General features: G+C 63.8%; 52 protein-coding genes (2 of these 52 running past the window's edge). 20 read left to right on the plus strand and 32 right to left on the minus strand.

Annotated features, from left to right (window positions below; genetic code table 11):
- A protein-coding gene (gene recQ / locus CAG34_RS08135) for a DNA helicase RecQ (protein ID WP_085589121.1) crosses the window boundary here: on the minus strand, positions 1–1897 show its 5' portion. The gene continues 251 nt to the left of window position 1, outside the view; the window shows 1897 of its 2148 coding nt (coding positions 1–1897); it begins with the start codon at positions 1895–1897; its stop codon lies beyond the left edge, outside the window.
- A gap of 246 nt (positions 1898–2143) precedes the next feature.
- Between recQ and CAG34_RS08145 the strand changes: the two genes are divergently transcribed.
- The 3 genes from CAG34_RS08145 (at position 2144) to CAG34_RS08155 (ending at position 4775) form a co-directional block, all read left to right on the plus strand.
- Entirely contained in the window at positions 2144–2731 is a 588-nt protein-coding gene (locus tag CAG34_RS08145; protein ID WP_025340148.1) for a YecA family protein, read from the plus strand.
- Positions 2685–3104 carry a YbaN family protein gene (locus CAG34_RS08150; protein WP_178080871.1) on the plus strand — a complete coding sequence of 140 codons (420 nt, stop codon included), beginning with the start codon at positions 2685–2687 and terminating at the stop codon, positions 3102–3104. The genes CAG34_RS08145 and CAG34_RS08150 overlap by 47 nt, the downstream gene beginning before the upstream one ends.
- A 312-nt stretch (positions 3105–3416) precedes the next feature.
- Positions 3417–4775, plus strand: a complete 1359-nt coding sequence (locus tag CAG34_RS08155) for a TolC family outer membrane protein (RefSeq protein WP_085589125.1) — start codon at positions 3417–3419, stop codon at positions 4773–4775.
- A gap of 170 nt (positions 4776–4945) precedes the next feature.
- Here the strand turns inward: CAG34_RS08155 and CAG34_RS08160 are convergent, their stop codons facing one another.
- From CAG34_RS08160 to CAG34_RS08170, 3 genes are all read right to left on the minus strand, one after another.
- Positions 4946–5545 (minus strand): tRNA-uridine aminocarboxypropyltransferase, encoded by a 600-nt coding sequence (locus CAG34_RS08160; protein WP_085589126.1) that lies wholly within the window; start codon positions 5543–5545, stop codon positions 4946–4948.
- A 164-nt stretch (positions 5546–5709) separates the two neighbouring features.
- Positions 5710–7275 carry a PAS domain-containing methyl-accepting chemotaxis protein gene (locus CAG34_RS08165; protein WP_085589128.1) on the minus strand — a complete coding sequence of 522 codons (1566 nt, stop codon included), beginning with the start codon at positions 7273–7275 and terminating at the stop codon, positions 5710–5712.
- Between the two features lie 139 nt (positions 7276–7414).
- On the minus strand, positions 7415–8308 hold the full coding sequence (locus CAG34_RS08170; protein ID WP_025340153.1) for a LysR family transcriptional regulator: 894 nt from the start codon (positions 8306–8308) through the stop codon (positions 7415–7417).
- Positions 8309–8533: 225 nt separating this feature from the next.
- Here CAG34_RS08170 and speB point away from each other — a divergent pair, with 225 nt between their 5' ends.
- Positions 8534–9484 (plus strand): agmatinase, encoded by a 951-nt coding sequence (gene speB / locus CAG34_RS08175; RefSeq protein WP_025340154.1) that lies wholly within the window; start codon positions 8534–8536, stop codon positions 9482–9484.
- 277 nt (positions 9485–9761) lie between these two features.
- The gene (locus CAG34_RS08180) at positions 9762–11141 is read left to right on the plus strand and encodes a sodium:solute symporter (protein ID WP_025340155.1); all 1380 of its coding nucleotides are present in this window, start codon (positions 9762–9764) and stop codon (positions 11139–11141) included.
- Positions 11142–11324: 183 nt separating this feature from the next.
- On the opposite strand, the gene CAG34_RS29165 is transcribed toward CAG34_RS08180, so the two are convergent.
- Positions 11325–11453, minus strand: coding sequence for a PA1414 family protein (locus CAG34_RS29165; RefSeq protein ID WP_009683677.1), 129 nt, complete (start codon positions 11451–11453; stop codon positions 11325–11327).
- A gap of 124 nt (positions 11454–11577) precedes the next feature.
- Positions 11578–12471, minus strand: coding sequence for a LysR family transcriptional regulator (locus CAG34_RS08185; RefSeq protein ID WP_015271294.1), 894 nt, complete (start codon positions 12469–12471; stop codon positions 11578–11580).
- Positions 12472–12577: 106 nt separating this feature from the next.
- Here CAG34_RS08185 and CAG34_RS08190 point away from each other — a divergent pair, with 106 nt between their 5' ends.
- Complete coding sequence (locus CAG34_RS08190) at positions 12578–13750, plus strand: MFS transporter (protein WP_085589130.1); 1173 nt, start codon at positions 12578–12580, stop codon at positions 13748–13750.
- Positions 13751–13877: 127 nt separating this feature from the next.
- Here the strand turns inward: CAG34_RS08190 and CAG34_RS08195 are convergent, their stop codons facing one another.
- From CAG34_RS08195 to CAG34_RS08215, 5 genes are all read right to left on the minus strand, one after another.
- Positions 13878–14804: a DMT family transporter gene (locus tag CAG34_RS08195; RefSeq protein ID WP_085589132.1), complete on the minus strand. Its 927-nt coding sequence runs from the start codon at positions 14802–14804 to the stop codon at positions 13878–13880.
- Between the two features lie 106 nt (positions 14805–14910).
- Positions 14911–15306 carry a hypothetical protein gene (locus tag CAG34_RS08200; RefSeq protein WP_013973698.1) on the minus strand — a complete coding sequence of 132 codons (396 nt, stop codon included), beginning with the start codon at positions 15304–15306 and terminating at the stop codon, positions 14911–14913.
- A gap of 334 nt (positions 15307–15640) precedes the next feature.
- The gene (locus CAG34_RS08205) at positions 15641–16441 is read right to left on the minus strand and encodes a LuxR family transcriptional regulator (RefSeq protein ID WP_025340162.1); all 801 of its coding nucleotides are present in this window, start codon (positions 16439–16441) and stop codon (positions 15641–15643) included.
- Between the two features lie 85 nt (positions 16442–16526).
- Positions 16527–17759 (minus strand): ethanolamine utilization protein EutH, encoded by a 1233-nt coding sequence (gene eutH / locus CAG34_RS08210; RefSeq protein ID WP_085589135.1) that lies wholly within the window; start codon positions 17757–17759, stop codon positions 16527–16529.
- A 98-nt stretch (positions 17760–17857) separates the two neighbouring features.
- Positions 17858–18622 carry an SDR family NAD(P)-dependent oxidoreductase gene (locus CAG34_RS08215; RefSeq protein WP_085589137.1) on the minus strand — a complete coding sequence of 255 codons (765 nt, stop codon included), beginning with the start codon at positions 18620–18622 and terminating at the stop codon, positions 17858–17860.
- A 156-nt stretch (positions 18623–18778) separates the two neighbouring features.
- Here CAG34_RS08215 and CAG34_RS08220 point away from each other — a divergent pair, with 156 nt between their 5' ends.
- Entirely contained in the window at positions 18779–19051 is a 273-nt protein-coding gene (locus tag CAG34_RS08220) for a hypothetical protein (RefSeq protein ID WP_025340165.1), read from the plus strand.
- Between the two features lie 125 nt (positions 19052–19176).
- Here CAG34_RS08220 and CAG34_RS08225 read toward each other — a convergent pair whose 3' ends face one another.
- On the minus strand, positions 19177–20538 hold the full coding sequence (locus CAG34_RS08225) for a DEAD/DEAH box helicase (RefSeq protein WP_085589139.1): 1362 nt from the start codon (positions 20536–20538) through the stop codon (positions 19177–19179).
- 103 nt (positions 20539–20641) lie between these two features.
- On the opposite strand from CAG34_RS08225, the gene CAG34_RS08230 reads away from it, so the two are divergent.
- Positions 20642–21943 (plus strand): mechanosensitive ion channel family protein, encoded by a 1302-nt coding sequence (locus CAG34_RS08230; RefSeq protein ID WP_085589141.1) that lies wholly within the window; start codon positions 20642–20644, stop codon positions 21941–21943.
- 144 nt (positions 21944–22087) lie between these two features.
- On the opposite strand, the gene CAG34_RS08235 is transcribed toward CAG34_RS08230, so the two are convergent.
- The 4 genes from CAG34_RS08235 to CAG34_RS08250 all read right to left on the minus strand — a co-directional run bounded on the left by CAG34_RS08235 (position 22088) and on the right by CAG34_RS08250 (position 25766).
- A complete protein-coding gene (locus tag CAG34_RS08235) occupies positions 22088–23464 on the minus strand; it encodes a cytosine permease (protein ID WP_085589143.1) in 1377 nt (458 codons plus the stop codon).
- Positions 23465–23536: 72 nt separating this feature from the next.
- A complete protein-coding gene (locus CAG34_RS08240) occupies positions 23537–24418 on the minus strand; it encodes a carboxylate/amino acid/amine transporter (protein WP_085589145.1) in 882 nt (293 codons plus the stop codon).
- A gap of 324 nt (positions 24419–24742) precedes the next feature.
- Complete coding sequence (locus CAG34_RS08245; RefSeq protein WP_025340170.1) at positions 24743–25342, minus strand: FMN-dependent NADH-azoreductase; 600 nt, start codon at positions 25340–25342, stop codon at positions 24743–24745.
- Positions 25343–25451: 109 nt separating this feature from the next.
- A complete protein-coding gene (locus tag CAG34_RS08250) occupies positions 25452–25766 on the minus strand; it encodes a hypothetical protein (protein ID WP_012051530.1) in 315 nt (104 codons plus the stop codon).
- A 48-nt stretch (positions 25767–25814) separates the two neighbouring features.
- On the opposite strand from CAG34_RS08250, the gene CAG34_RS08255 reads away from it, so the two are divergent.
- The 4 genes from CAG34_RS08255 to CAG34_RS08270 all read left to right on the plus strand — a co-directional run bounded on the left by CAG34_RS08255 (position 25815) and on the right by CAG34_RS08270 (position 30010).
- Positions 25815–26738: a LysR family transcriptional regulator gene (locus CAG34_RS08255; RefSeq protein WP_012273620.1), complete on the plus strand. Its 924-nt coding sequence runs from the start codon at positions 25815–25817 to the stop codon at positions 26736–26738.
- Positions 26739–26751: 13 nt separating this feature from the next.
- Positions 26752–27564, plus strand: coding sequence for an alpha/beta fold hydrolase (locus CAG34_RS08260; protein WP_085589147.1), 813 nt, complete (start codon positions 26752–26754; stop codon positions 27562–27564).
- Positions 27558–28115: a peptidylprolyl isomerase gene (locus tag CAG34_RS08265; RefSeq protein ID WP_025340172.1), complete on the plus strand. Its 558-nt coding sequence runs from the start codon at positions 27558–27560 to the stop codon at positions 28113–28115. Before CAG34_RS08260 ends, CAG34_RS08265 begins: the two co-directional genes overlap by 7 nt.
- A gap of 62 nt (positions 28116–28177) precedes the next feature.
- The gene (locus CAG34_RS08270) at positions 28178–30010 is read left to right on the plus strand and encodes an ABC transporter ATP-binding protein (protein WP_085589149.1); all 1833 of its coding nucleotides are present in this window, start codon (positions 28178–28180) and stop codon (positions 30008–30010) included.
- Positions 30011–30135: 125 nt separating this feature from the next.
- On the opposite strand, the gene CAG34_RS08275 is transcribed toward CAG34_RS08270, so the two are convergent.
- On the minus strand, positions 30136–31263 hold the full coding sequence (locus CAG34_RS08275; protein WP_085589207.1) for a GNAT family N-acetyltransferase: 1128 nt from the start codon (positions 31261–31263) through the stop codon (positions 30136–30138).
- 263 nt (positions 31264–31526) lie between these two features.
- Between CAG34_RS08275 and CAG34_RS08280 the strand changes: the two genes are divergently transcribed.
- Entirely contained in the window at positions 31527–32771 is a 1245-nt protein-coding gene (locus tag CAG34_RS08280) for a putative porin (RefSeq protein ID WP_085589151.1), read from the plus strand.
- A gap of 200 nt (positions 32772–32971) precedes the next feature.
- Here the strand turns inward: CAG34_RS08280 and CAG34_RS08285 are convergent, their stop codons facing one another.
- Positions 32972–34093, minus strand: coding sequence for a beta-ketoacyl-ACP synthase III (locus CAG34_RS08285; RefSeq protein WP_085589154.1), 1122 nt, complete (start codon positions 34091–34093; stop codon positions 32972–32974).
- Between the two features lie 238 nt (positions 34094–34331).
- On the minus strand, positions 34332–38237 hold the full coding sequence (gene hrpA, locus CAG34_RS08290) for an ATP-dependent RNA helicase HrpA (RefSeq protein ID WP_085589156.1): 3906 nt from the start codon (positions 38235–38237) through the stop codon (positions 34332–34334).
- 533 nt (positions 38238–38770) lie between these two features.
- Between hrpA and CAG34_RS08300 the strand changes: the two genes are divergently transcribed.
- Positions 38771–40135, plus strand: coding sequence for a glutamine synthetase family protein (locus CAG34_RS08300; RefSeq protein ID WP_085589210.1), 1365 nt, complete (start codon positions 38771–38773; stop codon positions 40133–40135).
- A gap of 24 nt (positions 40136–40159) precedes the next feature.
- Entirely contained in the window at positions 40160–41467 is a 1308-nt protein-coding gene (locus CAG34_RS08305) for an FAD-binding oxidoreductase (protein WP_085589158.1), read from the plus strand.
- Between the two features lie 103 nt (positions 41468–41570).
- Here the strand turns inward: CAG34_RS08305 and fadD1 are convergent, their stop codons facing one another.
- Complete coding sequence (gene fadD1 / locus CAG34_RS08310) at positions 41571–43268, minus strand: long-chain-fatty-acid--CoA ligase FadD1 (RefSeq protein WP_025340179.1); 1698 nt, start codon at positions 43266–43268, stop codon at positions 41571–41573.
- A gap of 357 nt (positions 43269–43625) precedes the next feature.
- Entirely contained in the window at positions 43626–45314 is a 1689-nt protein-coding gene (gene fadD2, locus CAG34_RS08315) for a long-chain-fatty-acid--CoA ligase FadD2 (protein ID WP_015271310.1), read from the minus strand.
- 219 nt (positions 45315–45533) lie between these two features.
- Here fadD2 and CAG34_RS08320 point away from each other — a divergent pair, with 219 nt between their 5' ends.
- Together CAG34_RS08320 and CAG34_RS08325 are read left to right on the plus strand one after the other, a co-directional pair.
- Positions 45534–46478: an alpha/beta hydrolase gene (locus CAG34_RS08320; RefSeq protein ID WP_085589160.1), complete on the plus strand. Its 945-nt coding sequence runs from the start codon at positions 45534–45536 to the stop codon at positions 46476–46478.
- A 34-nt stretch (positions 46479–46512) separates the two neighbouring features.
- The gene (locus tag CAG34_RS08325; RefSeq protein WP_012273633.1) at positions 46513–46983 is read left to right on the plus strand and encodes a MaoC family dehydratase; all 471 of its coding nucleotides are present in this window, start codon (positions 46513–46515) and stop codon (positions 46981–46983) included.
- 126 nt (positions 46984–47109) lie between these two features.
- Here the strand turns inward: CAG34_RS08325 and CAG34_RS08330 are convergent, their stop codons facing one another.
- The 6 genes from CAG34_RS08330 to CAG34_RS08360 form a co-directional block, all read right to left on the minus strand.
- Positions 47110–48348 (minus strand): RNA polymerase sigma factor, encoded by a 1239-nt coding sequence (locus CAG34_RS08330; protein WP_085589162.1) that lies wholly within the window; start codon positions 48346–48348, stop codon positions 47110–47112.
- The gene (locus CAG34_RS08335) at positions 48348–48833 is read right to left on the minus strand and encodes an SRPBCC family protein (protein ID WP_015271313.1); all 486 of its coding nucleotides are present in this window, start codon (positions 48831–48833) and stop codon (positions 48348–48350) included. Before CAG34_RS08335 ends, CAG34_RS08330 begins: the two co-directional genes overlap by 1 nt.
- A 21-nt stretch (positions 48834–48854) precedes the next feature.
- The gene (locus CAG34_RS08340; protein WP_046614687.1) at positions 48855–49199 is read right to left on the minus strand and encodes a YciI family protein; all 345 of its coding nucleotides are present in this window, start codon (positions 49197–49199) and stop codon (positions 48855–48857) included.
- Between the two features lie 44 nt (positions 49200–49243).
- A complete protein-coding gene (locus CAG34_RS08345) occupies positions 49244–49669 on the minus strand; it encodes a nuclear transport factor 2 family protein (protein WP_085589164.1) in 426 nt (141 codons plus the stop codon).
- A gap of 157 nt (positions 49670–49826) precedes the next feature.
- The gene (locus tag CAG34_RS08350; protein ID WP_015271315.1) at positions 49827–50159 is read right to left on the minus strand and encodes a type II toxin-antitoxin system HicB family antitoxin; all 333 of its coding nucleotides are present in this window, start codon (positions 50157–50159) and stop codon (positions 49827–49829) included.
- 252 nt (positions 50160–50411) lie between these two features.
- Entirely contained in the window at positions 50412–50669 is a 258-nt protein-coding gene (locus tag CAG34_RS08360) for a DUF2790 domain-containing protein (protein ID WP_004375752.1), read from the minus strand.
- Between the two features lie 354 nt (positions 50670–51023).
- Between CAG34_RS08360 and CAG34_RS08365 the strand changes: the two genes are divergently transcribed.
- A complete protein-coding gene (locus tag CAG34_RS08365; RefSeq protein ID WP_085589166.1) occupies positions 51024–51392 on the plus strand; it encodes a GNAT family N-acetyltransferase in 369 nt (122 codons plus the stop codon).
- Here the strand turns inward: CAG34_RS08365 and def are convergent.
- From def to CAG34_RS08380, 3 genes are all read right to left on the minus strand, one after another.
- Complete coding sequence (gene def / locus CAG34_RS08370) at positions 51347–51883, minus strand: peptide deformylase (protein ID WP_085589168.1); 537 nt, start codon at positions 51881–51883, stop codon at positions 51347–51349. The genes CAG34_RS08365 and def overlap by 46 nt on opposite strands.
- The gene (locus CAG34_RS08375) at positions 51880–52839 is read right to left on the minus strand and encodes a YihY/virulence factor BrkB family protein (RefSeq protein WP_085589170.1); all 960 of its coding nucleotides are present in this window, start codon (positions 52837–52839) and stop codon (positions 51880–51882) included. Before CAG34_RS08375 ends, def begins: the two co-directional genes overlap by 4 nt.
- Positions 52840–52997: 158 nt before the next feature.
- A complete protein-coding gene (locus CAG34_RS08380) occupies positions 52998–53177 on the minus strand; it encodes a CsbD family protein (RefSeq protein WP_015271319.1) in 180 nt (59 codons plus the stop codon).
- Positions 53178–53363: 186 nt separating this feature from the next.
- Between CAG34_RS08380 and CAG34_RS08385 the strand changes: the two genes are divergently transcribed.
- A complete protein-coding gene (locus CAG34_RS08385) occupies positions 53364–53744 on the plus strand; it encodes a hypothetical protein (protein ID WP_013973727.1) in 381 nt (126 codons plus the stop codon).
- Here CAG34_RS08385 and CAG34_RS08390 read toward each other — a convergent pair whose 3' ends face one another.
- Positions 53745–54581 (minus strand): S1 RNA-binding domain-containing protein, encoded by an 837-nt coding sequence (locus CAG34_RS08390; RefSeq protein ID WP_013973728.1) that lies wholly within the window; start codon positions 54579–54581, stop codon positions 53745–53747. It lies immediately after the preceding gene.
- Between the two features lie 130 nt (positions 54582–54711).
- Between CAG34_RS08390 and CAG34_RS08395 the strand changes: the two genes are divergently transcribed.
- A complete protein-coding gene (locus CAG34_RS08395) occupies positions 54712–55572 on the plus strand; it encodes a DUF6279 family lipoprotein (protein WP_085589173.1) in 861 nt (286 codons plus the stop codon).
- A 127-nt stretch (positions 55573–55699) separates the two neighbouring features.
- Here CAG34_RS08395 and aceK read toward each other — a convergent pair whose 3' ends face one another.
- Positions 55700–56747, minus strand: partial view of a bifunctional isocitrate dehydrogenase kinase/phosphatase gene (gene aceK, locus CAG34_RS08400; RefSeq protein WP_085589175.1) — the 3' portion only. The gene runs 668 nt beyond the window's last position; only the last 1048 of its 1716 coding nucleotides appear in the window; its start codon lies off the right edge, out of view; it ends in the stop codon at positions 55700–55702.

Here is a 56747-nt window from a genome sequence, read left to right on the forward strand (position 1 = left end):
CGATCTGCGCCGGGGTCATGCCGGCACGGGCCAGGCTGACCAGTTCGTGGCGCAGGTCAAGTACCACTTTCGGCGCTTCGTCGGTGCCACCGCTGTTGTTCAGCACCTCGAGGAAGGCCTGGCCATAACGCTCCAGCTTGCGCGCACCCACGCCGCTGACCTGGGCCATGTCGCTGAGGCTGACCGGCTGGCTGCGCAGCATCTCCAGCAGCGTCGAGTCGGGGAAGATGACGTAGGGCGGCACGCTGTGCTCCTCGGCCAGCTTGCGCCGCAGGGTACGCAGTGCTTCCCACAGCTCGCGCTCTTCGGCACGCACCAGCTGGCTGGCCGGGCTGCCGCCACTGGACGACGAAGTCCTGGCGGTGGTCTGCGGCTTGAGGTCACGGCGCAGCTGCAAGGTCACCTCGCCACGCAGCAGCGGCCGGCAGCTGTCGGACAGGCGCAGGCCGCCGTAGCCTTCCAGGTCGATGTCGACCAGGCCACGCGCCACCAGCTGACGGAACAGCGAACGCCACTCGACTTCGGCCAGCCCCTTGCCGACGCCAAACACCGAGAGCTTCTCGTGGCCGAAATTGCGCACCTTCTCGGTGTCCTTGCCCAGCAGCACATCGACCAGGTGACCGACGCCATAGCGCTGGCCGGTGCGGAACACCGCCGACAGCGCCTGGCGGGCCGGCTCGGTGGCGTCCCAGGTCTGCACCTGGTCGACACAGTTGTCACAGTGCCCGCACGGTTGCTCGAGGGTTTCGTCGAAATAGGCCAGCAGCGACTGGCGGCGGCAGCGGGTTTCTTCGCACAGGGCCAGCATGGCGTCGAGCTTGTGCTGCTCGATGCGCTTGTGGCGCTCGTCACCTTCGGAGTTCTGCAGCATCTGCTTGAGCATCACCATGTCCTGCAGCCCGTAGGCCATCCAGGCATCGGACGGCAGCCCGTCACGGCCGGCACGGCCGGTCTCCTGGTAGTACGCCTCGAGCGACTTGGGCAGGTCAAGGTGGGCGACAAAGCGCACGTTGGGCTTGTCGATACCCATGCCGAAGGCGATGGTGGCGACCATGATCAGCCCTTCCTCGTTGAGGAAGCGGTGCTGGTTGGCCGCACGCGTCTCGGCAGCCAGGCCGGCGTGATACGGCAGCGCGGGGAAGCCCTGGTCACAGAGGAATGCGGCGGTTTCGTCGACTTTCTTGCGCGACAGGCAATAGACGATACCGGCGTTGCCGCGGCGCTCGCCGAGGAACGCCATCAGCTGCTTGCGCGGCGCCTCCTTGGGCACGATGCGGTAGAAGATGTTGGGCCGGTCGAAACTCGACAGGAAGCGCTCTGCGCCTTGCAGGTGCAGGCGCTGGACGATCTCCTCGCGGGTGCGCATGTCGGCGGTGGCGGTCAGCGCGATGCGCGGCACATGCGGGAACAGCTCGGCCAGCTGGCCCAGTTGCAGGTATTCGGGGCGGAAATCGTGGCCCCATTGCGACACGCAGTGGGCCTCGTCGATGGCGAACAGCGAGATGTCCAGGTCGCGCAGGAAGTCGAGCATGCGCGGCTGCACCAGGCGCTCGGGCGCCAGGTACAGCATCTTCACTTCGCCACGGCGCAGGCGCCCGGCCAGGTCACGCTGCTGCTCCGGGGTCAGCGTGGAGTTCAGCGCAGCGGCCGGCACACCCAGTTCATCGAGCGTGGCGACCTGGTCGTCCATCAGCGCGATCAGAGGCGAGACCACCACCGTCAGGCCCGGGCGCAGCAGCCCCGGCACCTGGAAACACAACGACTTGCCGCCGCCGGTGGGCATCAGCACCAGGGCATCGCCGCCATTGGCCACGCAGTCGATGATCGCTGCCTGGCGCCCGCGGAAACTGTCGTAGCCGAAGACGTCCTTGAGAACGCGCTGAGCCTGTTCGAGCATGTGCAACTCCACAAATCGCCGTACCATCCCGGATACAGGCTGGACGAAAAACCCGCCCCGCACACGCCAAATGCGTAAGCGGTTTTTGCCAGGTAGCCGGCAAACCCTGCCCCTGGATGAAAAATCGCGGAGTATACCGCAGCACCGCCCCGCGCAGGGCACCACGGCGATAGACGTTCCCTTTACCCCGCCGCCGTCGCAAGGTGCTAGAATTCGTTATCGTTTATTCCCCAAGGTAGCCCTGTAATGTCCTTCGCCGAGCAACTGACCCGCCTGCAAGCCTTCCTCGACGCCGACGAGCTGCACGAGGAAGCGCTGGACTATGTCGCCGCCCACGGCTACCTCACCGCCCTCTCGATCAATGCCGAGGAAGTGCCCGAGCGCGAGTGGATCGACGCCCTGTTCGCTGAAGAGCCGCACTACGCCAGCGATGCCCAGCGCACCGAGATCGAGGCCACCCTGGTGGCACTGAAAGCGCACATCGCCCGCCAGCTGGCCAGCGACGACGAGTTCGAGCTGCCATGCGACCTCGACCTGACCGACGAGCCGGACGATTCCGACCTGCGCGGCTGGTGCATCGGCTTCATGGAAGGCGTATTCCTGCGTGAAGAGGCCTGGTTCGAGAACGCCGAGGAAGAAGTCAGCGAGATGCTGCTGCCGATCATGGTCGGCTCGGGCCTGTTCGACGAGCAGCCGGAGTTCGCCGACATCGCCAGCAACGCCAACCTGCAGGACGACATGATCGTACAGATCCCCGAAGCGCTGACGGCGCTGTTCCTGCTGCTGCATGCCCCAGACGAAAAACCGGCGCTGCTCAAGCCACGCCACCACTAAGTCGCCTGTGCGCTACCTGCTGCTGGCCACTGGCTGGCTCAGCGTCGCGTTGGGGGTGTTGGGGATATTCCTGCCGGTAATGCCCACCACCCCGTTCCTGCTATTGGCGGCCGCCTGCTTTGCCCGCAGCTCGCCGCGCTTTCACCACTGGCTGGTCCATCACCCCAAGCTCGGGCCATGGATCCGTGACTACCTCAGTGGTGAGGGCATCCCCCTCAAGGGCAAGGTCTACGCCATCGGCCTGATGTGGGCCAGCATCGGCCTGTCGTGCTATCTGGTGCCTCTGTTCTGGGCGCGCGCCTTCATGTTGACCAGCGCCGTACTGGTAAGCCTGTACATCCTCAGCCAGAAAACTTTGCACAAGCCAAAGTGACAATATTCTGTCGCCAAATATCAATTTCGCCTAACGACTATTCTCCTTATCCGAAATGATTCTGGAACTCTGCTAAACCCCCGTATTAATTGGCTTTCATGGACTTTTCCGCTGCCATTCCCCTGGGTCCTCCTGCGGGCCTGTTAGACATTTTATATATTATATGGCAATTTGATATGAAGAAATCTTCTTATCTATCGCGTTGAATGTACTTAGCTGTGTTATTAAAAACCTGCAACACTATATGCAATAACTTTATCGTCATTTTTTTGGCGAGCAGCAGGATAAATTCCAGGATCAGGGAGATGTACCATGCGCGTTTTGAACCCCATCACCAGTGCATTACTGTTGGCCCTGGCGAGTGCCAACGTACAGGCGATGTCGATCACCGAGGCTGTCCAGAGCGCCGTGGACTACCACCCGCAGGTCAGCTCCAACCGCAACAGCAAGCTGTCGGCCGATGAAGATGTGAAGTTCGCGCGTGGTGGCTACTACCCTTCCGTGGATCTGGTCGCCGGCTATGGCCGCCAGCGTTCGGACAACACCACGACGCGTGCCGAGGGCAACCACAACAAGGAAACCCTCAACTACACCCAGTCCGAACTGCGCCTGCGGCAAATGATCTTCGACGGCTTCAACACCTCGAATGAAGTGGGCCGCACCGAAGCAGTCTCCACCTCCCGCGCCTACTACACCCAGGCCATTGCCCAGGATGTCGCCCTGCGTGCAGTCGAGGTGTACCTGGAAGTGCTCAAGCGCCGTGAACTGGTGACCCTGGCCAGGAACAACCTGCAAGCCCACCTGCGAGTCAACGACCAGATCGGCCTGCGCAACGAGCGCGGCGTCGGCAGCACCGCCGACCTTGACCAGTCCCGCGCACGTCGCGCCCTGGCGGAAAACAACCTGGACACCGCCGAAGTCGACCTGGCCGATGCCGAGGCCAACTTCTTCAGCGTCGTCGGCCGCATGCCGGACGAGCTGGAAAGCCCGCAAACCATCAAGGGTGAGGTGCCTGGCACCCTCGACGAAGCCCGCGACGGCATGCGCCAGAACAACCCGTACATCAAGTCTGCCCAGGCTGACGTGAATGCTGCGGAGCAGCAATACGAAGTAGCCAAGTCGACCTTCTACCCTCGCTTCGACGCCATTCTGGCCACCGGTGCCAACAACAACACCGGCGGCGAGAAAGGCCACAACAACAACGACTGGCAAGCTGGCGTGGAGATGAACTACAACCTGTTCCGCGGTGGCAGCGACAAGGCTCGCCTGCAGTCCGACGCGCACAAGATCAACCAGGCCCTGGACATCCGCAACAACGCCCTGCGTGAGCTGACCGAAAATCTGAGCCTGGCGTGGAACGCCATGAACAACGCCAGCAAGCAGCTGCCGACTGCGCGTGAATACGCCGAGACCACCAAGCGCGTGCGTGCTGCCTACCAGGACCAGTTCGGCCTGGGCCAACGTACCCTGCTCGACGTGCTCGACAGTGAAAACGAGCTGTACAACGCCGACCGCCGATACACCGAGGTGCGTTATACCGAGGAGTTCTCGCGCTACCGCGTGCTGGCGACCATGGGCGAGCTGTTGACCAAGCAGCGTATTTCGCTGCCGCCGGAAGCGCTGGCTACCACTGAAGTACGCACCGAGGCGCGTTTGCCTGATATGCGTTGATCGGGTTCGAGATAGCCGGGGCCGCTTTGCGGCCCATCGCCGGCAAGCCAGCTCCCACAGGTACAGCACAAGATTCACCCTTTGTGTTCCAGCTGTAGAAACACAAACTAGAGCCCTGCCGCTGCACCTGTGGGAGCTGGCTTGCCGGCGATAGGGCCCTCACTGCCACCTCACCCCGCACCATGGTTACGCTGGAACGTCTCCAAACCCATGGCCCTGATCTGCCCCTCGATCAACGCCTCGAACGGTGCCAGCAGCGCATCGAAACAGGCAGGCTGCTCCAACGCGTTCAGCGCTCCCACCACCGCCTCGATAGTCGATAACGCCCCCGCCTCCGGCGCCTTGCGCAAGCGGTAGCGTGAAGGCGCGACAGCCCCCAGCGTCACCCGCGGCAACGCCTCCAGCAACGGGTTCAGGTACAACAGCTTGCGCGCCTTGCGCCAGGTGCCGTCGGGCACGATCAACAGCAAGGGTTGGTCGTCCGTCTCGCCATAGGCCAGCAATTCCTGGGCGTCGTCACCCGGGAACAGCAGGGCTGGCCGGTAGCCGGGGGTCGCCAGCAATTCGTTCAGGTCATCGAATACCTCGCCTACCCGCAACTCGGCATTGTTCAGGCCAAGGGCGGCCAGGCGTGCGGTATTCAGGGCATGGGCGGTTTCACTGGGGTGCTGCAGCAGGATGACGCGGGTGCGGCTGTCGAGTGCGGGGATCAGTGGGCAGAGGCAATGGTCGAGCGGGCGCTGGCACCGCTCGCAGCGGGGTCTGGGCATGGGGTTCTCCTTGGCGGGAACAGTTTGCCACAGAACCGGGGCCCGCTTTGCGGGCCATTCGCTGGCAAGCCAGCTCCCACAGGTATTGCACAAGGCCCAGGCCTGTGGTGATCCTGTGGGAGCTGGCTTGCCGGCGAAAGGGCCGCAAGGCGGCCCCGGCAATCTCAACGATTGAACCGCTCCGCCAGGCTATGCAGGTACTCCGCCATGCGCTCCAGGTCCTGGCTGATTTCCGCGCCCTGCCTGGCCTGCCCGGCACTCTGGTCGCACAGGTGGGCTATGCGCACGATCTGCTGGTTGATGTCCTCGGCCACATGGCTCTGCTGCTCCGACGCCGTCGCCATCTGCTGGCTCATGCCGGTGATGCGGCTGACCGCCTGGGCAATCCCGCTCAACGCTGCCTGCACCGCCTCGACACTGTGCACGCTGTCCCGAGAGATCTGCTCGCCGCGGCTGGCGGTGCTCACCGCGCGCTCTGCCCCGGCGCGCAACGAGGCGATGATCTGGTGGATCTCCTCGGTCGAGGCACGGGTGCGCTGGGCCAGCGATCGCACCTCATCCGCCACCACGGCAAACCCGCGCCCCTGTTCGCCGGCGCGCGCCGCCTCGATGGCCGCGTTGAGCGCCAGCAGGTTGGTCTGCTCGGCGATCGAAGTAATCACATCGACCACGCTGCCGATCGACTGGGTCTGCTCGGCCAGGGCATTGACGGCCTGGCCGATGTCGTTGACCGCATTGCTCATGCTGCCCATGGCTTGCAGGCTCTGCATCGCCAGCTCGCTGCCCTGCTGCGCCAGCTGGTCGGCATCGCCCGCTGCGTGCGCCGTGCTCTGCACGTTATGGGTAACCTGCTGAATGGTCGCCGCCATCTGCGCGATGGCGGCGGCGGACTGGTCGGTCTCGCTGCGCTGGCGGTCGAGCATCTGTGCCTGGGCATCGGACAAGTCGGACGACTGCGCCGCCCGCGACTTCACCCCGACCCCGGCATCCACCAGGCGGGTCAAGGCCGTTTGCAGGCGTGCTTCTTCGCTGATGATGGCAAGATCCAGCTGGCCTTGCAGGCCTGGGTTGTCGCTGTAGGTCAGTGCCACCAGCGGGCTGGTGAAGGCCTTGGGGTGCTCGGTCAGCGTGCGGCGGATGGCCTGGTTCTGCCGGTGCTCGACCAAATACCAGGCCAGTAGCAGGCTGGCCATCAGCACCCCGAGCGCCGCGTAGGGCGGTAGCCACAGGTAGCCCGCGGCCGACAGCAGGCCCGCACCGATCAATGGCCAACCGTGACCCAGGCCATGCCCCAGACGGGCCGCCCACGGCACCGGCGCGCGGCCAGCCCGCAATCGCGCGTACAACGCCTCGGCGCGGCGGATCTGCTCACGGGTGGGCACCGAGCGCACCGACTCGTAGCCACTGATGCGGCCCTGCTCGTAGACGGCCGTGACATAGGCGCTGACCCAGTAGTAATCACCGTTCTTCGCCCGGTTCTTGACTACGCCCATCCACGGTTTGCCTTGTTTGATGGTTTCCCACATGTGGCCGAACACGGCCGGAGGCATGTCCGGATGGCGCACCAGGTTGTGGGGTTGGCCGACCAGCTCGTCGTAGGTGAACCCGCTGATCGCCACGAAAGCGTCGTTGCAGTAGGTGATGCGGCTGTTGAGGTCAGTGGTGGAAATCAGGCGCTGATCGTTGGGAAAGGTTCTTTCGTGCTCAGTGACGGGCAAATTCATGCGCATCTTGGGCAATCCTTGCAGGATGAAAGGGAGGTAGACAGCAGCACACACTGATTTGATATATAGCAGGGCGCCATTATGTTGTCGGTCAGCGGCACCAACAATTTAACGGGGGCCGACGAAATACAGCATGTGCCGGACTTCAACCCACGTTGAGCTGGCTTTTCAGCAGGTCGCGGAAAGTCTGGATCAACGGTTCGCGGCTGCGCCCGCGGCGAATGATCAGCGAGAACGGTGCCTGGTAGCCAAAGGTGGACGGCGACAGCACGCGCAAGTCGCCCTTGTCGACCCAGGCCTGGGCATAGTGCTCGGGCAGGTAGCCGATGTAGGCCCCGGAGAGAATCAGGATCAACTGCGCCTCCATGCTCTCCACCGTCGCCGCGCTGTGCTTGAAGCCATGCCGGGCCAGTTCGGCCTGGCTCCAGTAGCCACGCCCGACCATGCGCTGCTGGGTCACCACCTGCTCGGGGATACGCCGTTCGGCATACAACGGGTGGCGGCTGCTGCAGTACAGCCAGTGCTGCTCACGGTACAGCGGCTGGTAGAGCAGCCCGCTCATGCGCGAGGAAAACGCCCCGATCGCCAGGTCCAGGCGGTTGTCCTGCACGCCCAGTTGCAGCTCGTAAGGGCTGGACACCGACAGGTGCAGGTGCACCGCCGGGTGTTCCTGGCTGTAGGCGCCGATGGCTTCGGCCAGCGGCAAGGCCTGGTCACCGACCGTGGAGTCGATCACCCCCAGGTTGAGGGTGCCGCGCAACTCGCCCTTGAGGGCGGCGGCGTACTGTTCGAAACCGTCCAGCTCGGCCAGCAGGCGCAGGGTTTCCTGGTGGAACAGCTCGCCCTTGCTGGTGAGGCTGAAGCCGCCACGGCCGCGGTGGCACAGTACGATCCCCAGGGCACCTTCCAGCTGGCTCATGTAGGTGCTGATGGCCGAAGTCGACAGGTTCAGCTCGCGCTGGGCATTGGCAAAGCCCTGGTGGCGCACCACGCTGACGAAGATGCGCAGCAGTTTCAGGTCGGGCAAGGTCGAGGCCATGGGGCAACGGTTCCGCAAGGGTGTTTGCGCGCAGTCTAACCGCTCTGCCGGCCTTTAGTTCAGAAATTCCTGAACTAAGTATTTGCCGGTAGCGATTTTTCCCCGGCACTACCTTCAGCAGACTTGGCCGAAATGTCCCTGCCCGCCGGCAAGACCACACCTGGAAGGCGCGCGGCGGCACAGGTTCGAACAAACAGAACAATCGACCGACTGATGAGGCCCACCGTGGACAAGATCCTCCACCAACCACTGGGCGGCAACGAAATGCCGCGTTTCGGCGGCATCGCCACCATGCTCCGTCTCCCCCACCTGCAAAGTGCCCAAGGCCTGGACGCCGCCTTCATCGGCGTGCCGCTGGATATCGGTACCTCGCTGCGCTCCGGCACCCGCTTCGGCCCGCGTCAGATCCGCGCCGAATCGGTGATGATCCGCCCGTACAACATGGCCACCGGGGCCGCACCGTTCGACTCGCTGTCGGTGGCCGACATCGGTGACGTGGCGATCAACACCTTCAACCTGCTGGACGCCGTGCGCATCATCGAAGAAGCGTATGACGAGGTCCTCGAGCACAACATCATCCCGCTGACCCTGGGTGGCGACCACACCATCACCCTGCCGATCCTGCGCGCGCTGCACAAGAAACACGGCAAGATCGGCCTGGTGCACATCGATGCCCATGCCGACGTCAACGACCACATGTTCGGCGAGAAGATCGCCCACGGCACCACCTTCCGCCGCGCCGTGGAAGAAGGCCTGCTCGATTGCGAGCGCGTGGTGCAGATCGGCCTGCGCGCCCAGGGCTACACCGCCGATGACTTCAACTGGAGCCGCCGCCAGGGCTTCCGTGTGGTCCAGGCCGAAGAGTGCTGGCACAAGTCGCTGGAACCGCTGATGGCCGAAGTGCGCGAAAAGGTCGGCGGTGGCCCGGTGTACCTGTCGTTCGACATCGATGGCATCGACCCGGCCTGGGCGCCTGGTACCGGCACCCCGGAAATCGGCGGCTTGACCACCATCCAGGCGATGGAGATCATTCGCGGCTGCCACGGCCTGGACCTGATCGGCTGTGACCTCGTCGAAGTCTCCCCGCCTTACGACACCACCGGCAACACCTCGCTGCTCGGTGCCAACCTGCTGTTCGAAATGCTCTGCGTGCTACCGGGCGTTGTCCGCCGGTAAACGACGGCCCTTTGTAGGAGCGGCCTTGTGTCGCGACCGGGCCGCAAGGCGGTCCCCGGACTGTGGCGGTGTCGCATAGGCTGCCGGGGCCGCTCTGCGGCCCGATCGCGACACAAGGCCGCTCCTACAGAAAGCGCCCGCGGTACTTGCTACACCCCGGCAGGAGCCATATGGGAGGGCCATTGAGGCCCGCCAACAACACGACAAGACCGCCGGGCGCCGTGAACCCGCCCGCGTGGTCGATCTCGCCATAATAAAGATAATCGGGAGACCCCCAATGGCCTTGGACATCATTGTTGTAATGATCTATACCGCCGGCATGCTCGGGCTTGGCTGGTATGGCATGCGGCGCGCGAAAACCCACGAGGACTACCTGGTGGCCGGGCGCAACCTCGGCCCGGTCCTGTACATGGGCACCATGGCCACCACCGTGCTCGGTGGCGCTTCCACCGTCGGCACCGTGCGCCTGGGCTACGTCCACGGCATCTCCGGCTTCTGGCTGTGCGCAGCCCTGGGCCTGGGCATCATCGCCCTCAACCTGTTCCTCGCCAAACCCTTGCTGCGCCTGCGCATCTTCACCGTGACCCAGGTGCTGGAGCAGCGCTACAACCCGGCCGCACGCCAGGCCAGCGCCGTGATCATGCTGGCCTACGCACTGATGATCGGCGTCACCTCGACCCTGGCCATGGCCACCGTATTGCAGGTGCTGCTCGACCTGCCGTTCTGGGCCTCGCTGCTGCTGGGCGGTGGTGTGGTGGTGCTGTACTCGACCATTGGCGGCATGTGGTCGCTCACCCTGACCGACATCGTCCAGTTCGTGATCAAGACCGTCGGCCTGATGTTCATCCTGCTGCCAGTGTGCCTGTACAAGGCCGGTGGCTGGGACACCCTGGTGGCCAAGCTGCCGGCGGCCAGCTTCCAGCTGACCACCATTGGCTGGGACACCATCATCACCTACTTCCTGATCTACTTCTTCGGCATCCTCATCGGCCAGGACATCTGGCAGCGGGTGTTCACTGCCCGTGACGAGAAGGTCTGCCAGCGCGCCGGCACCACCGCCGGTGTGTACTGCGTACTGTACGGCCTGGCCTGCGCCGCGATCGGCATGGCCGCGCATGTGCTGATGCCCGACCTGGCCAACCCGAACAATGCCTTTGCCGAGATGATCAAGACCACCCTGCCCGATGGCATCCGTGGTCTGCTGATGGCAGCGGCGCTGGCCGCCATGATGTCCACCGCCAGCGCCGGCCTGCTGGCTGCGTCGACCACCCTGACCGAAGACCTGCTGCCCAAGCTGCGTGGCGGCAAGGCGTCGAGCCTGGGCGTCAGCCGCCTGTTCACCCTGCTCACCGGCCTGGTGGTGCTGGGCATCGCCCTGGTGGTGAACGATGTGATCAATGCCCTGACCCTGGCCTACAACCTGCTGGTCGGCGGCATGCTGATCCCGCTGATCGGCGCGATCTTCTGGAAGCGCGCTACCACCGCCGGGGCTATCGCCAGCATGTCGCTGGGCTTTGCCACCGCGCTGCTGTTCATGTTCAAGGATGGGCTGGAGGCCAATACGCCGATCTACTACAGCCTGGCGGTTGGTCTGGTGAGCTTTGTGGTGGTCAGCCTGATGTCGCGTAAATCGGTGGCGGCGGTGAAGCTGGCCTGACCTACAGCCTGGACTGGCCTCTTCGCGGGCTCGCCCGCTCCCACAGGGATACCACAAGCCTTGAAATTCATGGGGTACCTGTGGGAGCGGGCAAGCCCGCGAAGAGGCCGGTACAGGCAACACACAATTGGCAGACACAAAAAGGCCGCTGCACCCACCCAGGTGCAGCGGCCTTTGTCTGTATCAGCGACGACGCGGTTGGCGTTTGCGCTGCTCTTCATCAGTCGGGATCGGCACCGGCTGCAAGGGTGGTGGAATCAGCCCCAAGGCGACAGCCAGGTCGTGGAGCCAGTTGGACAGTGGTTTATTCATAATGCCCCCTTGACGGGTCAGCCTCACGGCAATTCAATCCTGCGATGTTTCATACAGATCATAGCCCTATGTCCTGTATTACGCATGCCTCTAAACCTACAGATACGGGCCATTTTGATACGGATCAAGCCGTAACGGCGCATTCCGACGACTGGTTAATCGTTTCGCTTTGTTGCAGGTCGATCCAGGCCTGCAAATTTGCCCCGCGCATGCCCTGGCGCCACATCAACCAGGTGACCGCCTGATCGAACGGCGCCTGCAACTGGTGCACCCGCACCCGGTCGCGCCCGGGCAGGCTGTCGAGCATCGACCTGGCCATCATCGCCACACCCGCGCCGGCGATCACGCAGGCCAGCATGCTCTGGTACGACTCGATTTCCATCACCCGGCCCATTGGCGTATGGGCATGGGCATACCAGGCCTCCAGGCGCATGCGGTACGAGCAGCCCTGGCGGAAGGTGAACACCGCCTTGCCCGCCACGTCCTTGGCAGTGTGTACCGCCGGGTGCTCGGGGCTGGTGATCAGCACCAGTTGCTCATCGCACAGCGGCACGCCATCCAGCCCGGCCAGGCTCGGTGGCCCGTCCACCAGGGCCGCGTCCAAGGTGTGGTTGAGCAGGCCTTCCAGCAGCTCGCCACTGGGCGCCGCACGCACCTGCAGGTTAACCGCCGGGTAGGCCTGGTGATAACGCGCCAGCAACCCCGGCAAATGGGTCGCCGCCGTGCTGTACATGGTCCCCAGCACGAAGTCCCCGGCCGGTTGGCCGCCCCGCACGGCGGCCAGCGCCTCGTCGCGCAAGGCTGACATGCGGTTGGCGTAATCCAGCAGCACCTTGCCCGCCGGCGACAGCTGCAGGCGCTGGCGTTCGCGCAGGAACAGCTCGACACCCAGTTGCTCCTCGAGCTGGCGCAAGCGCGTCGACAGGTTCGACGGCACCCGATGCAGGCGCTCTGCGGCACGGGTGACCGAACCTTCCTCGGCCACGGCCTGGAAGATACGCAGTTGGCTGAATTCCACGACATTCTCCAAAACAGAACAACTTGATCATCATTATTCAATTTTATTGAAAAAGAAACCGCCCTAACCTGCCAGCCATCGCTTACATCCGTGCAGGAGACTTGTCATGTCGCCACTCATTCAACTGCTTGCCAGCGCCGTGGCGCTGATGATGGCCATGGGCATCGGCCGTTTCGCCCTGACCCCGCAGCTGCCGCAACTGATCGCCGAAGGCCAGTTCGACCTGACGGTCGCCGGGCTGGTGGCCGCGGCCAACTACCTGGGTTACTTCATTGGCGCGGTCGATGCCATGTTCGCTCGCTCGCCGGGCCAGGTGCGCCTGCGCCTGCACGGTGGGCTGTGGCTGTGCGTGCTGCTGACCCTGGCCTCATGGGCCGCAGACGGGTTCTGGAGCCACCTGCTGCTGCGCTTCGGCACCGGCGTGGCCAGCGCCTGGGTGCTGGTGATGATCACCAGCCTCAGCCAACAGGTGGCCAATGCCAACAACCGCCAGCGCCTGGGTGCCCTGGTGTTCGCGGGGCCCGGCCTGGGCATTGCGCTGACTGGTTTGCTGGCGCTGGTGGCGCATTTGTGGGGGCTGGGCTCGGCAGCACTGTGGCTGATCTATGCCGTGGCCGCGCTGGTGATGCTGCTGGCGGTCCGGCCTTGGCTGCCAAGGGCGCTGCAAGCGGCGCCGGTGCCGTCGGCTGCACGCCAGGGCCCCACGCGCAGTGTCGGCATCGGCCGCCTGGGGCTGGTGTATGCGCTGTATGGCGTGGGTTACATCCTGCCGGCCACCTTCCTGTCGCAAATGGCCAACCAGCAGTTCCACGGGCAGTGGCTGGCCGACCTGTTCTGGCCGGCGTTTGGCCTGGCGGCGGCGCTGGGGGTGCTGCTGGTGAGCCTGCGGCGTAGCGGCCGCACCTCGGCCTGGCTCACCGCCACCCTGTGGCTGCAGGGGCTGGGTGTACTGGCCTGCCTGATGGGCGGGGGTGTCGGGCTGGCGTTGGGCGTGGTGCTGTGTGGCGGGCCGTTCCTGGCATGCATGCAGCTGGTGATGCAACGTTCGCGGGAGCTGGCGCCGCATGCCACGCAGCGCAATGCCGGGCTGCTGACGGCCTGTTTTGCCCTGGGGCAGTTGAGTGGGCCGCTGCTGGCGGCGGTCAGCAGCCATTACAGCGGCGGGCTGCAGCCGGCGCTGATGGTGGCTGCGGGTGGGTTGGTGGTGGCTGGGGGGCTGGTGCTGTTTGGCAGCTCTGCACAGCAGGGCAGCGCCTGTCAGGCCAAGGCTGCATCCTGAATCGTAGCTGCCTGTGCCGGCCTCTTCGCGGGTAAACCCGCTCCCACAGGTACTGCACAGGCCTTGAAGATTGTGCGGCCCCTGTGGGAGCGGGTTTACCCGCGAAGAGGCCGTAACAGGCTAAAACTCACCCCACAAACTTACGCAACTGCTGCTTCACCCAGGGCTCGGCACTCACCAGGATCACCCCCAGCAGCACCATCAACGCGCCAACCACAAAGTTCAGGCTCAGCGGCTCATCCAGCAACAACACGCCGAAGGTCACCCCGAACAGCGGGGTGATGAACGAGAACACTGCCAGGTTCGACGCCAGGTATTTGCGCAGCAACCAGAACCAGGTCAGGTAGCTGATGAACGACACCACAATCCCCTGGAACAGCACGCTGCCCATCGCCAGCGGCGTCAGCGTCACCGCGCCGATCTGGCCGCTGAGCAAGGCAATCAGCAGCAACCCGGCAAAGCCCACCGCCAGCTGATAGAACAGGGTCAGGGTCGCCGGTGCTTCCGACAGCCGCGAGCAACGCACCACCACCGTGGTCGCCCCCCAGGCCAGCCCGGCGATCACGCCAAAGGCATCCCCCAGCAGGGTGCGGCCATCCATGTGCTCGAACGACATGCCGCCGGCAAACGCCATGGCAATGCCGCCGAAGGCCAGCAGGATCCCCAGCCATTGCAGCAGCCGCAGGCGTTCGCTGGGCAACCTGAAATGCAGGCCCAACGCGGTAAACACCGGCGCGGTATAGAGGAACACCGACATGTGCGCCGCCGAGGTCAGCTTCAGCCCCTCGGCAATGAACAGGAACTCCAGGCCGAACAGCCCGCCCGCCACCACCCCGGCACGCCAGGTGCTGCCGACCTGCTCCCAGCCTCCGCGCCAGCACAGCATCAGGCCCACCAGCACGGCGGCGATGCCGTTGCGCAGGGCCGCCTGCATCACCGGCGCGATATCGATGGCGGCAGTCTTGATCAACACCTGCTGGCAACCCCAGATCAGGCACAGCCCCAGCATCACCTGCAAGGCAAAGGCATCGGGGTTCTTGCGGACCGCGCTCATAGGCGGGCCTCTGCGGTGGTCATTGGCATGGGCAAGGGCTCGGCAGTGTTCAGGAACTACCGATTATCGGGTTTCCATGGCCGCCCTTGCCAGCCTCAAAACGACCTCAGGCGATCTGTGCCTTCGCCGACACCTGCTCGAAGGTGGTTTCGTCCAGCGCATCCTCCTGCTCGTCCAGCACCTGGCGCGGGTGCTCGAAGCCGGGAATGCTGCTGTCGATCAGGCTCATCAGCCGCGAACCGCGCTCGGTCAGCACGAAGTTCTCGCCATTGCCGCCATCCTCTTCGGGCCGGGTTTCGATGAAACCACGCTCGAACAACAACCTTTCGTACTCGCAGGCACGGGTTTTCAGGTGGTCCAGGTCGCCCACCGGCTCCCCCTTGGCAGCCAGTGCCGCAGCGTGCTGCTCGGCATAGGGGCGTGGCGTGAAGCTGTGACCGGCGCCGTTCTGCACCTCGTGCAGCAAACGCTCGATCAGGTCCCAGTCGTAGGCGATGCTCATGGCTACGGGCTCCTGCTGTGGACGGAAGGGGTACACAGGTTGGGACCTGTCGAGGTTGCCCGGCGTTCCGAAATATCTCAGCACGCCATGAGCGAGCTGGCTGATAAACGAACACGCCGCCTCTCAGCTGATCGGTTACCGCGCTCAGGTGTAGGAGCGGCCTTGTGTCGCGAAAGGGCTGCGAAGCAGCCCCGGGGTTTCAGCGTAAATGCACAAATTGCTGGGGCTGCTTTGCAGCCCTTTCGCGACACAAGGCCGCTCCTACAAGGGCCCGCACAGGCCGGGAGAAAAGATGTTAGCGCTGGCGCCCAGGCAACCGGCCTGCGCGGCTCGGTTACTGCTTGACCAGATAGTTGATGAACAATCGAAACAGCTCCGCATTACCGGCAATCCCCAGCCGCTGCCAGATGTTGTGCCGGTGTACTTTCACCGTGCCTTCCGAGATGCCCAGCTCGCGGGAGATCGACTGGCTGCTGTGCCCTTGCAGGATCAGCTTGGCCACATGCCGCTGGGTTTCGGTCAGCTGGCCCTGGAGGATATCGACGAAAGCATCTTCCAACTGGCTGTCGGACTCCTGCGGGTCGGCCAGGTCATCGGCATGTGCCAGGCGCAGGTGCTGGCTGAAAATGGCATCGATGACCGGCGTCAACGCTGCCAGCCGCTGCGCTTCCTCGGCCTCGAACGCGCCCTTGTCCAGGCCACGCATCAACGAATACACCAGGGCGGTCCGTGGCCTTACCGGCACGATGAAACCGATCTCTTCGATCAGGCTGCCGTGGTGCGACGAGACGCAGGGGTGGATGTCGTGGGAGATGGAAAAGCCCGAGGCGAAGAAGCTGTCCGGGGCCAGTTCGCGCATCCGCCACAGGCCACCCGGGTGGTTGTTGGTACAGGCGACGTAGAACGGGTCGAGCAGATAGCCGCCGCGCAGGTAGGCTTTCAGCGTACGTTCGGCGACTCGCTGGTTGTAGCCGTCATGAATCAGCAGCGCGGGTTGGTTGAAGCGAAACAGGTAGGCGCAGCTCATGTCGAAATCGACCACGCCCTTGAGCGCGGTGTCGAGGGCCGGGCCCAGTGCATCGCTGCCGATGCTGCGAATGACCGCACCCAGGCGGTTGGCGTTGTCGCTGTTCATTGCGGAGGCCCGTGCGGTGTGGGAGAAGGCGCAAATGCCGCCCGGCTGTGCAAGCCCGAACGGCATTGAACGATGCCTGGCCCTGTCAGTGCAACGGTGCACTGGCGGGCAGCAGGCCGGCCTCTTCTTCCTGGCGGCCCAGCTCCAGCGCCTTGGGCACCGCCAGCCAGTAGGCCAACAGCATGCCCAGCAGGCCACCGGCGAGCTTGCCGATGATCAGCGGCCCGATCAGCGTGGGCTGGAAGTTGGCCGAGTAGGCCAGGTGATCACCAAAGGTGAAGGCGGCGCACACGGCAAAGGCAATAACCAGCACCTTGTCTTTCGGCGGCATGTCGGCCACCAGGCGGAACATCGCCAGGATGTTGGCCGAGGCCGCGAGGATACCGGCCGCGCCCACCGGCGACAGGCCGAGTTTCGACGCCACCTTCTCGATCGGCTGCGACAGGAAACGCTTGATCAAGTAAACCATCGGGAACGCACCGCACAGCATGATGCCCACGTAGCCGGCAATCTCCAGCGCCCGGAATTGGTCGTCCTTGTCGGCGATGATCGGGGCGAAGCCCCAGCCACCGAACAGCGAAGTGAACGCACCGGTGAAGTACTCGACGATCGAAGCCACCAGCACCAGCGTCACGGCGGCGTACATCAACTGCCCCAGCTTGAGGAACAGGCTGACCATGAGGTTGGGGAAGTAGCGCAGCGCCGCCGCCAGTGCCACACAGAACAGGATCAGCGGCGACAGGTTGCGCAGCAGGGTTGCTAGGGTGAAGTGCAGCGCCTGGGTCGCAGCGCCTGCCGTGGCGATGTCCGGGCGCACGCCCAGGCCCATGGCCTGCATGCCCATGGTGATCAACACGATGCTGATCGGGATGCTCAGCAGCCCGGCCATGATGCCCAGCGCCATGTACTTGTGGTCGGCCTTGTTGAGCATTGCCAGGCCCACCGGGATGACAAAGATCACCGTCGAACCGCACTGGAAGCCCGTGATAAGACCGAGGATCCAGCCTTCGGGGCTATGCGACAACGCCTGGGCCAGCTGGTAGCCGCCCAGGTCCGAGGCGATGAAGATCGGCCCGGCAATGCCGGCATCGGCGCCCATGGCCAGGAACAGCGGGCCGATGAACTGGCTGATGAAACTGGAAATGAACGGGATGGCGGCCATGATCCCGGCCACCGGGATGAAGATCGGGCCAATGCTGTGCAGGCCGGCGGTGAACTCCTTGGCCAGCTCGGATTCCGCATTGACGATCGATGCGATCGCGCCGATCACGGCGCACACCATGATCACGTAGATGACGTAAGTGCCTATGTTTTCCATCTGCTGCCTCTGTCTTGTTGGAATTGGCTTTGTGGGCAGAATTGAAGGGTGCTGCGTGTTGTTCTTGTTGGTGCCGGCAGGGTACTGCCGGCCGGGCATTACATGGCGGTGTAGGCGTTGTCGACGAACAGGTGCGAGCCGCTGACGAAGCTCGACTCGTCACTGGCCAGGAACAACGCGGCGTTGGCCACTTCGGCCGGGTCGCACAGGCGCCCCTGCATGGTCTTGATTGCTTCGTCGGAAGCATCCACGCCAAAACCGCGCAGCAGGTCGAGTTCGCGGCGGCCATGGGCGGTGCCGATGAAGCCTGGGCAAATGGCGTTGCTGCGGATGTTCTGGTCGCGGTACTCCACGGCCAGGGCGCGGGCGAACATGTGGCAGGCGCCCTTGGTGGTGCAATACAGCACCTCCATTGGCGTGCCGACCACCGCCGAGATCGACGAGGTGCAGATCACGCTGCCGCCGCCGGCGGCGAGCATGCCAGGCAACACCGCCTTGGTGACCAGGAACATGCTTTTCACGTTGACGCTCATCAGCCGGTCCCATTCCGCTTCGCTGGTTTCGAGGAACGGGCCGGCGGCGATGATCCCGGCGTGGTTCATCAGCACGGTGATCGGGCCGAAGTGCGCCTGGGCCTGGGTTACGGCGCGGTGCACCTGGTCGGCCTGCGACACATCGGCGGCGACGAACAACGCCTGGCCGCCGTCCGCATTGATGCGCGCCGCTACGGCTTCGCCCTGGCTGGTCGGCAAGTCGAGGATTACCACCTTGGCGCCCTCGGCGGCGAACAGTTCCGACGCGGCCAGGCCACAACCGCCTGCGCCGCCGGTAATCAGTGCCACCTTGCCTTTCAATCGATCCATGGGTGTGTTCCTCGGTTGTCATGTTTGTGACTTCAAACTAGAGCCGAGGATGAGCGCGGTAAATATACCCAGGGGTATAGCCACCGGTCGAAGGCGCTGAACTAACGGCCAGGCACATGCCTCCACCGGGCATCACCACCGCCGGAGGTAGGAAGGATGAAACTGCTGCTGCCCATTGCCTGCGCCACTGCCCTGTTCTGCGCCCTGCCCGCCTGGGCCTGCACACCGGAAGAAGCGACGCAGAAACGCGAAGAGCTGGCCGGGTTGGTCACCCAGTTGACCGAGCAGAACCCGCAGAAGGCCAAGGAGATCAATGACGAGCTTCAAGGGATGGAGCTGGGGACGGCGAGCAAGGACTTGCCCGACAAGTGTCAGCTGATCGACAAGCGGATCAAGGAGTTGAAAGAGGCGGAGAAAAAGGCTGAATAGTGGTCGCCTGTGCTGGCCCCTTCGCGGGCACGCCCGCTCCCACAGGGATAACACAGCCTTCGATATCTGTGATTATCCTGTGGGAGCGGGCGTGCCCGCGAAGAAACCAACAGCGCTACTGAAGGTTACTCAGCCGCAGGCTTGCGCTTCTTCAGCGGCGCCAGGCCGTCGGCGCTGGCCAGCGGTGCATTGGCCTTCGGCTTGGCGGTTGGCTTGCGCTTGGCGGCCGCCTTCTTGTCACCGGTCTTCTTCTCGACCTTTTTCTTCTTGCTGCCAACCGCCTTGCCCGAGGCTTTGACCTTCTTAGGCCCGTTGTAGGTGCCCTTCACTTCCTTGATCACCCGGCGCTCGAACTGCTGCTTGAGGTAGCGCTCGATGCTCGACATCAGGTTCCAGTCGTTGTGGGTGATCAGCGAGATCGCCAGGCCTTCGCCACCGGCACGGCCGGTACGGCCCACGCGGTGCACGTACTCGTCACCGCTGCGCGGCATGTCGAAGTTGATCACCAGGTCCAGGCCGTCGATGTCCAGGCCACGGGCCGCAACGTCGGTAGCCACCAGCACCTTGGAGCTGCCCTGCTTGAAGCGGTCCAGGGCCAGCTTGCGGTCCTTCTGGTCCTTCTCGCCGTGCAGCACGAAGGCCTTCACGTCCTTGGCCACCAGGTGGCCGTAGATGCGGTCGGCCAGGGCGCGGGTGTTGGTGAAGATGATCGCCTTGTCGAAGGTTTCGTTGGCCAGCAGCCACTGCACGATCTGCTCTTTGTGCTGGTCGTGGTCAGCGGTGATGATCTGCTGGCGGGTGCCTTCGGCCAGCTGCGAGACGCTGTTGAGCATCAGGTGCTCAGGGTCTTTCAGCACCTTGCCGATGATGTCGCGCAGGGCCGCACCACCGGTGGTGGCGGAGAACAGCAGGGTCTGCTGGCGGTTCTCGCACTCCTTGCACAGGCGCTCCATGTCTTCGGCAAAGCCCATGTCGAGCATGCGGTCGGCTTCGTCGAGGATCAGCACCTGTACGTGAGACAGGTCGAGGTTGCCAGCATTGAGCTGCTCGAGCAGGCGGCCCGGGGTGCCGATCAGCACATCCGGCACCTTGCGCAGCATGGCGGCCTGTTCCTTGAAGTCTTCACCGCCGGTCACCAGGCCCGACTTGATGTAGGTGAACTGCGAGAACAGCTGTACCTGCTTGAGGGTCTGCTGGGCCAGTTCACGGGTCGGCAGCAGGATCAGCGCGCGGATCTCGACGCGGCGTTCGCGCAGGTCGACCAGGCGGTTGAGCAGCGGCAGCACGAAGGCCGCGGTCTTGCCGCTGCCGGTCTGCGCGGTCACGCGCAGGTCACGCCCTTGCAGGGCCAGGGGGATGGCCGCGGCCTGCACCGGGGTTGGCTCGACAAAGTTAAGCTCGGCCACGGCTTTAAGCAGGCGTTCATGCAGGGCGAATTGGGAGAACACGGAGGTAACCTCAGGCAAGTGCGGAAAATTCAGTTGCATAGGGTAACGTTTTCTGCCGCCTTAGCCGAATTTCTTTTGGCAACTTTGTCGCCATCCGCGCTCTAATGGCGCTTCGTTTGGCAACAAGACTGTACGCAAGCCCATGGATATCCAACGAATCTGGCGTGACTCCCTCGACCTGTGGGGCACCCTTGACCAACATCCGATGCTGCACGCGGCCATTGGCCTGGCGGTGCTCCTGCTCATTTCCCTGGTCATCGGCCGCCTGGCACGCTTCCTGGTGCTGCATGGCGCCCGCCTGCTGGCCCGCCAGCCAGCGCTGAAGTGGCTGGACGACCTGCGCAACAACAAGGTTTTCCACCGCCTGGCACAGACCACGCCGTCACTGGTGCTGCAGTTCGGCCTGAAACTGGTGCCTGAGCTGTCCGACACCGCCCAGCACTTCCTCGGCAATGTCGCCCTGGCCTTTACCCTGCTGTTCATGACCATGGCGCTGTCGTGCCTGCTGGATGCCCTGCTCGACATCTATGCCCGCACCGAACACGCCCGCACCCGCTCTATCAAGGGTTACGTGCAACTGGCCAAGATGATGCTGTGGATCTTCGCCTCCATCGTCATCGTCGCCACCCTGATCGACCGCTCGCCGCTGTTGCTGCTGTCGGGCCTGGGTGCCATGTCGGCGGTGCTGCTGTTGGTGTACAAGGACACCCTGCTGTCGTTCGTCGCCAGCGTGCAGCTGACCAGCAACGACATGCTGCACGTGGGCGACTGGATCGAAATGCCCCAGGTGGGCGCCGATGGCGATGTGGTGGACATCACCCTGCACACGGTGAAGGTGCAGAATTTCGACAAGACCATCGTCTCCATCCCCACCTGGCGCCTGATGAGCGAGTCGTTCCGCAACTACCGCGGCATGCAGCAGTCCGGTGGCCGGCGTATCAAGCGCAGCCTGTTCATCGACGCGGCCGGCGTGCGGTTCCTGACTCGCGAGGAAGAACAACGCCTGAGCCAGGTCAGCCTTCTGCGCGACTACCTGGCGGGCAAGCGCCAGGAACTGCAAAGCTGGAACGAAGCCCTGGGGCCAGTGGCCGAGCTGTCGGCCAACCGCCGCAAGCTGACCAACATCGGCACCTTCCGGGCGTTTGCCCTGGCCTACCTGAAGAACCACCCCAACGTGCACCCGAACATGACCTGCATGGTGCGGCAAATGCAGACCACCGCCGAGGGTGTACCGCTGGAAATCTACTGCTTTACCACCACCACGGCGTGGGCTGAGTACGAGCGGATTCAGGGGGATATCTTCGATTATCTGCTGGCGGTGTTGCCGGAGTTTGGCTTGAGCCTGTATCAGCAGCCAAGTGGCAACGACATGCGGGTGGGGTTGAGCGGGCGTGTATCGCAAGAGCCTGTGCCGCGTCGGCTGGAAGACATGAGCGAGGCTTGATATTGCCGGGGCTGCTTCGCAGCCCATCGCCGGCAAGCCAGCTCCCACAGGTACTGCAAACGTCTCGAATTTTGCGCGGTGCCTGTGGGAGCTGGCTTGCCGGCGATGGGCCGCAAAGCGGCCCCTTTCCGTGTCAGGGCCGAGTCAGGGGTGCGCATTCATGGTTGTCGAAAGCCGGTTGCTCTCGCGCCCATGGACCATGCAATACAGCGCACCGGCCAGGATCAACCCCATCGCCCAACTGATGTCTGCCCCCAGCCACTCGGCCACGAAGCCCGTGTAGAACGACAGCTTCATGAACGGGATGGTACCGATGATCGACACGGCGTACACCGCCAGGCTTCGACGATTGAAGCACCCATAACGCCCCTTGGAGTCATACAGCGCCCCCACATCATAGTGGCCCCTGCATACCCAGTAGTAATCCACCAGGTTGATCGCGCTCCATGGGATCAACAGGTACAGCTGGCCAATCAGGATGTCGGCAAAGAACGTATCGAAATTGTATTGAGTGGCGATGGCGATCAGCGTTGCCGCTGCGGTCAGCCCAGCCATCACCAAGGCCTTGGCGGTCGCGGTCACGCGCCGGATGGTCTTGAAGGCGCCAAAGATCGTGACCGACGACATGTAGGCGCTGTACAGGCACAAGACGTTGTACTGGATCACCCCCAGTGCAATCACTGCCAGCGCCAACGGCGCCCACGGGCCAAACAACGCGGCAATGGCTGTGGCCGGGTCATGCCCCAGTGCCGAGGGCAACTCCACCGCCACCAGCGCGCCGAGCGCCATCATGGCGAAGGAGCCCAGCGCACAACCGCAATAGGTGGCCCAGAAGGTGGCGCGTGGGTTGACGTTGGCCGGGAGGTAGCGCGAGTAATCGGCTACATAGGGGCCATACCCCAGCGTCCAGGAGGCCGACTGGGCCACGATCAGGTTGAAGGCGGTGAACGAGAAGCCGGTACTCACTGCCGTCGTGGTTGCCATGTCGCCGGGGTGCAGCAGAATCAGCACCAGGGCGCCGGCAAAAACCAGCGTGGACAACAGGCTCATCCACGCCCCGAGGCGGTGGATGAGTTCGTAGCCGACAAAGCCGATGACAAAAGTCAGCAAGCCGACCACCACGATCGCCTGGTCATCGCTCATGGGTACCAGTGCCTGCAGGGCATTGCGCATCAGCACGCCGCTGGCGGCGAGGAACAGTACTGCGGCCGTGACCATCACCAGCAGAGGGAGCGCGGCACCATGGACACCGAACTGGGCCCGGCTCTGGATCATCTGTGGCACGCCCAGGTGAGGCCCCTGGGCAGAATGCGCGGCCATGAACACGGTGCCGATCAGGTTGCCGACCAACAGACCCAGCAAGGTCCAGCCCAGACTTAGCCCCGACGCAGCGCCCAGGGTGCCGACCATCAGCGCGGTTATCTGGAAGTTTGAGCTGAACCAGATGGTGAACAATCGTTTAGGCGTGCCATAACGCTCGGCGTGTGGGACAAATTCGATACTTCGCGTTTCTAGCTTCACGCCGGTCTCCCGATTTTGTTTTCATGATTATCGGGTAGGTACCGGCGGGATCTGGGTTCAGTAACGAACGCGTCATAGCTGACTGCGCCATGGCTTGCTTGATAACGTCAGGGTACCCAGGCGGCTCATCCATACCGACGCCAGGATCACCGCCGCGCCGATGAACAGCCTGCCCAATGGCTCGTCCTGGTTCCAGATCAGCAAATTGAGCAGCAACCCTACCGGCACATGAAGGTTGTTCATCACCGCCAGCGTCCCGCCCGAAACCATGCAGGCGCCCTTGTTCCACCAGTACAGCCCCAGCGCCGTCGGGCACAGGCCCAGGAACAGCAGCACCAGCCACTGCACATCGGTAGTCGGCAGGTGCTGGGCGTTGCCAAACAGCAGGAAGGCCGGCAACACCACGATCAACGCACCCAGGTAGAAGTAGCCAAAGCGCTTGTAGTGCGGCAAGTCGCTGGGGTGGCGTGCTACCAGGTGGCGGTACAGCACCTGGCCGGCGGCGTAGGTGAAGTTGGCCAGTTGCAGCAGCAGGAAGCCGATGAAGAACTCGCCGCTGATGGTGTCGAAGCGGATCACCGCCGCGCCGGCCACCGCCACCAGCGCTGCCAGCAGCGCCCACGGGTTGAAGCGCCGGTTCATGGCGTCTTCGATCAGCGTCACATGCAACGGCGTGAGAATGGTGAACAGCAGCACCTCCGGCACGGTGAGCACGCGAAAGCTCAGGTACAGGCAGACGTAGGTGATGCCGTACTGCAGCGCGCCAATCAGCAGCATCGAGCGCATGAAGCGCGGCTCGACCTGGCGCCAGCGGGTCAGCGGCAGGAATACCAAGCCAGCCAGCACCACGCGCGCGAGCACGGCAAAGTAGCTGTCGACGTGCCCGGCCAGGTACTCGCCGATCAGGCTGAAGGAAAACGCCTGGATCAGCGCGACGATTATCAGGTAGCCCATGGTTGCCTCTCGTGGATCAAGGCCGCGACCTTAGCGGGTTGCGGCAAATGAGTTCAACCATGAGGAATGTAAGGACGGCAGCGCACGCGGTCTATGTAGGAGCGGCCTTGTGTCGCGAAAGGGGTGCGAAGCGCCCCCGGGATCTCAGCACAGCAGCACATATTGCCGGGGCTGCTTTGCAGCCCTTTCGCGACACAAGGCCGCTCCTACACAGAGCAAAAGCAGACCGCATGCGCACAAATATAAAAAAGCCCGGCCATGCAGGCCGGGCAGGTACACCCAAAGGAGCAACAACAGGTGTCAGGGTTGGGAATTCGCTAAGCCTCAGGCCACCGCCGCCAGCTTGGCCTTGGCCTGGTTGACGCCCTTCTCGTGGAAGTCAGGGCTCATGTTCAGGCCTTCGGCATGGATGAAGTCGACATCGTGAATGCCGATGAAGGCCATTACCTGGCGCAGGTACGGTTCCTGGTGGTCGCTGGTGGCACCGGCGTGGATGCCGCCACGGGCAGTCAGGACGATGGCGCGCTTGCCAGTCAGCAAGCCCTGCGGGCCGGTGGGGGTGTACTTGAAGGTGATGCCGGCACGCAGCACGTGGTCCAGCCAGGCCTTCAGGGTGCTGGGGATGGTGAAGTTGTACATCGGCGCAGCCATCACCAGCACGTCGGCGGCGAGCAGCTCATCGGTCAGTTCGTTGGAGCGGGCCAAGGCGTCCAGTTCGGCAGCACTGCGCTGTTCTTCGGGCTTCATCCAGCCACCCAGCAGGTTGGCGTCCAGGTGCGGCACCGGGTTCACGGCCAGGTCGCGCACACTGATCTGATCGGCCGGGTGGGCGGCCTGCCACTGCTGGATGAAATCACGGGTCAGCTGACGGGAAACGGAATCCTGCTGGCGGGCGCTGCTTTCGATGATCAGTACGCGGGACATGGGGGGCCTCCATCGGCAAAAAGGGTTGCGATTCGATGGAGGTGAGATTACGGCTTGACCTATCGATAAAAAAGCGTAAAAAGTGGGTTCAATCTATCGATTTATCAGTTTATTCTGCACTGCAGTTCAAGGCGATCCGTAATTTGATGATCTGCCGGTTGAACTTGGCAGTGACATCGACGCTTTTACCGGCCGGTACGTTCACCCGGCGCACCCGCGGTGCCTCCGGGCCGTTACGGAAAGTCACCTTGCACGCAGCCGGTACCTGCCCATAGTTGTTGAGGGTGATGGCGCCAATGTCATAGGCCGTGTCATAGGCGGTGTAGTCGAGCTTTACCCCGGTCAGTTCCTTCTCAACGTCGATGGGATAAGCCATGGCCCCGAGGGGCAGGCACATCAGTATTGCCGCACAACATTTCTTCATGGGCCGCTCTCCTTGAAAGAGCGCAGCTTAGGACAACAGGAGCGAAAGATGAAAGCGCCGCGCGTAACCCTTGACCAGTGGCGAACCCTGCAGGCAGTGGTCGATCACGGTGGGTTTGCCCAGGCCGCCGAGGCACTGCACCGCTCGCAGTCATCGGTCAGCTACACCGTGGCCCGCATGCAGGAGCAACTGGGCGTGCCGCTGCTGCGCATCGACGGCCGCAAGGCGGTGCTCACCGAGGCCGGCAATGTCCTGCTGCGCCGTTCGCGCCACCTGGTCAAGCAGGCCAGCCAGCTCGAGGACCTTGCCCACCACATGGAACAGGGCTGGGAGGCCGAGGTACGCCTGGTGGTCGATGCCGCCTACCCCAGTGCCCGCCTGGTACGCGCCCTGGCCGCGTTCATGCCGCAGAGCCGTGGCTGCCGGGTACGCCTGCGTGAAGAAGTGCTGTCTGGCGTCGAGGAAGTGATGCACGAAGGCATCGCCGACCTGGCCATCAGCAGCTACAGCATCGGCGGCTACCTGGGCGCCGAACTGAGCGCGGTGGAGTTCGTCGCCGTCGCCCACCCCGAACACAGCCTGCACCGCCTGGGCCGCGAACTGACCTTCCAGGACCTGGAAAGCCAGTTGCAGGTGGTAATCCGGGACTCCGGCCGCGCCCAGCCGCGCGATGTCGGCTGGCTGGGTGCCGAGCAACGCTGGACCGTCGGCAGCCTGGGCACCGCCGCTACCTTCGTCAGCAGTGGCCTGGGCTTTGCCTGGCTGCCCCGCCACATGATCGAGCGCGAGCTGCGCGAAGGCGTGCTCAAGCCGTTGCCGCTGGATCAGGGTGGCAGCCGCCACCCACTGTTCTACCTTTATTCGAGCAAAGAGAAGACCTTGGGCCCGGCTACGCAGATTCTCATCGACCTGCTGCGCAATTTCGACACCGCGCCACTGGACGTGCCCTTCGCAGCCCCCCCACAAGCCTGAGAGGACCGCGCCCATGGCCTATTTCGAACACGAAGGATGCGCACTGCATTACGAGGAATATGGCCAGGGCGAACCCCTGGTATTGCTGCATGGCCTGGGCTCCAGCTGCCAGGACTGGGAGCTGCAGGTACCGGTGCTCAGCCGCTACTACCGGGTAATCCTCATGGACATCCGCGGCCACGGCCGCTCCGACAAGCCACGCGACGGTTACCAGATCGCCACCTTCAGTGCCGACCTGCTGGCCCTGCTCGAACACCTGCACACCGGCCCGGTGCACATCGTGGGCCTGTCCATGGGTGGCATGGTCGGCTTCCAGTTCGCCGTCGATCACCCGCAGTGGCTGCGCAGCCTGTGCATCGTCAACAGCGCCCCCGAGGTCAAGCGCCGCACCCGCAGTGACTGGGTGTGGTGGCTCAAGCGCTGGGGCCTGGCGCGCCTGCTCAGTGTCGAAACCGTCGGCAAGGGCCTGGCCGAGCGGCTGTTCCCCAAACCGCAGCAGGCCGAACTGCGGCACAAGATGGCCCAACGCTGGGCACGCAACGACAAGCGCGCCTACCTCAAGAGTTTCGATGCCATCGTCGACTGGGGCGTGCAGGAACGCATCGGCCAGATCCACTGTCCTACCCTGGTGATCGCCGCCGACCACGATTACACCCCGATACAACTGAAAGAACGCTACGTCGCCCTGATGCCTCACGCCAGGCTGGTGGTCATCGACGATTCCCGGCACGCTACACCCCTCGACCAACCCGAGGTCTTCAACCAGACCCTGCTGCAGTTCCTTGCAGCCGCTTCCACCTCTCAAGGATCTTTGAGCCCATGCTGAAAAAACTCCTGCTCACCGCCTGCTCGGTCGCCTTCGCCACCAGCGTCATGGCCTCCGACAAGACCCCGCACGTACTGCTGGACACCAGCTTCGGCCAGGTCGAAATCGAATTGAATGCCGAGAAGGCGCCGGTCAGTACCAAGAACTTCCTCGAGTACGTCGACAGCGGCTTCTACAACAACACCATCTTCCACCGGGTGATCCCGGGCTTCATGGTCCAGGGCGGCGGTTTCACCGAGCAGATGGTACAGAAGCAGACCCGTGACCCAATCCAGAACGAGGCCGGCAACGGCCTGCAGAATACCCGCGGCACGCTGTCGATGGCGCGCACTTCCGACCCGAACTCGGCCACCAGCCAGTTCTTCATCAACGTTGCCGACAACGACTTCCTCAACCCGGGCCGCGACCGTGGCTACGCGGTGTTCGGCAAGGTCACCAAGGGCATGGAGGTGGTCGACCAGATCGTCAACTCGCCAACTACCATCAAGAAAGGCATGCGCGATGTCCCGGCAGACCCGGTGTTCATCAAGTCCGCCAAACGCATCGACTGACCGCAGGTTTCACAGGGACGTGAAACCTTCCGGGGTCGGGTAGCACAGGAGTCTTGTCACCCATGCTGTACCGCCGTTTCGAGCAACTGATCGACATCTTCCGCGACGCGCCCAGCGAGTCGCCACCCGGCCAGGTGTGGCCGTTCTACCTGTACTACCTGCGCCAGGTGTGGCCGAGCTTTGTCGCCCTGCTGGTGGTAGGCCTGGTCGCCTCGCTGATCGAGGTGGCGATGTTCAGCTACCTCAGCCGCATCATCGACCTGGCCCAGGGTACGCCCAATGCCAGTTTCTTCAGCGAACACAGCGGCGAGCTGATCTGGATGCTGGTGGTGATCCTGCTGCTGCGGCCGGTATTCTTCGGCCTGCACGACCTGCTGGTGCACCAGACCATCAACCCCGGCATGACCAGTCTGATCCGCTGGCAGAACCATACCTATGTGCTCAAGCAGAGCCTTAACTTCTTCCAGAGCGACTTCGCCGGGCGCATCGCCCAGCGCATCATGCAGACCGGCAACTCGCTGCGCGACTCTGCGGTGCAGGCGGTGGATGCGCTATGGCACGTGCTGATCTACGCCATCACCTCGCTGGTGCTGTTCGCCGAGGCCGACTGGCGCCTGATGCTGCCGCTGCTGTTGTGGATCGCCGGCTACATCGCCGCGCTGTTCTACTTCGTCCCCCGGGTGAAGGAGCGTTCGGTGATTTCCTCCGACGCCCGCTCCAAGCTGATGGGGCGCATCGTCGACGGCTACACCAACATCGCCACCCTCAAGCTGTTCGCCCATACCGACTTCGAGCAGCAGTACGCCCGCGAAGCGATCCGCGAACAGACAGAGAAAACCCAGCTGGCTGCACGCGTGGTCACCAGCATGGATGTGGTCATCACCACCCTCAATGGCCTGCTGGTGGTCGCCACCACCGGCCTGGCGCTGTGGCTGTGGAGCCAGTCGCTGATCACCGTCGGCGCCATCGCCCTGGCCACCGGCCTGGTGATCCGCATCGTCAACATGTCGGGCTGGATCATGTGGGTGGTCAACGGCATCTTCGAGAACATCGGCATGGTCCAGGACGGCCTGCAGACCATCGCCCAGCCGGTCACCGTCACCGACCGGCCCAACGCACCGGCGCTCAAGGTAAGCCGCGGTGCGGTGCGTTTCGATGACGTTGACTTCCATTACGGCAAGGCCGCCAACGTGATCGAAGGGCTCGACCTGGACATCCGCCCGGGCGAGAAGATCGGCCTGATCGGCCCGTCCGGGGCAGGCAAATCGACCCTGGTCAACCTGCTGCTGAGGCTTTATGACGTGCAGGGCGGGCGCATCCTCATCGACGGCCAGGACATTGCCGAAGTGAGCCAGGCCAGCCTGCGCGCGCAGATCGGCATGATCACCCAGGACACCTCGCTGCTGCACCGCTCGATCCGTGACAACCTGCTGTATGGCCGCCCCGATGCCAGCGAGGCCGCGCTTCATGAAGCGGTGCGCCGGGCCCGCGCCGACGAGTTCATCCCGCAGTTGTCGGACGCCCAGGGGCGCACCGGTTTCGATGCCCATGTGGGCGAGCGCGGGGTCAAGCTGTCGGGTGGCCAGCGCCAGCGCATCGCGATTGCCCGGGTGTTGTTGAAGAATGCACCGATCCTGATCATGGACGAGGCCACTTCGGCGCTGGACTCGGAGGTGGAGGCAGCGATCCAGGAAAGCCTGGAGACGCTGATGCAGGGCAAGACTGTGATCGCCATTGCCCACCGGCTTTCCACCATTGCGCGGATGGACCGGCTGGTAGTGCTGGACAAGGGGCGGATTGTCGAGAGTGGCAGCCACAGTGAACTGCTGGAACAGCAAGGCTTGTATGCCCGGTTGTGGCATCACCAGACCGGGGGGTTTGTCGGGGTCGACTGATTCCTGTACTGGCCTCTTCGCGGGTGAACCCGCTCCCACAGGGACCGCACAAATTTCACGGTCTGTGCAGTACCTGTGGGAGCGGGTTCACCCGCGAAAGGGCCGGCACAGGCAATATGAATGGATCAGTCCCGGCGATAGGGCAACATTCCCCTAGCCTCCTCGGCGTACGCCCGCACCCCTTCCCGCTCCTGCGCCAGAAAATCCTCCACCGCCCGCCGCAGCCCCGGGTGCAGCAGGTAGTGCCACGACCGCGTCAGCACCGGCTCGAAGCCGCGAATCAGCTTGTGCTCCCCCTGCGCCCCGGCATCGAAACGCTGCAGCCCTTCGGCGATGGCAAAGTCCATGCCCTGGTAGAAACAGGTTTCGAAATGCAGCCGGTCGAATTCGTCCAGGCACCCCCAGTAGCGGCCAAACAGGCTGTCGCCCCCCACCAGGCTCAGGGCCATGGCCACATCACGGCCACCCTGCCGCGCCATCACCACGCGCAAGGCCTCGGGCATGCGCTCGGCCAGCAGGCTGAAGAACTCGCGTGTCAGGTAGGGCGCACGGCGGCGCACCGCGTAGGTATTGGCGTAGCAGCGGTAGACGAAATCCCACTGCGCCTCATCCAGTTCACCCCCACGGTACCAGCGGAATTCAATACCGTGCCCGGCCACCTGTTCACGCTCCTTGCGCATCTGCTTGCGCTTGCGCGAACTCAGGCTGTCGAGAAAATCCTGGAAGTCACGGTAGCCGTGGTTGCGCCAATGAAACTGGCAGCCCAGGCGCTCCATCCAGCCCGGCAGGCCGGCCAGCTGGTCGTCCAGCGCCGGCTCGGTGAAATTGATGTGCGCACCAGACAGCCCGCCCTTGCCCAGGTACTCCGGCAACGCCTGCAGCACCAGCAGGCCATCGGCTGGGTCGGCGGCGAGCAGGCGCGGGCCGCTGACCGGGCTGAACGGCACGGCACCGAGCAGCTTGGGGTAGTAGGCAATGCCGGCCCGCTCACAGGCATCGGCCCAGCCATGGTCGAACACGTACTCGCCAAACGAGTGCCATTTGCGGTACGCCGGCAGCAGCGCCCGTACCTGCCCGTCACGTTCCAGCACCAGGTGCTCGGCGGCCCAGCCGGTGTTGCGCGCGACGCTGCCGCTGTCCTCCATGGCGCTGAGAAACGCATGGCGCAGGAACGGTTGGCCGGCCGGCACCAGGGCATCCCAGGTGGCCGCCGGTAAATCACGCAGATGGGCAAGGCTGTACAGGCTGGTCACGGTTTCGGCTCGCTGTTTCAAGGTACCCAGTATCCCCAAGGAAGGCCCGCCACTCAAATCACGATAGCCGGGACAGATCCTTTTATTCTCAATTACTTAACCGCAGTGCCACTAATTCGACATTAATCTGTCATTCGCCCCCGCAATACTTGCGCCTGTTTTCCGGAACCCCAGAACCTGTCTATTCAGGCCCTTTCCGAAGACATGCCAACACAGGGGCGGGCGCTTGAGCCTCCCCCATCTTATTCAACAGGGAGAACCTTATGCGTCTTGTTTCTACACTTACCGGAGTGAGCCTCACCGGCATGATGCTGGCTCTGAGTACTCCGGCCAGTGCAGCTGTCGACGCCAAGCTGCTCGAAATGCTCCGCGCCAATGGCTCGATCAACCAGGCGCAGTACAACGAACTGCAGGCGGACCTGGCTCAAGAAACCAAGGAAAAGGCCGCTCAGAAAGCTCAGTCCGAACGGATGAGCTCCTTTGAACAGAAAGTGGCATGGGCCGCCAAGACCCAGATCAAGGGTGATGTGCGCCTGCGTTACGAAGACGTCAACGTCGACGACCCGATCGCTCGCAGCGGCAACCAGGACCGTGAACGTGTACGTGCCCGTGTCGGCTTCTACAGCGAGGTCAACCCGCAGGTCGACGCCGGCGTGCGTGTGGCCACCGGCAGCAGCGCCGATGCCCGCTCGACCAACCAGAGCCTGGACAACTACTTCGAGAAGAAATCGCTGTGGGTCGACCTGGCCTACCTCGACTGGCACCCGACTGCCGTCCCGAACCTGCACCTGATCGGCGGCAAGATGCTGCAGCCATGGGTGAGCATGGGCGACATCATCTGGGACAGCGACATCAACCCGGAAGGCCTGGCCGCTACCTACAAGACCAACCTCGGCCCGGCCGAAGTGTTCGGCAGCATCGGCCACTACAACCTGAAGGACAACGTCGACGGCGACGGCGTGCAGTTCAAGCACGACGCACAGCTGTACGCGGCCCAGCTGGGTACCAAGTTCAACGCGGCTGACACTGTCAAGGTCACCGTCGGCGGCAGTATCTACGGCTACGACAACGACAAGGAATCTGCTGCCCTGCGTTCGCTGGGCAACACCACCAACGAGTTCCAGCTGGTGGAAGGTTTCGGCCAGGTCGACTTCACCGGCTTCGCCATCCCGCTGTCGGCCTACGGCCAGTTCGTCAAGAACACCGAAAGCACCGATGGCAAGGACAAGGCCTGGCTGGCTGGTTTGAAGAGCAAGATCGGCGCCTGGAGCCTGGACTACAACTACCGCGACGTGCAGCGTAACGGTGTAGTCAGCCTGTTCACCGACTCTGACTTCGGTAACGGCTTCACCGGTTCCCGTGGCCACAAGTTCAAGGTGGGTTACGAAATCGACAAGAACTTCGCCCTCGGCGCGGCCTACATGATGGCCAAGACCGACTTCTCCAACCTGCCGAACAGCGATGCTGACGTAGACACGCTGCAGGTAGACCTGGAAGCCAAGTTCTAAGCGACACCCTGCACTGCTTCACCTGAAGCGGGAAATGCCGACCCCATCCGGCATTTCCCGCTTTTTTTTGCCTGTGAAAAATGCACCGGCCTCTTCGCGGGCTCGCCCGCTCCCACAGAATCACCACAGCTCTTGAAAACTGTGCAGTACCTGTGGGAGCGGGCAAGCCCGCGAAGAGGCCGGTACAGACTCCAGATAAATCAGCGCTTGCGCAGGATCACGCTACCAATCGAATACCCCGCACCAAACGAGCTCAACACGCCCAGCGAGCCCTTGGCCAGGTCGTCCTGATACAGGTGGAAGGCAATCACCGAACCCGCCGAACTGGTGTTGGCATAACGGTCGAGAATCACCGGTGCGTCTTCCTCGGCCACTTCACGCCCCAGCAGCTTCTTGACGATCAGGTGGTTCATGCTGAGGTTGGCCTGGTGCAGCCAGAAGCGCTTCACATCGCTTGGTTGCAGCCCGTTTTCCTGCAGGTGCTCACCGATCAGCTCTGCCACCTTCGGGCATACCTCGCGGAACACCTTGCGGCCTTCCTGGATGAACAGCTTGTCCGCCGCGCCCTCGCCCTCTTCCGCCGCGCGGTTGAGGAAGCCGAAGTTGTTACGGATGTTGTTGGAGAACTCGGTCCACAGCTTGCTGCTGACGATGTCGAACTGGTGCGCCGAGGTGGCCTTGTCGGCACGCTCGAGCAGCACCGCAGTGGCAGCATCACCAAAGATGAAGTGGCTGTCGCGGTCACGGAAGTTCAGGTGGCCGGTGCACACCTCCGGGTTGACCATCAGCACCGCGCGCGCCTGCCCCAGGGCCACGCTGTTGGCGGCGGTCTGAATGCCGAAAGTGGCCGACGAGCAGGCCACGTTCATGTCGAAGGCAAAGCCCTGGATGCCCAGCGCCTGCTGCACTTCGATGGCGATGGCCGGGTACGGGCGCTGCAGGTTGGAGCAGGCGACGATCACCCCGTCGACATCGGCCGCCGTGCGACCGGCGCGCTCCAGGGCCTGGCGGGCAGCGGCCACGGCCATTTCGCAGAGCACCGACGATTCGTCGTTGGAGCGCTCGGGCAGGCGCGGCTTCATGCGCTGCGGGTCGAGGATGCCGGCCTTGTCCATGACGAAGCGGCTCTTGATGCCCGAGGCCTTTTCGATGAACGCGGCATCGGACAGCGGCGCCGCCTCGACTTCACCGCGCTCGATGGCGGCGGCGTTGTCCTGGTTGAACTGCTGCGACCAGGTGTTGAAGGACGCCACCAGTTCTTCGTTGGAAATGCTCTGGGCCGGGGTGTACAGGCCGGTGCCGCTGATCACGACGTTATGCACGGTCGTTCCTCTGGTCAAAGGCCATCGCCACGGGGCGCTGGCTCGGAAACATGACAGGTTAATGGCACTTTAGTGCCAATTTATAGGCGAGGGCTGCGCCCTCGTTCGCGGGCACGCCCGCTCCCACAGGGGTTGCGCCGCTCCCGAGGACACTGCTGTACCTGTGGGAGCGGGTTTACCCGCGAAGGGGCCGCCAGGCGACCCCAAATTGCATCAATATTGCCACAACTGTGGAAGTTTAGCCCTCCACCTGGCTCCATTGCTTGCTCAATCGCTTGTCGGAAATCGGCACCTTGGTCCCCAACTGCTGGGCAAACAGCGAAACGCGATATTCCTCCAGCCACCAGCGGTACACCGTCAGTTGCTCATCACGCTTGCCTTCCTGGGCATGCTTGTCGGCACGGGCCTTGTACTGCGCCCACAGGTTGGCCAGCTCACCGCTCCACACCCGGTCCTTCTGCACCTGCGAACCCAGCTTCTCCAGGCGCAGTTCCACCGCCTTGAGGTAACGCGGCAGCTCCTTGAACCAGCCCCCGGGGGTTTCGCGCACGAAGCCTGGGTACACCAGGTTGCCGAGCTGTTGCTTGATGTCGTTCAGCGCCACCGCCTGGCTCAGGTCGATCTTGCCCTTGAAGCGCTTCTGCAGCCCATGCCACAGCTTCAGCACTTCCAACGTCTGCCGTGCCAGGCGTTCGGCATGCTCGGCCCAGCTGCCGCGCTTGCGCTCGGCCAGGCCTGCCAGGGCCGCACCATCGCGTGGCAGCGGCTGTTCGCCTTCGAGGATGCAGCTGTCCAGGCTGGCCAGCAGAATGTCCTCGACCAGCGCCTCGACCCGGCCCATTTCACGGTACAGCAGGCCCAGCTCGGTCAGCCCCGGCAGCTTGCCGCGCAGGTACTTGGCCGGCTCGGCCAGCTGCTGCAGCAACAGGCGCTGCAAGGCGCGGCGGTGCTGGAACTCGGCCTCGGCCTGGGTCGAGAAGCGCCCTTCGCGTACGGTGCCGCCCTCTTCCACCAGCGCCGGGTACACGGTCATCGACAGGCCGGCGATCTTCTGCTGCGCGGTCTGCTTCACCTCGCTGAAAGCCTTGGCCTGCACCGGCTGCTCGCTCTTGGCGTCACGCGGCACGGCCAACGCTGCCTGGCTGGCCGCTGCAAAGCGCGCGGTCAGCTCGGCCAGGTCGCGGCCTTCACCCAGGAACTTGCCCTGGCCATCGACCACTTCGATGTTCATGCGCAGGTGGCCTTCGACCAGGTTGACCGACTCGTCCCATGCCTCGTCGGGCACACGGGCGCCGGTCATGCGCAGCAGTTCCTGGCCCAGGGCCTGCGGCAATGCGCCCTGGCCGAAGGTCATGCGTGCCAGCGAGGCCTTGACGAAGTCCGGCACCGGCACGAAGTTCTTGCGCAGGGCCTTGGGCAAGTTGCGCACCAGCGCCACGCACTTGGCTTCCAGCAGGCCGGGCACCAGCCACTCCAGGCGCTCGCCCGGCAGGCTCGGCAACAGCGGTGCCGGCACCCGCACGGTCACGCCATCGCGGGGGTGGCCGGGCTCGAAGTGGTAACTCAGCGGCAGGCGCAGCTCGCCCACCTGCATGCTGTCGGGGTACTGCGCGGCGGTGACTTCGCTGGCCTCGCGGGCCAGCACGTCTTCCTCGCGCATGATCAGCAGGTTGGCGTCCTTCTGGCTGCCCATGCGGTACCAGCTGTCGAAGGTCGCGGTCTGGTGGATTTCCGCCGGCAGACGCGCTTCGTAGAAGGCGTACAGCGTCTCTTCGTCGGCAAGAATGTCGCGGCGGCGGGCCTTGGCCTCCAGCTCGTCGAGCTCTTCCAGCAGGCGCTTGTTGGCCGCCAGGCACTTGGCCCGCGACTGGATTTCGCCACCCACCAGGCCTTCGCGGATGAACAGCTCGCGCGAGGTGACCGGGTCGATCGGGCCGAAATGCACCGGCCGACGGCCGACCAGGATCAGGCCGTACAGGGTGATCTGCTCGTAGGCCACCACCTGCCCGCGCTTCTTCTCCCAGTGCGGCTCGAAGTGGTTCTTCTTGACCAGGTGGCCGGCCAGCGGCTCGATCCAGTCCGGCTCGATCCTGGCCACCATGCGTGCGTACAGCTTGGTGGTTTCAACCAGTTCGGCCGCCATCACCCACTGCGGGCGCTTGCGCCCCAGGCCCGACGACGGGTGCACCCAGAAGCGCCGCTGACGGGCGCCCTGGTAGTCGCCCTCTTCGGTCTTCTGGCCGATCTGGCTGAGCAGGCCACTGAGAATGGCCTTGTGCATTTTCGGGTAGTCGGACGGTTCCTTGTTCACTGTCAGCTGCAGGTCACGGCAGATCAGTGCCAGCTGGCGATGGGCATCGCGCCATTCGCGCAGGCGCAGGTAGTTCAGGAAGTTCTTGCGGCACCAGTTGCGCAGCGGGTTGGCAGTCAACGCCTGGCGCTGTTCCTCGAAGCCACGCCACAGGTTGACCAGCGCGGCGAAGTCGGAATCCACGTCCTTCCATTGCGCGTGCGCCTGGTCGGCGGCCTGCTGGCGCTCCGGCGGGCGTTCGCGCGGGTCTTGCACCGACAGCGCACTGGTGACGATCAGCACTTCCTGCAGGCTGCCCAGGCGGGCGCCTTCGAGCAGCATGCGGCCCAGCCGCGGGTCGATCGGCAGGCGCGCCAGCTGGCGGCCGATCGGCGTCAGCTGGTTTTCGCGGTTGACCGCCGACAGCTCCTGCAGCAGGTTGAAACCATCGCTGATGGCCTTGCCATCCGGCGGCTCGATGAACGGGAAGGCGTCGATTGCGCCCAGGCGCAGGTGCAGCATCTGCAGGATCACAGCCGCCAGGTTGGTGCGCAGGATCTCCGGGTCGGTGAACGCCGGCCGGCTGTTGAAATCCTCTTCGCTGTACAGGCGCACGCAGATGCCCGGCTCGACCCGGCCGCAGCGGCCCTTGCGCTGGTTGGCACTGGCCTGCGACACGGCCTCGATGGGCAGGCGCTGCACCTTGGCGCGGTAGCTGTAGCGGCTGATGCGCGCGGTACCGGTGTCGATCACATAGCGGATGCCCGGCACGGTCAGCGAGGTTTCCGCAACGTTGGTGGCCAGCACCACACGGCGCCCGGTGTGTGGCTGGAAGATGCGCTGCTGCTCGGCCGGCGACAGGCGCGCGTACAACGGCAGGATCTCGGTGTGGCGCAGTTGCGCCTTGCGCAAGATCTCGGCGGCATCACGGATCTCGCGCTCGCCCGGCAGGAAGATCAGCACATCGCCGGGGCCCTTGCCCTCACTTCGCTCGTGGTGCGCAAGCTCGTCCAGCGTGGCGAGGATGGCCTGGTCGACGGTGAGGTCGTCCTCGATCTGGTTGCCCTCCTCGTCCTGCTCGCTGGTCAGTGGGCGATACCAGGTTTCCACCGGGAAGGTACGCCCGGACACCTCGATGATCGGCGCGCCGTCGAAGTGTTTGGAGAAGCGCTCCAGGTCGATGGTCGCCGAGGTGATGATCAGCTTCAGGTCCGGGCGGCGGTGCAGCAGGGTCTTCAGGTAGCCGAGCAGGAAGTCGATGTTCAGGCTGCGCTCGTGGGCCTCGTCGACGATGATCGTGTCGTAGCGCTCGAGGAAACGGTCGTGCTGGGTTTCGGCCAGCAGGATGCCGTCGGTCATCAGCTTGACCAGGGTGTTGGCGTCGCTCTGGTCCTCGAAGCGCACCTGGTAGCCGACCAGCCCGCCCAGGGGCGTGCCCAGCTCTTCGGCAACCCGCGCGGCAACGCTGCGAGCGGCGATCCGGCGTGGCTGGGTGTGGGCGATCAGGCCATGGCTGCCACGGCCCAGTTCGAGACAGATCTTCGGCAACTGTGTGGTCTTGCCCGAGCCGGTTTCGCCGGCGATCACCAGCACCTGGTGCTCGGCCAGGGCCTTCTTGATTTCGTCACGCTTGGCAGCGATGGGCAGGCTGTCGTCGTAGCGCACGGTCGGCACGCTCTGCTGGCGCGCGGTGACCTGGGCGCAGGACGCCTGGACCTTTTCCACCCACTGCGCCAGCTTGGCCTCGTCGGGGCGCTTGCGCAGTTCGTGCAATTGCCGGCGCAGGCGATGGCGGTCGGCGATCATGGCGTGGTCGAGGTTTTGCAGCAGTTTGTCGATGGCGTGGTCAGTCATGGGGCTTTTTAGTGATGCAGGTGAGCCTGCTTTTTCATGATCGGCATTCGAAGGATGCGCGATTGTCGCAGATTTGCCGGTTCTCTGCTGCCTGTGCCGGCCTCTTCGCGGGCTTGCCCGCTCCCACAGGGGTCACCACGTGCCTGAAGATTGTGCGGAACCTGTGGGAGCGGGCAAGCCCGCGAAGAGGCCGGCACAAGCAACCAAATGTTTAGCCATAAGCGATGTAAAGGTTGCCATTCACTGCTTTAATCAACCTTACGCCGCATGTGAGTATCAAAGGCATGACTCCCGTCCAGCCCATCGCCCCACCGTCGTCCCGCCCTTCGCAAGCGAAGGCCCGGCGCCGTGCCGGTGAGAATCCGCTGGTCCACATCATCCTCGCCTTCTGGGCCCTGTGGCACTGCCGTCACGCACGCCCACCGGATTTCTCGCTCACGCCGTTGTGACCAGACCCGGCCGTCTTCCGGCCGTTTGACTCAGCCGGGCCGCCTGCATGCGCGGTGGCCCGTGCGCCCGTGAGCGAATCCATCATGCACTTTGCACCTGTAGAGCAGGCCAGCCGTTTTCTGACCGACAACCCCGATATCGAACTGTTCGAACTGTTCATCCTCGACGCCAACGGCGTACCGCGCGGCAAGCTGCTGCACCGCGAGGAACTGCTGGCCGTGTACCAGACCGGCCGGCCGCTGCCCAGCACCATTCTCGGCCTGACCCTGAACGGCGACGACGTGGAAAACTCCGGCCTGGTGTGGGACGTGGGCGATATCGACTGCCGCGCCTACCCGCTTGAAGCCAGCCTGGTACGCCTGCCCTGGCGCCGGGTGCCGACTGCCGCGGTGCAGGTGAGCATGCACCCGAACGAGGGCCTGCCGGCCAGCATCGCCGACCCGCGCCATGTGCTGCTGCGTACCATCGAAGCGTTGAAGGCCGACGGCTACCATCCGGTGATGGCCTGCGAGCTGGAGTTCTACCTGCTTGACCAGCAACGTGATGCCCAGGGCCGCCCGCAACCGGCGCTGGACAACGACGGCGGCCGCCCACGCACCACCCAGGTGTATGGCCTGCGCGAACTGGAGCAGATCGAGCCGTTCCTCGCCGACCTCTACGCCGCCTGCAAGGCCCAGGGCATCCCGGCCCGCACGGCAATTTCGGAATACGCCCCCGGCCAGGTGGAAATCACCCTCGAGCACGGCGACGCCCTGCAGGCGATGGACCAGGCCGTGCGCTATAAGCGCCTGGTCAAAGGCATTGCCCACGCCCATGGCATGCAAGCCTGCTTCATGGCCAAGCCGTTCGCGCAACTGGCCGGTACCGGCATGCACATGCACCTGAGCCTGGCCGACAGCGCCGGCAACAACCTGTTCGCCAGTGAGGACAAGGCAGGCACCCCGCTGCTGCGCCAGGCCGTGGCCGGCATGCTGCGGCACCTGCACGACTCGCTGTTGCTGTTCTGCCCCAACGCCAACTCGTTCCGCCGCTTCCAGGCCAACAGCTATGCCCCGCTGGCACCAACCTGGGGCGTCGACAACCGTACCGTGAGCCTGCGCATACCGGGCGGCCCGGCCAACAGCCGGCATGTGGAGCACCGCATCTGCGGCGCCGACGCCAACCCCTACCTGGCCGCTGCGGCGATCCTTGCCGCCAGCCACCGGGGCATCCGCGAACAGCTGGACCCGGGGGCACCGGTGGAAGGCAACGGCTATGCCCAGGCCACCGAACACCTGCCCACCGACTGGCTGACTGCCCTCGACGCCCTGCAGCATTCCAGCTGGGCTCGCGAAGCACTGGGCGAGGACTTCCTTGGCGTGTACCTGAAGGTCAAGCGCGCCGAGTACCGCCAGTTCATGGCCGAAGTCAGCGAGCAGGACTGGCGCTGGTACCTGCACCAGGCCTGAGCCCCCAGATAACAAGGAACCCCCATGAACGCAGCATTGAACAAGGGCCCGGCGCAGCGCGCGCCGTCCTATTACAGCGCCACCCTCAACGACCACACCGAGTACCCGCAGCTCAAGGGCACGGTACAGGTGGATGTGGCGATCATCGGCGGCGGCTTCACCGGCGTGGCCACGGCGGTGGAACTGGCCGAGCGTGGCCTGAAGGTGGCCATCGTCGAAACCAACCGCATCGGCTGGGGTGCCAGCGGGCGCAACGGCGGCCAGGTCACCGGCAGCCTGTCGGGTGACGAAGCCATGCGCACGCAGATGCGCAACCGCCTGGGTGCCGAGGTCGATGACTTCATCTGGCACTTGCGCTGGCGCGGCCACCAGGTGATCGAGCAGCGCGTGGCGCGCTACGGCATCGACTGCGACCTCAAGCGCGGCCACCTGCACGCGGCCATGAAGCCCTCGCACATGGACGAGCTGCGCGCATTCGAAGCCGAGGCCCGGCGGCGCGGCATGGGCGAGCAGGTGCAATTGCTCGACCGCGAAGCCATGGCCGAGCACCTGCAAAGCCCGCTGTACCTGGGCGCGCTGAAGAACCTGCGCAACCTGCACCTGCACCCGCTCAACCTGTGCCTGGGCGAGGCCCGTGCCGCCCATGGCCTGGGGGCGCTGATTTTCGAAAATTCCGAAGTGCTGGACATCGTCCACGGCCCGCGCCCGGCGGTAGTCACCGCCCACGGGCGGGTCGAGGCGCGCCAGGTGATGCTGGCCGGCGATGTGTACCACAAACTGGAAAAGCGCCAGCTCAAGGGCAAGATCTTCCCGGCCATGGGCGGCATCGTCACCACCGCACCGCTGGGGGAGCTGGCCGAACAGATCAACCCGCAGGACCTGGCGGTGTACGACTGCCGCTTCGTGCTCGATTACTACCGCCTGACCGCCGACAAGCGCCTGCTGTTCGGCGGTGGCGCCAACTATTCCGGCCGTGATTCACGGGATATCGAAGGCGAACTGCGCCCAGGCATCGAGCGTACCTTCCCGGCGTTGAAAGGCGTGCCGATCGAGTTCCAGTGGAGCTGCGCCATGGGCATCGTGGTCAACCGCATCCCGCAGCTGGGCAAACTGTCGGACAACGTGTGGTATTGCCAGGGTTATTCGGGGCACGGCATTGCCACCAGCCACATCATGGGCGAGATCATGGCCGAGGCGTTGACCGGGACGCTGGAGAAGTTCGACACCTTTGCCCAGTGCAAGCATGTGCGGGTGCCGATGGGGGACTTGCTGGGCAACCCGCTGCTGGCGGCGGGGATGTGGTACTACCAGATGCTGGAGAAACTGCGCTGAAGCATTCGCGGGCACGCCCGCTCCCACAGGTACAGCGCAGCCCTCTGGCTCGGCGCTATACCTGTGGGAGCGGGCGTGCCCGCGAAGAAGCCAGTGAGGTCGATCAGGCGATCTTCTTCAAACCCTGTTTCTTCAGCTCTTCATCGCGCAGTTCGCGGCGCAGGATCTTGCCCACGTTGGTGGTCGGCAGCGCGTCGCGGAACTCGATCTGGCGCGGGACCTTGTAGCCGGTGACGTTGGCGCGCATGTGCTCCATCACCTGTTCCTTGGTCACGGTCATGCCCGGCTTGACCACGATGAACACCTTGATCACTTCACCGGACTTCTCGTCCGGCACACCGATGGCCGCGCACTGCAGCACGCCCGGCAGGGCCGCCAGCACATCTTCCAGCTCGTTGGGGTACACGTTGAAGCCCGACACCAGGATCATGTCCTTCTTGCGGTCGACAATGCGCATGTAGCCGTCCGGCTGGATCACGGCGATGTCACCGGTCTTCAGCCAGCCATTGCTGTCGAGGATCTCGGCAGTGGCCTCTTCGCGCTGCCAGTAGCCCTTCATCACCTGCGGGCCCTTGACGCACAACTCGCCCACCTCGCCCAACGGCAGCTCGTTGCCGTTGTCGTCGATGACCTTGCACAGGGTGGACGGCACCGGAATACCGATGGTGCCGACCTGGTTGGCCTCCGCCGGGTTCACCGCAGCCACCGGGCTGGTCTCGGTCATGCCATAGCCTTCGCAGATGGCGCAGCCGGTCACGGCCTTCCAGCGCTCGGCCACGCTCAGTTGCAGGGCCATGCCGCCGGACAGGGTGATCTTCAGCGCCGAGAAGTCCAAGGCACGGAAAGCCTCGTTGTTGCACAAGGCAACGAACAGGGTGTTGAGGCCGACGAAGCCGCTGAACTTCCACTTGCCCAGTTCCTTGACCATGGCCGGCAGGTCACGCGGGTTGCTGATCAGCACGTTGTGGTTGCCGATCAGCATCATTGCCATGCAATGGAAGGTAAAGGCGTAGATGTGATACAGCGGCAGCGGGGTGATGAGGATTTCGCAGCCTTCGTGCAGGTTGGAGCCCATCAGCGCCCGGCACTGCAGCATGTTGGCCACCAGGTTGCGATGGGTCAGCATCGCGCCCTTGGCCACGCCGGTGGTACCACCGGTGTACTGCAGCACCGCCACGTCGTTGGCCTGCGGGTTGGCCTCGGTCACTGGCTGGCCCTTGCCCAGCGCCAGTGCGTCGTTGAAGCGTACGGCACGCGGCAGGTTGTAGGCCGGCACCATCTTCTTCACGTACTTGATCACGCTGTTGATCAGCAGGCGCTTGAGCGGCGGCAGCAGGTCGGCCACTTCGGTGACGATGACGTGCCTGACCTGGGTCTTGGGCACCACCTTCTCGGCCAGGTGGGCCATGTTGGCCAGGCACACCAGGGCCTTGGCGCCGGAGTCGTTGAACTGGTGTTCCATTTCCCGTGCGGTGTACAGCGGGTTGGTGTTGACCACGATCAGCCCGGCACGCATGGCACCGAATACCGCCACCGGGTATTGCAGTACGTTAGGCAGCTGCACGGCAATGCGGTCACCCGGCTTGAGGTCGGTATGCTGCTGCAACCAGGCGGCAAACGCCCCCGACAGCGCATACAGCTCGCCATAAGTGATAGTCTTGCCCAGGTTGCTAAAGGCCGGTTTGTCGGCAAAGCGTTGGCAGGATTGCTTGAGTACCGCCTGGATATTGGGGAATTCGTCAGGATTGATTTCCGCCGTAATCCCGGCTGGGTACTTATCCTTCCAAAAATGTTCGATCATGGAAGCCCACTCCTTCAGCAACAGCGAAGTTCGATTCACGCGTCGATGCGCTTATTATTGATATGAGATGACGGCTCGTTGCAAACCGGATCATCTGAAAGCGGGCCGAGAGTAACAGCTTTGCCTGGGGTCGCCTAGAGGCCAAAACAGGCCTCACGGTCACAAAAATGACTCAATGAACAATACAGGTCATTTTTAGAGTAATTATCCAAAATGTCGCAGATCGGGCTATAAATAGCCTGTTAGAGCGGTTCACGGCGTTCGCGGGCTTGCCCGCTCCCACAGGGACCTCACAGTTCTCGAATGCTGTGCAGTACTTGTGGGAGCGGGCAAGCCCGCGAAGAAGCCAACCCGGTATCAAGCTATGTCGCGCAGCTCCCGCCGCAGGATCTTGCCCACCGGCGTCATCGGCAACGACTCGCGCAGCACGATGTGCTTGGGTACCTTGTAGCCGGTGAAGTTGGCCTTGCAGTAGGCCTTCAGCTCATCCACGCTCAGCCCGCCCTCGCGCGGCACCACGAACAGCTTCACCGCCTCGCCGGAGCGCTCGTCCGGCACGCCGATGGCCGCGCAGTTGGCAACCTTGGGATGGCCCATCACCACATCCTCGATCTCGTTGGGGTACACGTTGAAACCCGAGACGATGATCATGTCCTTCTTGCGGTCGACGATGCGGGTGAAGCCGTCCGGGTCGATCACCGCGATGTCGCCGGTCTTGAACCAGCCTTCCGCGTCCAGGGCCTGGGCCGTGGCCTCGGGCTGCTGCCAGTAGCCTTTCATCACCTGCGGGCCCTTGATGCACAGCTCGCCCCGCTCGCCCAGCGGCAGCTCGTTGCCGTCATCGTCGATCACCTTGAAGGCGGTGCCGGCCACCGGGATGCCCACCGTGCCCAGGCGCGCCAGCTGGCCATAGGGGTTGGTGCTGGCCACTGGCGAGGTTTCGGTCAGGCCGTAGCCTTCGACGATGCGGCAACCGGTAAGCGCCTCCCAGCGCTCGGCCGTGGCCTTGACCAGCGCGGTGCCGCCGGAGTTGGTGACCTTCAGCGCCGAAAAGTCGAGCTGGCGGAAGCCCGGGTGGTCCATCAGTGCGACGAACAGCGTGTTCAGGCCCAGCAAGGCGGAGAAACGCCATTTGCCCAGCTCCTTGATGAAGCCGGAAATATCCCGCGGGTTGGTGATCAGCACGTTGTGGTTGCCGGTGACCATCATGCACATGCAGTTCGCGGTAAAGGCATAGATGTGGTACAGCGGCAGCGGCGCGATCATCACCTCCTGGCCGTCCTTGATCAGCTTCTGCCCGTCCGGCCCGTGCTGCGAGAAGCAGGCCAGCACCTGCAGCATGTTGGCTACCAGGTTGCCGTGGGTGAGCATGGCGCCCTTGGCCAGGCCGGTGGTGCCACCGGTGTATTGCAGCACGGCAGTATCGTCCAGGCTGAGCGGCACCGGCTTGTGCGACAGCTCGCGGCCCTGGCGCAGCACCTGCTTGAACGACACCGCCTGGGGCAGCTGATAGGCCGGCACCATCTTCTTCACTTTGTCGACCACGGTGTTGACCAGCCAGCCCTTGGCGGTGGGCAGCATGTCGCCCATCCTGGCCTCGATCAGGTACTCGATGCCGGTATCGGGCAACACCTCCTGCACGCGCTTGCCGAACATGTTCAGGTACACCAGCGCACGCGCGCCGCTGTCCTTGAACTGGTGGCGCATCTCGCGCTCGGTGTACAGCGGGTTGGTGTTGACCACGATCAGGCCTGCGCGCAGGGCACCGAACACGGCGATGGGGTATTGCAGCACGTTGGGCATCTGCACCGCGATGCGGTCGCCCGGCTTGAGGTCGGTGTGCTGCTGCAACCAGGCGGCGAAGGCCGCCGAGTGGCGCTCCAGCTCCGCGTAGGTCAGGGTCACGCCCAGGTTGCTGAAGGCCGGGCGGTCGGCGAAACGTTTGCAGGAGCGCTCGAACACCTCGACGACCGAGGTGTAGGCATTGATGTCGATGGTGGAAGGCACGCCCGCCGGGCGCTTGTCATTCCAGAAGTCGGCTTGCATTTATTATTGTTCCTCTGCCTGGACCTGCTGTAAGTCCTGTAGTCCTTTCACCTGCCCGCTTGAAAGCGAAAAGGCGTTGATCCGACGTTAGCAGGTAAGCCCAAGGCGGCATATACGCCAAGTGCCGCCATTAACATTGTGAATCTTATTTGTGCCCTTCCTGCAATCCGGTCGGTTGTGCATACACTGTTCGGGTACCTGTGCGCACAAGGACCCGCCATGCCTCACGACGCCTTCTGGCTGCCCGCCAGCGAGCACTGCAGCCTGTACGTGCACCAATGGTTGCCGGCCACACCGGTAAAAGCCGTGGTGTTGCTGGCCCATGGCATGGCCGAGCATGCCGGGCGCTACCAGCACCTGGGCCATGCCTTGAGCGAAGCCGGCTTCGCCCTGTTCGCCGCCGACCAGCGCGGCCATGGGCGCACCGCCGAACTGGGCAGCCTCGGCCTGTTCGCCCGCCATCATGGCTGGAATGCCGTGGTCAACGACATCGGGCTGCTGGCACAGCACATCGGCCAGCAATACCCGTGCACGCCGCTGTTCCTGTTCGGCCACAGCATGGGCAGCTACATCGCCCAGGCCTACCTGCTGCACCACAGTGGCAGCCTGCACGGGGCGATCCTCAGCGGTTCCAACTACCAGCCGGCAGCGCTCTACCGTGTGGCGCGCCTGATTGCCCGGCTGGAGGCCTGGCGCCAAGGGCCGCTGGGAAAGAGCGCGCTCATAGAGTGGTTGTCGTTCGGCTCGTTCAACAAGGCCTTCAAGCCCAACCGCACGGCGTTCGACTGGCTCAGCCGCGACCCGGCGCAGGTCGACCTGTACGTCAACGACCCGCTTTGCGGCTTTCGCTGCAGCAACCAGTTGTGGCTCGACCTGCTGCAAGGCTTGGCGCAGATCAGCCAGCCGAGTAACCTCGCGCAGATCGATCCGAACCTGCCGCTGCTGGTAATCGGTGGTGAATGTGATCCGGTCAGTGCCGGCAAGCGTCTCACCCACCTGGCCGACGCCCTGCGCGCGACCGGCAATCGACATGTACAGCTGCGCGTCTATCCTGAGGCGCGGCACGAAGTACTCAACGAAACCAACCGTGACGAGGTCACCGCCGATATTCTCGGCTGGCTTGAACAGGCGCTGGCTCTTGGCCGCCCTGTGCGCAGTGAATGACAGCCGCCCTCGCCTACCGCTTAAGGAAGCCCCGATGTCCCAGGTCACCAACACGCCTTACGAAGCCCTCGAAGTCGGCCAGAAGGCCGAGTACAAGAAGTCCGTCGAAGAACGCGACATCCAGTTGTTCGCCGCGATGTCCGGTGACCACAACCCGGTACACCTGGACGCCGAGTTCGCTGCCAAGAGCATGTTCCGCGAGCGCATTGCCCACGGCATGTTCAGCGGCGCGCTGATCAGTGCTGCAGTGGCCTGCACCTTGCCTGGCCCTGGCACCATCTACCTGGGCCAGCAGATGAGCTTCCAGAAGCCGGTGAAAATTGGCGATACCCTGACCGTGCGCCTGGAAATCCTGGAGAAGCTGCCCAAGTTCAAGGTGCGCATCGCCACCAATGTCTACAACCAGAATGATGAGCTGGTGGTCCAGGGCGAGGCCGAGATCCTCGCACCGCGCAAGCAGCAGACCGTCGAGCTGGTGTCGCCGCCGAATTTTGTGGCTAGCTGAAGATTGATGCAGGCAGTACCGGCCCTATCGCCGGCAAGTCAGCTCCCACTGGATCACCACAATGTTCAAGCCTGTGGTGACCCTGTGGGAGCTGGCTTGCCGGCGATAGGGCCTGTAAAGCAAACATCATTCGATAGCCTGCAACCGCCGCTCGATATGCCTGCGCTCCGGCTCCTGCCGGGTCAGCGCCAGCGCCTGCCGCCAGGCCGCCCGGGCCTCTTCCATATGCCCCAGCTGGTAATGCAGCTCACCCCGCGTCGCATGCGCCAGGTGATAGTCCAGCAACTCTCCCCTCGCCAGAATCCCTTCGACTACCCGCAGCCCAACCTCCGGCCCATCCCGCTTCGCCAGCGCCACGGCCCTGTTCAGCTCTACCACTGCTGACGGCCAATGCCGCTGCAGCACGTCATACAGCCCGACGATCTCCGCCCAGTCGGTCGCTTCGGCTGTCGCCGCTTCGGCATGCACCGCCGCAATCGCCGCCTGCACGGTATAGGCACCGAACGCCCGGCTTTGCAGGGCCTGGCGCACCAGTTCGCAGCCTTCAGCAATGCGTTGCCGGTCCCACAGGCTACGGTCCTGCTGCTCGAGCAATACCAGGTTGCCCCGGCCATCGGTACGCGCGCGCTGCCGGGACGCCTGCAGCAACATCAGGGCCAGCAGGCCGACCGCCTCCGGGTCGGGCAGCAACTGCACCAGCAGGCGCGCCAGGCGAATGGCTTCATCGCTCAGCTCCTGCTGCAACAACGCCTCGCCCGACGACGCCGAATAGCCCTCGTTGAACACCAGGTAGATCACCCGCAGCACACTCTCCAGGCGCTCGGGCAGTTCGTTCAGCTCCGGCACCTGATAAGGGATGCCGGCATCGCGGATCTTGGCTTTGGCGCGCACGATACGCTGGGCGATGGTGGCCGGGCTCTGCAGGAAAGCGCGGGCGATCTGCTCGGTGGTCAGGTCGCAGACTTCACGCAGGGTCAGCGGCACCTGGGCGTCGGCGGACAAGGCCGGGTGGCAGCAGGTGAAGATCAGCCGGAGGCGGTCGTCGGCCAGCAGTTCTTCCTCGCTGGGGTCCTGCGCCTGGCCGTCGAGCAGCATGCTCAGGTCCGCCTGGGAACGGTCAAATCGGGCGCGCCGGCGCAGCGCATCGATGGCCTTGAAGCGGCCGGTGGACACCAGCCACGCCCGCGGGTTATCGGGGATACCGTCGCGCTGCCAGCGCTCGACGGCGATGAAGAAGGCATCGTGCATGGCCTCCTCGGCCAGGTCGAAATCACCCAGCAGGCGGATCAGCGTCGCCAGGATGCGCCGTGACTCGCTCCGGTAGACCGCCTCGACCTCGGCGCGCACCTGCGCCAGTGCCGTCATCAGTCGGGCATCCGCTGGGTCACCACCTCCACCAGGCGGTCCAGGCTTTCTCCCCACCCCTGGTGGAAGCCCATTTCCTCATGGGCGCGGCAATCGGCGGCATTCCAGTGCCAGGCGCGGGCGGTGTAGCGGGTTTTGCCCTGCTCCTCGTCAAAACTGATCACGGCAGTCATGAAGGCCTTGTCCGAAGGTACCCAGCCTGGGCCGAAGGCATCGGTGAACACCAGCCGCCGCGGCGCGGCGATCTCCAGGAACACGCCCTGGTTCGGGTACTCGCTGCCATCCGGCGCGCGCATCAGGGTGCGGAACAGGCCACCGATCCACAACTGCATCTCGCACTCCGGGGTGGTCATGCCGTGCGGCCCCCACCACTGCATCAGCCACTGGGGCTCGGTCCAGGCGCGGAACACCTTGGCCGGTGGCGCGTCGATCAGGCGGCTGATGGACAACTCGTGTTGCGCTTGCGCGGGGTGTGCAAGGCTCATGCTGGTAGGTCTCCATTGCTGTCAGGGTTGCAGTTCGCGCACCGGCCGCACCTCGACACTGCCGACCCGCGCGGCGGGGATGCCCTTGGCGATGTTCAGCGCCTCGTTCAGGTCGCGGGCTTCCACCAGGTAGAAGCCCGCCAGTTGCTCCTTGGTCTCGGCGAACGGGCCGTCGGTCAGGCTCATGTGCCCGTTGCGCACGCGCACTGTGGTGGCGGTCTGCACCGGCTTCAGCGCCTCGGCCGCCAGCATTCGCCCGGAGCCTTGGATGGATTCGGCATACGCCATGCATTCGGCGTCTTCCGGGCTGTCGGGCAGGCTGTGCAACAGCCCCTCGTCACAATAGACCAGGCACAGGTATTTCATGGTCGCCTCCAGGGCATTGGCAAAGTGCGTTTGGCGATAACGGCTCAGGGCTTGAGATCGAACAGGGCTTTCTGGGTTTCCATGTCGAATGGCGCCGACCAGTGTTCGTGGATTACCTGCCACTGGCCACCTTGACGACGATAGCCCACGGTGGCGCGCATGAAGCCGCACTGGCTTTCGTTGTCCGCGGGGCCACAGCGGTTAAGCCAGTGGACCAAGGCCAGGTCGCCAGCGGCATGCACGGTAAGTTCGGCGAATTCGAAAACCATCGGGCCGGGGCACATGCCCATGCACATTTCCCAGTGCGCCTGGTAGGTTGCCTTGCCTTTGAATTGCAGGGCCTGGATGGCATCGAAGGCGACGATGTCGTCGGCATAGGGAGCGACGATGTTGGGGATGTCGCGGTCGCGCACGGCCTGCATCCAGCGCTCGATCAATTGGCGAATCTCGGTTTCGGCTGCGGTGCTCATCGGGGGTTCCTCCGACAGGTCATGGGTGATTGGGCACGGGGTGCAACGTGCTCTCACCTATTGGTCGAACGGGAACTGGAGGAATCGACAGGCAACGGAAACTATTCTGCATGGGTAATTGCAGAATACCCGCGAGAAACAACGAAAGCAGGCTTGTTCAGGCCATTGCGGCTTGTTCGAAGACCTCGTCGGCCCACTGGTTGAGGCTTTTGCCGGCAGCACGGGCGGCAACACTCGCGGCAGCATGAACTTCGGGTCGGATACGCAGCATTACTTTGCCCGAGGCAGGCTTTTCCGGCGCAATGCCCTGCTCTGCACAATCGGCCAGGTAATCCTCCAGCGCATCGCGAAACGCCTCATGCAGCTCGGGCACCGAGCTTGCGTGAAAACTGATGATGTCACGCATACCAAGCACACGGCCGACGAAGATATCGTCACGCGCGTCGTACTCGATACGGGCGGCGTAGCCTTTGTAGCGCATGCAACTCATATCCTGACTCCTGCCCGCAAGAGGAATTCACGGGCTTCTTCAATCTGATACCGCTTGGCTTCCTTGCCTGGATGAGGCCGATGGCATCTCCAGCATTGGCCACCCGCTCATCAAAAAATGCTATCAAATTAAGATAGCACTTTTTCCTCGATATTCATTCAGGATTTTTCTGTAGCTCGAACTGCAAGACGGTTGATGGCCCCGTCACCCGCAGGCCGGCGAAAGGGCCATCAACACCAGGCAAGAGCCTGATCAACCCTGCTGGCACCCCTCACCCATGGCCCGGTACTGGATGGTGTGCACCTGGCCCTGGTGGTCTTCGTAGGTCATGGTCGCAGGTACCACTTCGCAGACGTTGGGGATGGTCGACAGGTTGATCACCCGCTTGATGTCCAGGTTCATGGAGTAGTCGTACTGCTGGGCGACGGGCTCGCTGGAGACGGGTCTGGCCTCATCGGCGAGGGCGAACGAGGACATACCGACCAATGCAAGAATCAGTAATGGTTTCATGTGAGTTTGCCTTTTGAGCATTCAAGCTGATCGATTGACTTCTATTGCCGTGCCCGGCGCGGAGAAGTTGCCATCTGCGGTGAAGATGGCACGAAGTACCGATCCCGCTTCGTACTGCCAGTGGGGATGGCTAAAAGTCTACTCCCGGCCTGGAATAGTTGAACCCCGAACTCGGACATTCACCCTTGCCAGATATGCAACAATCTGCGACAAGTTCACCGAAAAACATCGGGCCAGAGCCTCTGGCCACCTTTCAGGGCAGGGCGCGCAATTTCTGAAAATTTGTACTGTTCGAAACTTTCGGCCCCGGAACGCCGGCTGCTGGACCACTTTTACCGCCAGCACGGCTCACGCATGCGTGCTGCGGGCGATGCTGAGCTGTGGGTGGCGCGGGGCCCCGGCATCATCGCAGGCTTGAGCCTGAGCCCGGTGGGCGATGGCTTCTGGCTGACCGGGTTGTTCGTCGACCCGCAGCGGCGCAGCCAAGGGGTGGCCGGGCGGTTGGTCGAGGCGGCGCTGGCGCAGGCTGGCGGGCCCACCTGGCTGTTCTGCCACCCGGACCTTGCGCCCTTCTACCAGCGCCTGGGCTTCAACATCGCCCAGCAGCTGCCGCAAGCCCTGGCTGGCCGCCTGCAGCGCTACCAGCGCAGCAAGCGGCTGGTGGCACTGCAACGGGGTCAGTCGTCGCTGACGTCGAGCCCGGGGAACAGCACCTCGGTGTAACCGAACCGGGAAAAGTCCTGGATGCGTGACGGGTACAGCCGACCGATCAGGTGGTCACATTCATGCTGCACCACCCGCGCATGGAAGCCGTCGGCAAAGCGATTGATCGGGTTGCCCTGGGGGTCGATGCCTTCATAGCAGATGTGCTTGAAACGCGGCACCACGCCGCGCAGGCCGGGTACCGACAGGCAGCCTTCCCAACCGTCCTCGATCTCGCTGGACGTCGGCGTGATGACCGGGTTGAGCAGGATGGTCTGCGGCACCGGTTCGGCATCCGGGTAACGCTCGCTGCGCTCGAAGCCGAAGATCACCAGCTGCAGGTCGATGCCGATCTGCGGTGCGGCCAGGCCCACGCCGCCCACATGGCGCATGGTTTCGAACATGTCGTCGATCAATTGCTGCAGTTCGGCACTGCCGAGCATGTGCTCGGGCACTGGCGGGGCGATGCGCAGCAGGCGTTCGTCGCCCATCTTGAGAATGTCACGGATCATCGGGGGTTCGGCTCGGAAGATTGCTGCTCGCTCGGTACAGGGTGCTCATGGCCCAGCACGGTAATGGTTTCGCGGGCCTTGTGCTCATCGGCGTCCTTCTCGCCAGGGTTCTTGCCCTCGCTCGACATGTGCTCGATCACTGCGTTCATCTCCGCGCCCAGCAGCAAAACGGCGGCGGAGATATAGAAATACAGCAATAGCACGATGATTGCACCGATACTGCCGTACATGGCGTTGTAGTCGGCAAAGGTCTTCACATAGAAGGCAAAGCCCAGCGAGGCCAAGATCCACACCACCACCGCCAGCACCGAACCCGGGGTGATGAAGCGGAACTGCTGCTTCACATCGGGCATCACGTAGTAGATCAGCGCCACCGCCACCATCATCAGGATGATGATCGCCGGCCAGCGCAGGATGGTCCACACCGTGACGATCACCTCCTGCATGCCGACCTGGGCGGCAATCCACTCCATCACCTGCGGCCCCAGCACCATCAGCGCCGCAGCCACCAGCAACATACCAGCAATGCCCACGGTGTAGATGATCGACAACGGAATGCGCTTCCACACCGGGCGGCCCTCGGGCACATCGTAGGCAGCGTTCATCGCGCTCATCATCAGGCGCACACCGGCCGATGCGGTCCACAAGGCAATCACGATACCCACCGACAACAGCCCGCCCTTGGACTGCTGCAACTGGTCGATCACCGGGTTCACCTGCTCCAGCGCCTGGGGTGGCAGCACCAGTTCCGATTGCAGGCGCAGCCAGGAGAAGAAGTCCGGCAGGTGCAGGAAACCGATCAGGGCGATCAGGAACAGCAGGAACGGGAACAACGAGAACAGCATCTGGTAGGCCAGTGCGGAAGCGTAGGTCGACATCTCGTCGTCGAGGAATTCCTTGACGGTGCGTACCAGCACGCGGTGCAGGGGCAGGCCGCGCAGGTCGGGGAAAATCATAGCGTCTCCTTTCGCCGCTCGATTCGTGTGTACCACGGTAAGTCTAATAGACCATGCCGCTGCTGTGCTGATCCCGGCCATGCTGCAAGAATTTGCTTACGCCAGTACCGACCTCTTCGCGGGCATGCCCGCGAAGAGGCCGGGACAGGCCACTCACATCAAGGCTTTTTCACCGCGTCCTTCACGTTGCCCTTGATCTGTTGCCCCTCGCCCTTGAGCTCCTGCGCTTCACCCTCGGCCCGCAGCCGCTCGTTGTCGGTCACTTTGCCGACACCCTGCTTGACGTTGCCGATCGCTTCGTTGGCCAGGCCTTTCGCTTTGTCTTTGGTACCGCTCATGGCAAAACTCCTGCAATTGGGGGCACGTGGACCGTGCCGACAGTCGGTGGACCCGACGTCTTCGCCAAGCGTTCCAACAGTTTTTTCGCCCTCGAGCCGAACGGCAAGGCGGTTGGCAAACCTTGCCCCGCTACCCGCCACCCCTCACAATGCAGGCCTTCATAGCGTCAACCCGCAGGAACCTGCATGAAACTCGACAAACCCGCCGCCATCGCCCGGCGTAACGAAGCACTGGCCCGCCCGGTGCTGACCAGCAGCAACACCCTGTTCGCCATCCTCGACCGCAAGCGCAACCTGTGGTGGTTCGAGGTGCCAGTGGCGCTGCTGCGCAAGGGCCAGCCCGACTGGGTCAACCTGCTGCTGCACACCCCGGAAAGCGACGAGCTGCAGCACCTGAAGGTGCCGACCAACTTCCTGCGCGCTCACCAGGAACAGATGGAAGTGCGCAACCCCGGCAAGCGCCGCTCGACCATCAGCCTGGCCCTCAGCGCCGACCGCGACTCGCTGCTGCGCGACACCCGCCCGGGTGGCGAGCAGCTGGACTTCCGTACCTTCGTGCAGGCCTGATCAGGCCTTCTCGATGCGATCGTCATGGATGACGATGCGGCCCTGCTTGAACAAACCGCCAATGGCCTTCTTGAAGTTGCCCTTGCTGACGTTGAACAGCTTGCTGATCAGCGCCGGGTCGCTCTTGTCGCACACCCCCAGCACCCCGCCTTCGGCCTCCAGGCGCGCCATGATCTGCTCCTGCAGGCTGTCGGCCAGGGCAGCACCCACCGGTTGCAGGCTCAAGGCGATCTTGCCGTCCGCGCGCACTTCCTTGATGAAGCCCTTCTCGTGCATGCCCGAGCGCAGGAACTTGAACACCTCGTTCTTGTGGATCAGGCCCCAGTGGCGGTTGTTGATGATCGCCTTGAAGCCCATCGGCGTCTCGCCGGCCACCAGCAGCTCGACCGGCTGGCCTACCTGGTAGTCCGCCGGGGTGCGGTCCAGGTAACGGTCCAGGCGTGAGGTGGCGGTGATGCGGCGGGTGCGCTTGTCGAGGTACACGTGCACCACGCAGTAGTCGCCGATCTTCAGCGGCCGCGCCTCTTCCGAGTACGGCATCAGCAGGTCCTTGGACAGGCCCCAGTCGAGGAAGATGCCGGCACCGTTGATGTCCTTGACCTTGAGGCTGGCGAACTCGCCAACCTGCACCTTGGGCTTCTCGGTGGTGGCGATCAGCTGGTCTTCGCTGTCCAGGTAGATGAACACGTTCAGCCAGTCATCCACTTCGGTTTCGGCGTTTTTCGGGATGTAGCGCCCGGGCAGCAGGATCTCGCCGTCGGCGCCGCCGTCCAGGTACAGGCCGAAGTCCACGTGTTTCACGATTTGCAAACTGTTGTAACGCCCAAGCAGAGCCATTTCCGATGTTCCTCAAGACAAGGCGGCTATTCTACACCTGAAGCCAGCGCGCCGCCCGACCGCTGATGCAGTGGAACCGTCAGCGTCCCTCTTGCGTCTACCGTCTGGCCAGCACCGCAAGGAACAGCCCATGCCGCTACGCCTGTCCAAAGCCCTGCTCGTCGCCATCGGCTGCGCCCTGGCCCTGGCCGCCTGCAGCCGTATCGACCTGGCCTACCGCAACCTCGACCGCCTGGTGCCGTGGTCGCTGGGCGACTACCTGGCCATGAACAGCGAGCAGAAGGCCATGCTTGACGACCGCCTGCGGGAGCACCTGGCCTGGCATTGCAAGACCCAGCTGCCTGGTTACCTCGACTGGCTGGACCGGGTACGCGGCATGGTCGCCGACGACCAGGTGACCGACCAGGCCCTGCAGCAGCGTACCCGCGAAGCCCGCGAGGCGATTGGCCGGGTAGCCGAGGAAATCACCCCTTCGGCCACCGAGTTGCTGCGCGGCATGAGCGATAGCCAGGTGGCGGAGATGCGCGAGGCGTTCCGCGAGGACATCAGCGAACGGCAGAAGAAGTATGTGGATACGCCGCTGGACAAGCAGATCGCCCGCCGTACCGAACGCATGGAGAAACGCCTGACGCCGTGGTTTGGCGAGCTGACCGCGGTACAGAAGCAGCGCGTGCAGGCCTGGTCCCAGGCGCTGGGCGACCAGAACCGCGAATGGATCGCCAACCGCGCGCACTGGCAGCAGCAATTGCTGCTGGCGATGAACCAGCGCAACGACGCCAGCTTCGAGCCGCGCCTGGCGACGTTGTTGCAGCGCAAGGAGAGTTTATGGACGCCGGAGTACCGGGCGGCGTATCAGAATACCGAGCAGCAGGCGCGCAGCTTGCTGGTGGACCTGGTGCACCAGAGTACCCCGCAGCAGCGGCGGTTCCTGCAGGAGCGGTTGAGCAAGGTTCGTACCGATTTCAGTGAATTGAAGTGTTTGAAGGGGTAACTGGGGAAAGCAGGCCCGGCCTCTTCGCGGGCTTGCCCGCTCCCACAGGAACCCACTGCCCTCGAGACCTGTGATGTACCTGTGGGAGCGGGCGAGCCCGCGAAGAGGCCAGGCCTGCCAAAGACAGTCACCGCCCCTTGCGCCGATACGGAAACACATCGATCACCTTCCCGTCACGAATCGCCGCCTGCAGCCCCTTCCAGTAATCCGCGTCGTACAACTCCCCATGCAGCCGGCTGAACAAGCGCCGCTGGCCGATATCGGCAAACAGGAACGGCGGAAACTCCTCGGGGAACACGTCATGCGGCCCGATCGAGTACCACGGCTCGCCCGACATTTCGTCTTCCGGGTAACGCGGCGGCGGGATATGGCGGAAGTTCACCTCGGTCAGGAAGCTGATCTCGTCATAGTCATAGAACACCACCCGGCCATGGCGGGTAACGCCAAAGTTCTTCAGCAGCATGTCGCCAGGGAAGATATTCGCCGCCGCCAGCTGCTTGATGGCCAGGCCGTAATCCTCCAGGGCCTCCAGCACCTGGCCCTCGCTGGCGTGCTCCAGGTACAGGTTCAGCGGCGTCATGCGCCGCTCGGTCCAGCAATGGCGGATCAGCACCGTGTCACCCTCCAGCGCCACGGTCGAAGGCGCCACCTCCAGCAGTTCGGCCAGGCATTCCGGCTCGAACTTGCTACGCGGGAAGCGAAAATCGGCGAACTCCTGGGTATCGGCCATGCGCCCGACGCGGTCGACGCTTTTCACCAGCCGGTACTTGTCGATCACCGTGGCCCGGTCGACCGTCTTCGACGGTGAAAAGCGGTCCTTGATGATCTTGAACACGGTGTTGAAGCCCGGCAGGGTGAACACGCTCATGACCATGCCGCGTACCCCGGGCGCCATGACGAAGCGGTCGTCGCTACTGGCCAGGTGGTTGATCAGCGCCCGATAGAACTCCGACTTGCCGTGCTTGTAGAAACCGATGGAGGTGTACAGCTCGGCCACGTGCTTGCCAGGCAAGATGCGCTTGAGGAAGTTGACGAACTCCGCCGGCACCGGCACATCGACCATGAAGTACGAGCGGGTGAAGGAAAAGATGATCGACACCTCGGCCTCGTCGGTGATCAGCGCATCGGCCTCGATACCGTGCCCTTCGCGGTGCAGCAGCGGGATTACCAGCGGC

The sequence above is a fragment of the Pseudomonas sp. B14(2017) genome, from assembly GCF_002113255.1.
Classification (GTDB): Bacteria; Pseudomonadota; Gammaproteobacteria; order Pseudomonadales; family Pseudomonadaceae; genus Aquipseudomonas; species Aquipseudomonas putida_Z.

Coding starts and splice junctions, on each gene's coding strand:
- CAG34_RS08350 (WP_015271315.1), bottom strand. CDS start 50,159: ATGAGTTGCATGCGCTACAAAGGCTACGCCGCCCGTATCGAGTACGAC.
- CAG34_RS08255 (WP_012273620.1), top strand. CDS start 25,815: ATGAAAGCGCCGCGCGTAACCCTTGACCAGTGGCGAACCCTGCAGGCA.
- CAG34_RS08300 (WP_085589210.1), top strand. CDS start 38,771: ATGCACTTTGCACCTGTAGAGCAGGCCAGCCGTTTTCTGACCGACAAC.
- CAG34_RS08280 (WP_085589151.1), top strand. CDS start 31,527: ATGCGTCTTGTTTCTACACTTACCGGAGTGAGCCTCACCGGCATGATG.
- CAG34_RS08180 (WP_025340155.1), top strand. CDS start 9,762: ATGGCCTTGGACATCATTGTTGTAATGATCTATACCGCCGGCATGCTC.
- CAG34_RS08220 (WP_025340165.1), top strand. CDS start 18,779: ATGAAACTGCTGCTGCCCATTGCCTGCGCCACTGCCCTGTTCTGCGCC.
- CAG34_RS08380 (WP_015271319.1), bottom strand. CDS start 53,177: ATGAGCGGTACCAAAGACAAAGCGAAAGGCCTGGCCAACGAAGCGATC.
- CAG34_RS08385 (WP_013973727.1), top strand. CDS start 53,364: ATGAAACTCGACAAACCCGCCGCCATCGCCCGGCGTAACGAAGCACTG.
- CAG34_RS08250 (WP_012051530.1), bottom strand. CDS start 25,766: ATGAAGAAATGTTGTGCGGCAATACTGATGTGCCTGCCCCTCGGGGCC.
- fadD2 (WP_015271310.1), bottom strand. CDS start 45,314: ATGCAAGCCGACTTCTGGAATGACAAGCGCCCGGCGGGCGTGCCTTCC.
- CAG34_RS08150 (WP_178080871.1), top strand. CDS start 2,685: ATGCCCCAGACGAAAAACCGGCGCTGCTCAAGCCACGCCACCACTAAG.
- CAG34_RS08195 (WP_085589132.1), bottom strand. CDS start 14,804: ATGAGCGCGGTCCGCAAGAACCCCGATGCCTTTGCCTTGCAGGTGATG.
- CAG34_RS08260 (WP_085589147.1), top strand. CDS start 26,752: ATGGCCTATTTCGAACACGAAGGATGCGCACTGCATTACGAGGAATAT.
- hrpA (WP_085589156.1), bottom strand. CDS start 38,237: ATGACTGACCACGCCATCGACAAACTGCTGCAAAACCTCGACCACGCC.
- def (WP_085589168.1), bottom strand. CDS start 51,883: ATGATCCGTGACATTCTCAAGATGGGCGACGAACGCCTGCTGCGCATC.
- CAG34_RS08160 (WP_085589126.1), bottom strand. CDS start 5,545: ATGCCCAGACCCCGCTGCGAGCGGTGCCAGCGCCCGCTCGACCATTGC.
- fadD1 (WP_025340179.1), bottom strand. CDS start 43,268: ATGATCGAACATTTTTGGAAGGATAAGTACCCAGCCGGGATTACGGCG.
- CAG34_RS08155 (WP_085589125.1), top strand. CDS start 3,417: ATGCGCGTTTTGAACCCCATCACCAGTGCATTACTGTTGGCCCTGGCG.
- CAG34_RS08265 (WP_025340172.1), top strand. CDS start 27,558: ATGCTGAAAAAACTCCTGCTCACCGCCTGCTCGGTCGCCTTCGCCACC.
- CAG34_RS08335 (WP_015271313.1), bottom strand. CDS start 48,833: ATGAGCCTTGCACACCCCGCGCAAGCGCAACACGAGTTGTCCATCAGC.
- CAG34_RS08330 (WP_085589162.1), bottom strand. CDS start 48,348: ATGACGGCACTGGCGCAGGTGCGCGCCGAGGTCGAGGCGGTCTACCGG.
- eutH (WP_085589135.1), bottom strand. CDS start 17,759: ATGGAAAACATAGGCACTTACGTCATCTACGTGATCATGGTGTGCGCC.
- CAG34_RS08240 (WP_085589145.1), bottom strand. CDS start 24,418: ATGGGCTACCTGATAATCGTCGCGCTGATCCAGGCGTTTTCCTTCAGC.
- CAG34_RS08190 (WP_085589130.1), top strand. CDS start 12,578: ATGTCGCCACTCATTCAACTGCTTGCCAGCGCCGTGGCGCTGATGATG.
- CAG34_RS08390 (WP_013973728.1), bottom strand. CDS start 54,581: ATGGCTCTGCTTGGGCGTTACAACAGTTTGCAAATCGTGAAACACGTG.
- CAG34_RS08375 (WP_085589170.1), bottom strand. CDS start 52,839: ATGATTTTCCCCGACCTGCGCGGCCTGCCCCTGCACCGCGTGCTGGTA.
- CAG34_RS08270 (WP_085589149.1), top strand. CDS start 28,178: ATGCTGTACCGCCGTTTCGAGCAACTGATCGACATCTTCCGCGACGCG.
- CAG34_RS08320 (WP_085589160.1), top strand. CDS start 45,534: ATGCCTCACGACGCCTTCTGGCTGCCCGCCAGCGAGCACTGCAGCCTG.
- CAG34_RS08205 (WP_025340162.1), bottom strand. CDS start 16,441: ATGAACAGCGACAACGCCAACCGCCTGGGTGCGGTCATTCGCAGCATC.
- CAG34_RS08245 (WP_025340170.1), bottom strand. CDS start 25,342: ATGTCCCGCGTACTGATCATCGAAAGCAGCGCCCGCCAGCAGGATTCC.
- CAG34_RS08165 (WP_085589128.1), bottom strand. CDS start 7,275: ATGCGCATGAATTTGCCCGTCACTGAGCACGAAAGAACCTTTCCCAAC.
- CAG34_RS08200 (WP_013973698.1), bottom strand. CDS start 15,306: ATGAGCATCGCCTACGACTGGGACCTGATCGAGCGTTTGCTGCACGAG.
- CAG34_RS08340 (WP_046614687.1), bottom strand. CDS start 49,199: ATGAAATACCTGTGCCTGGTCTATTGTGACGAGGGGCTGTTGCACAGC.
- CAG34_RS08345 (WP_085589164.1), bottom strand. CDS start 49,669: ATGAGCACCGCAGCCGAAACCGAGATTCGCCAATTGATCGAGCGCTGG.
- CAG34_RS08215 (WP_085589137.1), bottom strand. CDS start 18,622: ATGGATCGATTGAAAGGCAAGGTGGCACTGATTACCGGCGGCGCAGGC.
- CAG34_RS08365 (WP_085589166.1), top strand. CDS start 51,024: ATGCGTGCTGCGGGCGATGCTGAGCTGTGGGTGGCGCGGGGCCCCGGC.
- CAG34_RS08395 (WP_085589173.1), top strand. CDS start 54,712: ATGCCGCTACGCCTGTCCAAAGCCCTGCTCGTCGCCATCGGCTGCGCC.
- CAG34_RS08325 (WP_012273633.1), top strand. CDS start 46,513: ATGTCCCAGGTCACCAACACGCCTTACGAAGCCCTCGAAGTCGGCCAG.
- CAG34_RS08145 (WP_025340148.1), top strand. CDS start 2,144: ATGTCCTTCGCCGAGCAACTGACCCGCCTGCAAGCCTTCCTCGACGCC.
- CAG34_RS08170 (WP_025340153.1), bottom strand. CDS start 8,308: ATGGCCTCGACCTTGCCCGACCTGAAACTGCTGCGCATCTTCGTCAGC.
- CAG34_RS08230 (WP_085589141.1), top strand. CDS start 20,642: ATGGATATCCAACGAATCTGGCGTGACTCCCTCGACCTGTGGGGCACC.
- CAG34_RS08305 (WP_085589158.1), top strand. CDS start 40,160: ATGAACGCAGCATTGAACAAGGGCCCGGCGCAGCGCGCGCCGTCCTAT.
- CAG34_RS29165 (WP_009683677.1), bottom strand. CDS start 11,453: ATGAATAAACCACTGTCCAACTGGCTCCACGACCTGGCTGTCGCCTTG.
- CAG34_RS08225 (WP_085589139.1), bottom strand. CDS start 20,538: ATGCAACTGAATTTTCCGCACTTGCCTGAGGTTACCTCCGTGTTCTCC.
- CAG34_RS08360 (WP_004375752.1), bottom strand. CDS start 50,669: ATGAAACCATTACTGATTCTTGCATTGGTCGGTATGTCCTCGTTCGCC.